This window comes from Brenneria rubrifaciens (genome assembly GCF_005484945.1).
GTDB classification, from domain to species: domain Bacteria; phylum Pseudomonadota; class Gammaproteobacteria; order Enterobacterales; family Enterobacteriaceae; genus Brenneria; species Brenneria rubrifaciens.
The window spans coordinates 1,787,552-1,844,054 of the sequence record NZ_CP034035.1 but is presented as its reverse complement, the minus strand read 5'-3'; the positions used below and the strand labels follow the sequence as shown (position 1 = coordinate 1,844,054).

Genomic DNA, 56,503 nt, shown 5'->3' with positions numbered 1-56,503 from the left:
CGTCTGTCCGCAAGGCAGTATTCACCTGTGCGCCGATCCCCTGCTTACCCCCACTGTCGCCAAACCCGGTTTAGCGCTGCGGCAGGAGCCCAACTATGCTTAAAGCTCTCACGACACCTCATGGCGGCATTCGTCCTTATAGCCATAAATCCTTAACCCGCGAACAGGTTATTCGCTCCCTTCCCATGCCGGAGAAACTGATGCTGCCGTTGCGCCAGCACACGGGCGCGCCCGCTATTCCCGCGGTCAGCATAGGTGACACTGTCACTAAGGGTCAGTGTCTGGCTCAGCCGTTCGGCCGGATGTCGGCCCCGATACACAGTCCCGCCAATGCGATCGTAACGGAAATCGTGACCGGCGATACCGGGTATATCGCGTTGCGGACGTTGCCGGCCACATCCAACGTCAGTCGGCTGGCAACCACGGAAGACGACAGCGCCGACAGAATGCTAGCGCTCATCGCCCAGGCCGGTATTGTTGGTATGGGCGGCGCCATGTTCCCGGCAGCCGATAAAATCCGTCTGGCGATGCGCCACGAAATCAACTATCTGATCATTAACGGCGGCGAGTGCGAACCCTATATCACCGCTGACGAACGAATGATGCAGGAACAGGCGGAATTTCTGATCGGCGGGATTCGCTACCTGCAACAGCTCACCAAAGCGCGTCAGGTCTACATCGGGATTGAAGACAACAAGCGTGGGGCCATTTTACGCCTCGATCGGCTGTGTCTGAACGAACCCGACATCGATGTGGTCGCGCTGCCGTCTCTCTACCCGATGGGCTCCGCCAAGCAACTGATTGAGGCGGTAACCGGAAAGCAGATCCCCCACAATAAACGCTCACCGGAGATGGGCGTACTGGTTCAAAACGTCGGCACCTGTATCGCCATCTTCCAGGCTATCCGTTTTCGCCAGCCCCTGACCCATCGGGTCATTACCGTCAGCGGCCGGGCCATTGAACAACCCGGCAATCTGCTGGTGCCGATCGGTACGCCGATCAACACCATTATTGCCGCCTGCGGCGGGCTGAAAAGCACACCGGCGCGGATGATTTTAGGCGGGCCGATGATGGGCCGCGCCACAACCGATCTGAACGCCCCCATCACCAAAGGCACCAGCGGGTTGCTGCTGCTGACCGAGGACGAAATTCCCCAGCCGCACAGCAGCGCCTGTTTACGCTGCGGCCGCTGTGTGGATGCCTGTCCGATGGGGTTGCCGCCGCTGGCGATGCTGGCCGAGTTGAAGATCAACGAACTGAATAACGCGCGCGATCTGGGGCTGAACAGTTGTTTACTTTGCGGCTCCTGCTCATGGGTCTGTCCCGCCGTCCTGCCGCTGACCCAGTTTTTCGACTGGGGACAACAACAATTACGGCTGGAACAGCGCCGGGAAAATAAAATGCAGCGCGCCAGCGCCAACAGTCTGCGGCGGCAAGCGCGTCTTACCCGCGAAGCCGCCGAAAGAGCCGCGGCGAAAGCGGCCAAACCGTCCCGCCGCCGTAACGTTACGCCAGATGCGCCGATGGAGGGTTCCGCATGCTGACATCACCTCACGTTCATCAAGGGCTCAGTACCCAGAACCTGATGTATAAAGTGAATCTGGCGCTGATGCCGGCGATTTTACTGGGGGTTATCCAGTTCGGCGCACCCGCGTTGATGCTGATATTCACCTGCATTATCACGGCGTTGCTGTGTGAAGCATGGTGCCTGCGAGTCAACCCGGTATCGCTCGGCCACGTATTTGACGGCAGCGCCTTGCTGACCGCCCTGCTGTTTGCCCTCAGCCTGCCGCCCCATGCGCCGCTTTGGTTGGGCGCGTTTGGCTCGGCGGTCGCCATCCTGCTGGGTAAGCATATTTATGGCGGCCTGGGACAAAATCTGTTCAATCCGGCAATGCTGGCGCGCGTCGTGGTGCTGATTGCTTTCCCGGTACAGATGACGCACTGGGTCGTCCCCACCGAGTTCTGGAACGGTGAGGTCTACTCTCTCCACACCGACGGCACCACCAGCGCCACCTTGCTCGGCGCGTTTCGGGAACAGGCGTCGGCCACGTTCTCATGGGAAAACGCGCTGATGGGCACGCATAACGGCAGCTTCGGCGAAACCTCCACCTTGCTGTTGGCGCTGGGCGGCCTGTGGTTATTGCAACAGCGGGTGTTCAGTTGGCATGCCCCGGTCGCCATGCTGGTCGGCTGCCTGTCGCCGGGGCTGATCCAATGGCTTATCGCGCCGCAATCCATTTTGCCGCCGCTGGCGCAGCTTACCACCGGCGGGTTAATGCTGGGCGCCGTCTTTATCATCACCGATCCGGTCACTGGGCCGGGTAGTCCGCGCGGCCGTCTGTATTACGGCGCGCTGGCGGGTTTTCTGGTTTGGGCCATTCGCAGCTTCGGCAATTATCCCGAAGGCGTCGCCTTTGCCGTTCTGCTGGTGAACGCTATTACCCCGTTGATCGATAGCTGGACGCGTCCGCGGGCCTATGGCTATCGGACACAGAAGGAGAAATAACATGGCCTCCGCCTCACAAAGCAGACTGCGTTGGCCGCCCCGCAGTCATCCCGTCAGTCTGAGTCTGCTGCTCGGAACCTTTACCCTGCTAATCAGCCTGATGATTGCGGGCGCGTGGTGGGTGACCTATGCCGAGATTGAGCTGCGCCGCGAGGAGGATACCCAGCGTCAGCTCGCCGCGGTCTTCCCCGATACGCTGCATGACAATCCGCTCAGCGACAGCGAGGTCACGTTAACGCTGGATGGCATGCCGGTACGCGTTTATCGGGCCAGTCAGCAAGGCAAACCCAGCGGCCTGGTGATGTTTGCCGGCGAGAAAGGTTACAGCGGCATCATCAGCCTGCTTATTGGCATCGATGCCGACGGCGAGCTGACCGGCGTGCGGGTCATCTCCCATACGGAAACGCCGGGGTTGGGCGACAAAATCGAACTGAGCCACGGTAACTGGATTCTGGGGTTTAATGGCAAATCCCTGCAAAACACCACGGAAAAACAGTGGGCGGTCAAAAAAGACGGCGGCGATTTCGACGCGTTCACCGGCGCCACCATTACCCCGCGCGCCGTGGTGAAAGCCGTGCACCGGACGCTGCAACTGTTCCAGCGCCACCGTACCGAATTGCTTGGGTTAACGGAGGAGAAAGCCAATGAGTGACGTTACCGCCACTGCGCCAGTGGCCCGGCCCGCCTACCGGGATATTCTGGTCGGCGGGATCTGGACCAACAATATCACCTATGTACAGATCCTCGGTCTGTGTCCGCTGATGGCGGTGACCACCACCGCCACCAACGGTTTCGGGATGGGCATCATGACCACCGCGGTGCTGGCGGGGGCCAATCTGCTGGTGTCGCTGCTGCGCCATCTGACGCCCAACCAGATCCGTATCCCGGTTTATATCCTAATCATCTCCAGCCTGGTGACGGTGCTCGATCTGTCGATGAATGCCTGGATGCATGATCTGCACAAAATTCTTGGGTTGTTTATTCCGCTGATTGTGGCCAACTGCGCCCTGCTGGGGCGGGCGGAATCCTTTGCCGCCCACAATCCGCCGATCGCCGCCACGCTTGACGGCATGTCGACGGGATTGGGGTTTACCCTCGGCCTGACGTCAATGGGCGCAATTCGCGAGATTATCGGCAGCGGTACGCTATTCAGCGGCGCGGAACAACTGCTGGGGCCGACCTTTCGTTTTCTGGAAATGCATCTGCTGCCTGAGTATGACGGCTTTATTCTGATGCTGCTGCCGCCCGGCGGTTTTGTGGTGATGGGTTTTGTGCTGGCGGGTATCCGCGGGGTGAAAGTGCTGCGCTTCGGCACTGACGTACTAAAAAAAGAGGCGGGGGCCGGCGCCGGTTGCGGCACAGGATGCGGAGGTTGCCGATGAAATTCACTATAGCCCATGTTAACGGCGACCAAAGCCGCTGTATCGAGATGGATCTGCCTGCGCCCGTCACGCTGCGCGAGGCGTTTCTGGCCTCTCCCTTACCGGCGCTGTTTCCCTGGCTCGACCCGGATGTACACCGCATGGGCGTTTTCGGACGCCTGTGCCCCGCAGACAGCGAAGTGCATGAAGGCGATCGGGTGGAAATCTACCTGCCGATTGAACGTCCCGTCCAAGAAGCGGACGACGATGAAGCCTAATTTAAACCATCCTTTTCCAGCGTCCTGTTTAGGAGAACGTAAACCATGAGTACTATCGGCATTTTCTTCGGTACTGATACCGGCAAAACGCGTAAGGTTGCAAAACTGATCCAGCAAAAACTGGGGGATCAGGCGGCTGATCCAGTCAATATCAACCGTGCGTCAATCGACGATCTGCTGGCTTATGACATTTTGATTCTTGGCACCCCCACGCTGGGAGACGGGCAACTTCCCGGTCTGGCGGCTGAATGTATGAGCGAGTCATGGGCTGAAGTGGCCGACGATCTGGCGAATGCCGACCTCAGCGGCAAAACGGTGGCGCTATTCGGACTCGGCGATCAGGTCGCCTATCCCGATGCTTTTGTCAGCGCGCTTGGTGAGCTTTACGACATCGTCAGCGAAGCCGGCGCCAACATCATCGGCGCGTGGCCGGCCGAAGGCTATACGTTTATCGATTCCGCCGCACTGGAAGGCGGCAGCTTCGTCGGTCTGGTTCTGGATCAGGACAACCAGCCGGATCTCACCGAGGAACGCGTGACGCAGTGGGTCAGCCAGCTTCAGGCCGCGTTTTGAAGGAGTTCGCTTTGCCCCTTAACTTGTCTCTTAATATCCCACTCAGAAATTAACACCGGGCCAGAGGTTGTTTGCCTCTGGCGTAAGAGGGGCCATTCACGAAATGACGCTGACCTTACACAATAAACGGGGTGTTGATTATTTCCGCCAGCCAGTGGCGCTGATACCGCTGGCGGCGGGCTTCCTGCCATTGCTCGCGAATTTGCATAAGCGCCTGCGCTTTCGGCGCCGCTTGCGCCGGACGGATCGCTTCACACCACAGAATATGCAGCCCCATCGTCGTTTCCACTATCGGGCTGAACGTATCCGTTTCCATGGAGAAAAGCACCGCATCCAATTCCGGGTAAAGCAAGCCGCGCTTTATCCAGCCCAGTCTACCCCCTTCCAACGCCGTCGGGCATTCGGAAAAGCGCGCGGCCAGACGAGGGAAACGGCAAGGGTTCATCAGTAACCGGCGTTGCAGCGTCGCCATACGATCGGCGACAGCCTCACGCGCTGAATCGGCCCGCGCCTCGTCAATCACCAGCAGCAAGTGATGCACCAGACGTTTTTCCGGTTGCTGAAAGCGATACGCATTCCGCTGATACCAGGTTTCAACCTCAGCCTCGCTCACCGGCGGCGCTTCATCGGCGACGGCATCCAGCACGGCCGTTAATGTCGCCTCATGCGCCAGCGCCTGTAACAACCCAGCGTCATCAATACCCGCCTGCTGCAAAGCGGCCCGCCAGGAGGATTCATCGTCGAAAAAGGCACGCAGAGCATATTGCGCGTGCATTATGCCGTTTTCATCCGGCCGAATCCGCTGTTGCTCAGCCTGCTCGCGGATGGCCAGCTCCAGTTTCCACTGACGCGCCAGTTGATTGGCAAACCGATCCCGCTGCTCTGCCGTTTGTTGCCACGGCAGGCACTGATGCAATGATAAAGCGAGTTTGAGACGGGAATAACGCTGCCACATGGCGAGCGTTTCGACGTTACAGGCGCTCACTTTCAATCGCCTCCAGCGCATGCGCCGGCACCTGCAACAACGTGCCGCCGAATAAAACGATAAACTGCATCGGTTGAGTATCGTGTTCAACCCCCATGACCTGACCCACGTCTCCGGCCTGCACGCGGATATGGTGATCGGTCGTCAGGATCATTGAAGCGGAAACCCAGTCGCCGTATTGAAAAGCGCCATCCACCCACGGCGCGCTGGCGGGAATCAATTCGTTTTCACGGCACCCGACGATACGGTCATCATCAACAAAATGAACCTGATAGATGATGTTATCCTGCAAAAACGTGCCCCATTCACGCACAAAGCCAATAGTGCCGCGCCGCACCAGCAGTTCGCCGCGCGCCTTATTCGGAAAGGTGCCGTCGTTGCGCACGCTCCTGATAACCCGCACCGCCTCGCCAAACGCAAATTGCGGTTTCATGTCGTTTCTCCTTCATCCAGCAACAGCCAGGGAATAAAACAGCGGACGGTACGTTGATAGACTTTCAGATCCGAGCGATCGCGTAATTCGCCGCTCACGACATGCAGATAACTTTCCCGCAACATGGACTGAACCTGATCCATGCGAAACTGCTGGCGTTGTTGCGGCGTCATCGCCGGTTCCTCTGCCGGGTTGTATTGCCGCAAGCGGCGATTAAAGGCGTGGAGAATGTGTAAATGCCGAACCCGCACGGCTTGTGCGTCAAAGGGGATGGCAAAAAAGCGCAGGAAGTCTTCGGCATTTTCCAGTTGCCCCACGCCGGGCAGTTCATCAAACCAATCCATAACGTTACCCCTTACCACGCTGTTTTTAAGCGGTTAACCTCGCGCGGCCTGTTCAAAGCCGTTGTTCAAATCACGTTAATCGCCCGCGTCGGTATCTCCACGGCCCCCTGATACAACTGCCAAAGCTCGTCCAGCGTGGGGCTGCGTTTACTGGTTTCGGCGAACATTCGTAACGCCTGCTGAATCAGCGGGATCTGCGTATCGCTCACCGTTATGCCAAGCTGCGCGAACACCGTTTCCAGCGCCCGCCGCCCGGAGTGTTTTCCCAGCACCAGTTGATGCTGGCGGCCCAGTCGCTGTGGCGCAATACTTTGGTAACTTTCGACATCTTTCAATAAGCTGGCGACGTGTACGCCGGATTCATGGGTAAACACCCGTTCGCCCACCAGCGGTTGCCGCGTGGGGATGGTCTCCCCCGCCGCGCGAGCGACCCACTCACAGAGCATGGGTAACTGGGTGGTATCGATGTGCGTATCGCCCAGTTGGGTATGTGACAGCGCCAGTACCACCTGCTCCAGCGCCGCGTTGCCTGCCCGCTCTCCCAGCCCTAAAACGGTGGTACTGACGTGCGTCGCCCCTGCTCGTACGGCGGCCAGTGTATTCGCTGTCGCCATGCCGAAATCGTTATGCGCATGAATTTCCAGTTCGCCCGACCAGTAACGCCGCAGTTGTTGAATCTGCCGGGCGGCGGAGAATGGATCGAGTAACCCCAGGGTGTCGGCGAAACGCATGCGTTGCGCCCCCGACAGACAGGCGACCTGCGCCACGGCCGCCAAATCCTCTTCGCTGGCGCGTGAAGCATCTTCACCGCCGATACACACCTTAAGCCCCAGCGACAGCGAATACCGGGTCAAATCCTCCAAGCGCCGCAGCATATCCGGCCACGGCAGGCCGACCTTGTACTGGCGTAAACAGGCGGAAACCGGCAAAGAGATATCCACCCAGTCAACCCCCAGCGCCGCCGCCCGCTGAATATCGTCTTCATTCAACCGGCACCAGGCCATCAGGGTGACATCGGGCAAGGCCTGGCGGACGCGATATATACGGGCGCACTCCTCTTCCCCCATGGCGGGCGTGCCAACCTCCAATTCAGGCACGCCCGCCATGACCAGAGAAGACGCAATGGCCAACTTTTCATCCGCGCTGAATGCGACGCCGGGGCTTTGTTCGCCATCGCGCAGCGTGGTGTCATTAACGACAATGGTTTGCATGGGCGAAACCTCCCTGATTAACCCCACACCGGGGTGAAGGCGCCAGGTTTATCCTGTTGCCAGTACGGAGACAGCGCCCGCAACCGATCGACGATCGACGGCAGTTGCTCCAGCACACAGTTAATCTCCCGCTCGCGGGTATAACGCGACAGTGAAAAACGAATGCTGCCGTGCGCGGCGGTATAGGGAATGTCCATCGCCCGCATTACATGGGACGGCTCCAGCGAACCGGACGTACAGGCGCTGCCGCTCGATGCCGCGATACCGACCTGATTAAGCATCAGCAAAATGGCTTCGCCTTCAATAAATTCGAAAGCGATGTTGAGCGTATTCGGCGTACGCGGCTGTCCGCCACCCATCACGCGAGTGCCGGCGATATCCTGTAATCCGCTCTCCAGCCGATCGCGCAGCGGCGCGATGCTGGCCGTCATCATGGGCAGATGCAGCGCGGCCAATTCACTCGCCATGCCCATGCCGACAATCCCGGCGATATTTTCCGTTCCCGCCCGGCGGCCGCGCTCCTGGTGTCCGCCGCGCAACAGCGGCCGAAAGCGGGTGCCGCGCCGCAGCCACAGACATCCGACGCCTTTCGGACCGTGGATTTTGTGCGCTGAGCAGGAAAGCATATCGATCCCGGAATCCGCGACCGCCACCGGCAGTTTGCCGATGGCCTGCACGGCATCGCAGTGGAACAGAATGCCGTGCTCGTGGGCGAGCTGCGCCATTTGCTCGATCGGGAACACCACGCCGGTTTCGTTGTTCGCCCACATCGCGGTCACCAGCGCCACGCCGTCATGCAATAAGGCGCGGTACTCATCCATGTCGAGCGCCCCTTGTTCGTTCACCCCCAGCCGATGAAGGATATAACCCTGGCGCGCCAGATGTTCACACACCGCCAGCGTCGCCGGATGTTCAACGGCGGTGGTAATGATGTCGCGCCGGCTTGGGAACGCGTCGACCGCCGAGAGGATCGCGGTAGAGGTTGCTTCCGTGGCGCAGGAGGTAAAAATCACTTCGCTGTCGTAATGCGCCCCCAGCAGACTGGCCACCTGTTCGCGGGCGCGGGCCAACGCCCGGCGGGAAGGCTCGCCGAAGTCATGGATGGATGACGGGTTGCCATAGTGATCCTGCAAAAATGGCAGCATGGCCTCCAGCACCATCGGATCAATGCGGGTGGTGGCGTTGTTATCCAGATAAATTGGTTTCATAGGCATGTTCCTCAGATATCTGAAGTCTGGAGAATGACCCCGGCAGGGGCTGGCGTATCCACCACCACGCGGATAAAATAACCCAGCCGCTCCAGCAGTTTCTGTTGCAGCCAGCCCAGCGTCATATCCGTCATCATGCAGCCATTACAGCTACCGGACAGGGCAACCCGCACTTGGTTTTCCGTCACCGCCAGCAGCGTGATATCACCGCCATCCATCTGAATATGCGGCCGCAGCCCGGCTAGCACCTCTTCCACCGCCAGCCACTGCCGGCTTTTTTCTATTACGCTCTCGGCCGCCGGCGGCGCTTCGGCGGTGGCCAGAATCAGAATATTGCTCAGCGTCTGTTCGATTTTTTCGTGACAGGCAGTGCAGCCGCCGCCGGCTTTGGTGTACTGGATGACCTCTTCCAGCGATGTCAGTCCGTTGGTCAGCACCGCCCGTTTGATCTGCCCTTCGTCAACGGCGAAACATTTACAGATCAGCGCGCCCTCTTCATGATCCTCATCCAGCGTTTCGCCACGATAGTCGGCAATCGCGACGCGCAGAGCCTCCTGACCCATGACGGAACAGTGCATTTTTTCTGGCGGCAGACCATCGAGATAATCGGCAATATCTTTGTTGGTAATTTGCGCGGCTTCTTCCAGCGTTTTACCGATAATCAGTTCAGTCAGCGCGGAAGAAGAAGCAATGGCGCTGCCGCAGCCAAAGGTCTGGAATCCGGCTTCCCGGATCACCTCGCTCTCGGGATCGACCCGCAACATCAGTCGCAGAGCATCACCACAGCTGAGAGAACCGACATCGCCTACCGCATTGGCTTGCTCTACCACACGGGCATTACGCGGATTGAAGAAATGTTCTTTTACCTTCTCAGAATAATTCCACATGCTCACTACTCCCGTTGACAAACGACTTATGGTGTTGATACGGCGCAGTCGCTGCCGTCACACCGACATCCCAAAGGCTGAAACTCGACCCATATGCCCTGCGTATCGGAACTGATACGGGCCTGCGCCAACTGTTGCCAGTGCAGCGCAGAAGCCAATAACCGCAGTCCTGCGATTTCGCGGCACTCATCGTCGGGCAACGCCTGACGACGCCATACCATCTGCACTGACCAGCCCCGGCAGGCATCCCCTCTGACTACCAGCGCCAGCCCCGCGGTCGTTTGTTCGCGCTGCTGCTGGCGCAGACGGAGCTGCTTCAGCGTCAAGGCATCGATATGGATCATGGTTTCGCTCCTGTACCTGTCGCTTATTCCTTTTGCAAATGTGATACCAGCAATAAAAAATGTCTTTTATCAGTAGGATAGTGTTTTTCGTCGTGGTTACCCTGCGACATAAACAACCGGAATTGTCGGTTTTGTCGCACAGGCGACAAGGGGAAAAAGCCTGTTTTGATAACGCGTTAATAAACCGGCGGTAAGGATGCTACTCCCTCTCATACCACCCGCTCTCCTGCATCATGACGTTAAAGCGGTCGCTGTCTTTCTGGCGCGGGGATTTTCTGAACCGTCCGTCGTCGCACAGCGCCTGCGCATCTGCCAGCAGCATGGCGATCGGCGTGTTTATCTGCACGTTGACCGCCCGCACGCCAATTCCGAGCAACTGGCGAAAGGCCGTTTCCCCGATGGCGGTGCAATACAGCGAAAAACATCCGTCCACCGCGTTGATACGGCTGACAAGCTTGTCTTCGTTATGCCCCTGGCAGACGGTGAAATCGGCAACTTCCAATAGCTGAACTTCGTCACTGCGCACGCCGTAAATCGCCAGCCGGGGCGACGCGCCGAAATGCTGATCGACCACGCGCAGATCGACGCTGGCGAACGCAATGCGAATGACCCAGCTATCGGCGGAAGGAACGGCTAATTGACGGGCTAAATGCTTCATGGTCTATCCTCCATGAAGGGTTCCTGAACGGAACACGGTGAAAAGTCCTGTTTCAGCGGCGAGTGATAAACCGGCATCTCATGGTGCGCCTGCCGCAAGGTATTAGCCAGCTCGAACAGCGTATCGCGCATACCGGCGTATCCCTGGCGCAAACGACGAAATTCGCCGATGCGGTCAAACAGCGGGAAGCCGATGCGAATCAACGGCAAATGGTATTTCTCCGCCAGCAACGCCGCATGAGAATTGGCGCATAGCATATCAACGGGATTAACCCGCAGCTTGTCTTCCACATCTTCCAGATCGCCGATCTGGACTTCCGCAACCGGCAGTGACGATAAACCCGGTTGATTCGTCGGCGCGACCACAAACTGCGGCCGGAGTCCCTGACTCAAGGCGAAATCCAGCCAGGCGGTCAGCAGATCGCCTTCCGCCGCCATCGCCAGCCGTTTATCCTGCAGCCAGACATGCGTATCGATCATCACATCCTGCAACTGACCGCGCTGGCGCTCGATCCACGCCGGCACCTCCCGTCCCGAAATCAGGTGCAAATGCTGGATGAAACTATCGCACTGCGCCATCGTCATCAGATGCGGTATCCAGAATGACGGAATTTGGCAGCGGCTCTCCAGCAGTCTGGCCGCCCGCTGGAGCGAAACGCCGATGGCGATTGTGGAAACGCTCTGTCCCATCTGTTCCAGTTCACGAATCGAGGTTCCGCCCTGTGTCAGCGCCGAGAAATCCCCTTCGGCCAGATGCCCGTCCAACGAGCCGGCCAAATCCGGCAGCATGACCGGTTGCATGCCAAACGCCTCCACATAGCTGCGAATCAGTTCATGATCGCCGGGCGTCAACATGTGCCCCAGCAGCAGATTCACCCGTTTCTTGCGTATCCCTTTTGGCGTCGCGTTCGGTACGCATTGCTCGATAACGCTCTCCAGCACGGCGGCGTAACCATTTTCCATCGAGCCATAAAAATCCGGCGAACTGGCCGTGACAATCGTGACTGACTGGTATTTGGGATATTCGGTACGAAACTGCCGTAACGCTAGCGCCAAATCCGTGCCTTGCGCTTCGGACAGTCCGGTGCTCAATATCACGATGATCCGCGGATTGTGGCGCTCACACAGTACCGCCAGCGCCGTCAATACGTTGTTATTCGCTCCCATGATGGTGGTGATGGGGTCCATGGCGGTGGTTTGCAGCGGAATCGGTTCATGGAAGTGCTGGATGAAAAACACTTTCGCAAAGGCGCTGCATCCCTGAGCGCCATGCACCAATGGAATACAGCCATCCAGTCCCATACTGGCTAAAATAGCGCCCAGCGGTTGCCCGCTTTTGATCGGGCTGGTCGCCAGCGGTTTGACTGACTTGAGGATCTGAGCCATTGCGTTTCTCCTTACTCAGTTATGCCAGGGAGCCCGGCGAGCGACCTGCGACCAGATGGGGCTTTCCAGTGTGAGACAAAGCTGGCGGGCGAGCGCCACAATGCCCTGATATCCGGCAAAGGCGTGTTCTCGTTCCTGATTGATATCCAGAAAAGGCAGACGGGCTTTGTATGCCGTGTACATATTGCGGCCACCGGCAATCATAATGTCGGCGTTGTAGCGGTAAGCGGTATCCAGCAGCAGGCGGGCATTGCCGTCATCCAACATGACCGCGTCTTCTCCCATCAGCTCGCGGATACGGGATTTGTCCTCTTCCGTCGATTTTTTCGTTCCGGTCGCCACCACATCCAGCCCCAGATCCTGTAGCGCCGACACCACCGACCAGGATTTCACTCCGCCGGTATACAGTAGCGCCCGCTTACCCTTCAGGCGCTGGCGGTAAGGCGCCAGCGCCTGATTCGCCGATCGTTCTTCCTGTTCAATCAGCGCGTCGACACGGGCCTGTAAATCGTCATCGTTGAGCAAGCCCGTCAGCGTGCGCAGCGAGGCGGACATTTCCCTGACGCCATAAAAGCTGCCCTCGAACCAGGGCGTGCCATAGTGCAGTTCGAGATAGCGCGCGACGTTAATCAACGCGCGCGAACACACCAGCATATTGGCTTCGGTGCGATGCAAAGTCTGAAGCTCGGCAAAGCGGGCATCCCCGGACAAACTGCCCAGCACGCGAATACCCAGTTGATCCAGCAACGGCAGGACATGCCAGAATTCCCCGGCAATATTGAATTCCCCGATCAGGCCGATGCTGTGGCCTTTCTCTTCAGGAATGGCGAAATCAGCCGGCCAGGGGGCAGGCTCTCGTTGTCCGACCACCCTCTTCGCCATCACCTCGCCGGCGATGCGGTTACCCAGATTCTTGCTGCCGTAAAACCCGGCAGCATCGATCGCGATGACCGGAATATGATTGACCTGTTCCGCCGCACGGCACACCGCCTCGATATCGTCCCCCTCCATCGCCGGTACGCAGGTGTTGTAAATAAACACCGCCGCCGGGTGGTAACGCTCGACAATGTGCCGGATAGCATGAAACAGGCGGCGCTCGCCGTGTCCCATGATCACATCCTGCTCGCTCATATCGGTGGTGAACCCCAGGCGATTAATCCGCGGCCCGGAGCTGTGACTGCCGCGATTATCCCAGGAACTGCCCGCACAACCGATGGGCCCATGAACCAGATGGGCGACATCGGCAATCGGCAGTAACGTAATCTGCGCGCCGTCAAATGCACAACCTCCCGCCGCCGTACCGGGTTTGGGAGCGCTACAGCCGGATTTCTGACCGCCATTATGATCGCAGGCGGGTTGATCCATTAACGCCACGATTTCGCTATTTCTCATTATTCACCTCGGCACAGTTTACGTGACTCCGAGAATCACATTGCAATTGGCGCGCCATAGGTTATCTATTTGATTTTTATAATAGTTAGTATTGTAGGTTGTAAGACAAAACCAACAATGATTACACTACATATTTTAAGATCCCATTAATTACAGGAACACGAATGATGAAAACATGGAATAAAGTCATACTGGCCTCACTCATCGGGTTAGTCCTTGCGGGCTGTGACGATGCTTCTAAAGTGGATGAGCAACTGGATAAAGTGAAAGAGAAGGCACAGGAACTTAAAGATGCCGCCGGTAGCAAAGCCCAGCAGTTCACCGATGCCGCCAAACAACAAGCCGAGGTTTTAAAGGAAGAAGCTTCAACACACATTGACCAGCTGCAATCCGAAGCCGAAGCAATTAAAAAAGACGTCGAGCAGCGTGCCGGCATTCTCACTGATGAGGCCAAAGCGCAGGCCGACGCCCTCAAAGAACAGGCCAAACAACAGAGCGACCAACTCGTTGAACAGGCAACCGCTATCCAGGATCGCGCTATCAGCGGCGCGGAAAACCTCTCCGCCGAAGCGCAAAAACAGACGCAGGTGATTAAAGAGGATATAAATCAGGAAGAGAAAGAGGCGACGCCGCAACAGGCGGCGCCGATAACCGAAGCGGAAGCAACGCCGGCCAAGTCCGGCAAGCATTGATTGATTACGCTTGCCGCATCAATGAGGCTGCCGGCAGGCGGCCTTATTTCCCCCGCCCGTCAGACTGCGGATCAAAGCCCGAACTGCCGCTGTTCCAGCGGATTGTTTTTCCCCAGCCGCTTTGCCAACCAGGGCGGCATATGCTCGGCGATCATGCCCTGTAATGCCTGAAGCTGTTCATCAATGCCGGTGGCGGCAGGCACTTTTATCGGATGGATATTGCGCCGGATCACCTTCGCGGCGGCAGGCCCGCCAATCGATTCGCAAAACAGCAGGTGACAATCCGTCAGCAGTTGTAGGCGCCCTTCGTTGCCGTCTTCTCCCTCCTTCGGCTGGTAACGGCGTAACGCGCTCAGGAACGGCCCTTGACGATCCCAGGCGTAAATGAAAAACAGACGGCACTTCCCGAAATGGCCGTTTACCGTCAATCCGTTGCTGGAAGCAAACGCCACCCGCAACTGCTGACCGTGACAGCGCTCGGACTGTTCCGTCAAATGCGGGGGAAGATTGCCATTCAAACAATCCATAATTTGTTGCCAGCGCGCCACACTCAGGGCGGCATTCTCCAACGGCGCGTGGCGGGAAAGTTCATCCAGCGACAGTGATGACAGACGCTCCAGCGTCAGCGCTTCATCGCAGGTGGTTTCCAGCCATTTAATTAAGGTTGCGGGTGTAATTTCCGGCAGCAATTGGGCCAGAGCAAACAGCCGCCAGAAAAGTAAATCATCCCGAGTCAGGCTCATGAGCGTCTCCGGTATTCATCTCGTGGTCGACAGTTAGCTTTCACATTTTTTCGCACGCAGCGTGACAGGAAACGCCGGTCTTGCCGTTAACGGCGCGATAAACCAGTCCTGCCCGCTTTCCAGTTCAATCCGGCCGCCCCAGTAGTCTGGCCGGTCAAACTCCAGAAACGTGACTTTGGCTTCCAGATCTTTTTTGGCGATGTAACAGTGCATGCCGTCAGCGCGCTGACGGAGAATGATATTGGCCATACGTCCTCCTGTGGATCGGTAAAGCCCCGCGCATCGCAATGCGCGGGGCTTCCTCGTTAGCGAACCAGGTCATAACCGTAGTCGGTCTTACCCAGCGCCATCGTGTCCTGATCGAGTTTTTCCAGTATGGCATTCACCAGCGTGGTCAGCATCGTCATAGCGCCCTCATAGCCCCAGGTGGCGGCCCGGTGTAGATGGTGACGATCGAAGATCGGGAACCCGATGCGGATCAGCGGAACCTCAAACTGCTCGCCTTTGGCTTTGGTATCACGCTGGATAAATTTGCCGTAGGAGTTGCCAATCATGAAATCCGGCTGACGGGTGAACATCAGCGAGCGGAAATGCCACAGATCGCAGTTGATGAATACCTCGCTGTCTTTGCCGTAGGGAGACGATTCCAGCAGTTTGTTCATCGCCTTCTGCCAGCGCTTGTTCCCGTTATGGCAGAGGATCACCGCCGGTTCACAGCCCAACTCCAGCAGGAACCGGGTCAGTCCCATGAGAAAATCGGGATCGCCAAAAATACCAAAGCGTTTGCCGTGCAGCCAGGTATGCGAATCCAGCATCATATCCACCAAACGGCCGCGTTCGAGCGCCAGCTCTTCGGGAATGGGTTTCCCCGTCAGTTGGCTCACGGTCATCAGAAAATCATCCGTGGCGGCCAGCCCCATGGGAACGGCAACGTCTTTGCCGGGTTGCGCCCAGTCTTCTTTCACCACTTTCCTGGTTTTGACCAAATGCCAGGGTTGTAACAGCAGCGTATCAATCGCGTTTGGCGCATCGCGCATTTCATCCTGCGTCGTACCGCCGGAATAGAGACGATAGTGACCGTCGGCAGGCGTATCCAGCACGTCTGACGGATCGGACAGCAGCGAGTAAGGCACCGCCATTTGCGCCATCATGCGTTTCAGTACCCGGTAATTGCCGAGATAGGTTTCAAATCCGGTGACCAGATTGATCTTGCCGTTGCTGCCGGCCTGGTATCCCTCGACGCCCTGAGTAAAATTACGGGCGAAGCCTTCAAACATATTGTCCCAGCCGGTGATATGGCTGCCGATAAAGCTGGGCGTGTGGGCATAAGGCACGGCAATAGCGTCATCCACAAAGCCGTCTTTTTTGGCATTGCTGATAAAGGCCTGCAAATCATCGCCGATAACCTCCGCCATACAGGTGGTGGAAACGGCGATCACCTCCGGTTTATACAGTGCGCTGGCATTCTGCAACCCTTGGTTCAGATTGTTATTGCCGCCGAACACCGCCGCATCTTCCGTCATTGAGTCAGAGACGCAGGCTATCGGCTCTTTGAAATGACGGTTAAAATAGGTGCGAAAATAGGCCACGCATCCCTGAGATCCATGCACATAAGGCAATGTCTTCTCAAACCCCAGTGAACACAGCACTGCGCCCAAAGGCTGACAGGCTTTCGCCGGATCAACCGTCAGCGCTTCACGCTGGAAATTCAGCGCTTCATATTCCGGCGTCGTGGTCCATTCAAACACTTCCTGCACGCGTTCCGGGCTGTGCGACTCTTCCAACTCGCTTTTGCTGGCAAACAGCCCCTGATATTCCGATTGTTCAAACAACGGATAACAGGGTTTTACTTTCTCTGTATTCTGGCTCATCGTATTACTCCTCCCGCGCCACAAATCGGTGAACTGACGGGATAAACGGATGGTCAAGCCTCAGGCGGATTTCAGCCAGGGCGCACTTAGCTGTTTCCAGCAAGGGTTATTCAGCGTCATATCCATATCACGGGCGAAGATGGCGAAACCGTCATAGCCGTGATAAGGCCCGGAGTAGTCCCAGGAGTGTATTTGCCGGAACGGCATCCCCATCTTCTGGAATACGTACTTCTCTTTGATCCCCGAGCCCACCAGATCGGGCTTCAGTCGTTTGACAAACTCTTCCAGCTCATAGGTACTGAGGTCATCAAACAGCAACGTGCCCTGTTTCAGTTCCGGCAAGGTGCGGTCATAGTCGTCGTTATGAGCGAACTCGTAACCGGCGGCGATAATCTCCATGCCGAGATCTTCGTAAGAGCCAATTACGTGACGGGGACGTAACCCGCCGACATACAACAACACCTTTTTTCCTTCCAGCCGCGGGCGGTACTTGGCGATCACCGCGTCGGTCTGGGCCTGATAACGGGCAATAACCGCTTCGGCGTTAGCCTGAATCGTGCTATCGAACTGGGCGGCGATTTTATGCAGCGAGTTAGCGATCTGCGTCGGACCGAAGAAGTTGTACTCCATCCAGGGAATGCTGTACTTCTCTTCCATGTGGCGGGCAATGTAGTTCATGGAGCGATAACAGTGCACCAGGTTGAGTTTGACTTTGGGCGTGTTCTCCATCTCCACCAGCGTCCCGTCCCCCGACCACTGGGCCACCACGCGCAATCCCATCTCTTCCAGCAAAATACGGGAAGACCAGGCGTCGCCGCCGATGTTGTAGTCACCGATAATGGCGACGTCATACGGTGTGGCGGCAAATTCCTGTTCGTCGCGGGCAGGCAATACCCAGTCGCGGATCACATCGTTGGCGATATGGTGCCCCAGCGATTGGGATACGCCGCGAAAGCCTTCACAGCGCACCGGCACGACCGGTTTGCCGATCACCTCTTTCGCTGAACGCGCAACGGCCTCGATATCGTCGCCGATCAGCCCTACCGGACATTCCGACTGCACGCTGATCCCTTTGGTAAGCGGAAACAGCAGCTCAAGCTCATCGATCAGCTTGCGAAGTTTTTTATCACCGCCGAAAACGATGTCTTTCTCCTGAAAATCGGAGGTGAAATTCACCGTCCCAAAGCTGTCGATGCCGCTCATGCCGGTGTAGTAATTACGACGCCCCGCACGAGAATATTGCCCGCAGCCGATAGGTCCATGAGAGATGTGGGCCATATCTTTGATAGGGCCGAAAACCACCCCTTTTGAACCGGCATAGGCGCAGCCGCGCACCGTCATGACTCCCGGCTGGGATTTGCGGTTGGAAACCATGCATTTCCCCACCGACTCCATCCCGGCCTCAACCGTCATGATGTGTTTCGCGCGATCTTTCCGGGCTTTATCCGGGAAGATTTCCAGCACTTCCTGAATCAGCGCCTGATTTTCTTGCGTAATGGACTCTGTCATAGGATGACTCCTCAGGCGGACGCGGCTTCTTCTGCCGCGGTTTTACCGATAATGGCTTCGTTTTCTTCATCCAGAATACCGAATTCCATCAACAGGGCTTCCAGTTCATCCATCGTCACTGGCGTCGGTACGACCATCTTGGTGTTGTTGACGATCTTACTGGCCAGCGTGCGATATTCATCAGCCTGCTTGCAGGTCGGATCGTATTCGATCACCGTCATACGGCGGATTTCGGCGCGTTGAACGATGTTGTCACGCGGAACAAAGTGAATCATCTGCGTGCCCAGTTTGTCGGCCAGCGCAATGATCAGCTCATCCTCGCGATCGGTCTGGCGGGAGTTGCAAATCAGCCCCCCCAATCGAACCTTGCCGGATTTCGCGTATTTCACGATCCCTTTACTGATGTTGTTTGCCGCGTACATCGCCATCATTTCGCCCGAGCACACGATGTAAATTTCCTGCGCCTTGTTTTCACGGATCGGCATGGCAAAACCACCGCAAACCACATCGCCCAGCACGTCGTAAAACACGAAATCCAGATCGTCTTCATACGCGCCTTCTTCTTCCAGAAAATTGATGGCGGTAATGACCCCGCGTCCCGCACACCCCACGCCCGGTTCAGGACCACCGGACTCTGCGCACCGTACACCGCCATAACCGACTTGCAGCACGTCTTCCAGTTCCAAATCCTCGACCGAACCGACTTCAGCGGCCATTTCCATAATGGTGTTCTGTGCTTTGGCGTGCAGAATCAAACGCGTTGAGTCAGCTTTCGGGTCGCAGCCGATAATCATCACTTTTTTACCCAACTCGGCGAGCGCCGCCACCAGGTTCTGCGTGGTGGTGGACTTGCCGATCCCACCTTTGCCGTAAATTGCGCACTGACGGATTGCCATAATGTCTTCCTCTTTACAGTGAATGTCCCCGTTTATCTTGCAGGGTGCATACCAGCATCGAAAATAACCTAATTAATTGATTATTAATTATAAAAATCAAATACTGATTTACGTGCCGCGAGCTTTTAGGAACAATAACGTGACCAATTGTTGCAAAGGAGACAAAGATGACAGGTAAAACCTGGGCGCAATGTCGTGAATGCCAGTCGGTTTTCTTTGCCGTGGCATGGCATTGGCGAACGGGAATATTTGCATATGATGACATTTTAATGACAAGCAGGTTACAGACAAACCGTCAATAAAAAGTTAGAATTTTACATTTACACCAGGACCGTAGCGTTGATGGCGGGTTTGTCATCAAACCCGCCATCAACGCTGCCTGATACACCATAAAATTAGAAAACATGACGATGAAAAGAAAACGAATTCTGATCCCGCTGATTATCCTGATACTGTTTATCCTTTATCTCAACCGCGACTCGCTCAATCCTTTTGCGCCAGACTGCAAAAATCTGCCAGCGGGCACGCCTAAACCGGCTGAATGCAAAAAACCGGTGAAAGACGTCGCACCTGGCTTCGAGATTTAAAGTGGGTCAACACATCATCCTGATGAAAGACTGAAACGCAGGATATTGCATTAATGATAATCCGCTATGAAATATAACCATACGGTATTTATCCTCTGCGCCGCTCTCCACTACCTTTAGTTTATTCGTTACCCGGCATCGTAAAAGGTGCCGGGAATTTAAGGCTAAAAGGTTTGGTGATATGCGAGATACCCCGGTCTGTAATGACGATTCATTTGAGCGGCAGCTCATTGAATGGCGACGAACGTTACATCAATACCCCGAGCTTTCCAACCAAGAGCATCAAACAACCTCCCGCATCACCGGCTGGCTGAAAGATAACAGCATTCGCCTGTTGTCCCTGCCGTTGACGTCCGGCGTCGTCGCTGAACTCGGTAGCGGGTCTGGCCCCCTCGTCGCGCTGCGCGCCGATATTGACGCCCTGCCGATTGATGAACAAACAGATCTCCCTTTCCGCTCGAAAAATCCCGGCGTCATGCACGCCTGCGGGCATGACTTTCATACCGCCGTGATGCTGGGCGCCGCCTGTTTGCTGAAGAAGAGCGAATCCCGGCTCCACGGTAAAGTGCGTATCCTCTTCCAACCCGCCGAAGAAGTTTCGACCGGCGCGAGCCATTTCATTCAGGCGGGCGCGTTGCAAGGCGTTTCGGCGATCTTTGGATTACATAACGCCCCGGACTTGCCTGCGGGCACCTTCGCCACCCGCAGCGGTCCGTTTTATGCCAACGTTGATCGTTTTTCTATCCGCGTGACGGGCAAAGGCGCCCATGCCGCCAAGCCGGAGGAAGGCATTGATAGCATTGTGACGGCCTGCAATATCGTCAATGCGTTACAGACATTACCCAGCCGCAGCTTCAGCTCACTCGAAGCGCTGGTCATCAGCGTTACGCGAATTAGCGGCGGGAACACTTGGAATGTGCTGCCGCAAACCGTGGAACTGGAAGGGACGGTGCGTACCTATAACCCGCAAATTCGTGAGCAGATTCCAGCCCGGATCGAGCAACTTATCCGGGGAGTCACGCTCGCATTGGGCGCCAGCGCGGAACTGCATTGGCAACCGGGTCCACCGTCGGTGGTCAACACGGATTTCTGGGCGGATTTCAGCAAGAAAATTGCTCAGGATGCGGGCTACCAGGTAGACAACGCCGAACTGCAAATGAGCGGTGAAGACTTCGCCCTCTACCTCCAGCAGATTCCGGGGGCATTTGTCAGCATCGGTTCAGGCAGCAAGTTCGGGCTGCACCACCCACAGTTCAACCCGAATGAGTACGCCATTGCACCGGCGGCGCGCTACTTTGCGCAACTTGCCGAAGCAGCACTGCAACAGCAACGCGTACAGAACGACGCCGCACCGCCCATGACGTTAGCTCGGGCTGACGCCCCCTCATTGAAAGTGCGGCAAAATTGACGCAGGCTCACCGGCATCCAGCGATGAAACGGTAAGAGTGAGGCGGACATGAGCATCAAGTAGCATCACAACAACGCACGACTGAAGTAACAATACCGACCAGCCGGTAATTGAATAATTAAACCGACGATATCCTGCATGTCATCCCGATATTATGCCGCACAGGTAAATGGGTAAACCTATGGCATCATGCGTGGCATTTTTGATGCATCATATAGTATATTGAGCATTCCGGGCATGATGAATGCCCTTTCGACGGGGGAATGCGTGAATTATCCAATAGGACCAATCAATCACCGTTATCTGGGCTCCAGCGTCTATTCCATGCTGCGCGACGCGCTGATCGAGGGGCGATTCAAGCCGGACGATCGTCTGCGTATCCGCGAGTTGGCGGCGCAGGTTGGCACCAGTGTGACACCGGTACGGGACGCCATTTTGCAATTATCCAAAGAGCAGGCGCTCGTGTTGAAAACCCCACGTGATATTCGCGTACCGCAACTCACCGAAGATCAGTTCATGGAGATCCGTACTCTGCGTCTTTCGCTTGAAGGAACAGGCGCGGAACTCGCCGCCAGGTTGATTAAGCCGCAGGATTTGGAACGCATTGAGGCGAATACTCAACAAAACCGGCGGGCAATTGAAAAAAATAACCTAAGCGATGCATTGCGATTAAACAGCGAGTTTCACTTACTGCTGGCACAGGCGGCGCAGATGCCTTTACTAAGCCAGTTTATCGGTAGCTTGTGGATGCGGACCGGGCCGTTAATCGCGCAGGCATACGCCCATTTCTCAGTAAAAATGGCGATTGAACATCATTGCGATGTGCTCGACGCGCTACGCCAGCGTGATGCGCAGGCTGCCAGGCGATCCATCCAGGAAGATATTCTTGACGGCAGCGAAGCCATGTTCGCTTTTATTGCGGTTGAGCAGCAAGACTAACGGCGACACGCCACGTCGTCTCATGCGGGTGTGGCGCCGCGATGTCTTGGATGAACCGCACCGCCTGATTCCAGCACGACGCTACCCATTCGGAAAAAACTGACCATTTCTCTAAGTGGCGAGCTCTTTTGACCGGTTCCCTCACCCGGCGGTTTTCTCCCTGCCTACCGGGAACCTGTCTTCCCCTATGATCACTCAAATCACAACAGACGAAAGGCTGTTATCCCACGATTTACTTTATCCAATCGGTCTTTAACTTAAAAGGAATCAAACATGGCTGAAATCAACCTCTCGATTAACTTACAACCTGGAAAGGGTATTTCCCCGACAGAGTCAGATTCCACGCTAGGCAATGGTGATGGTTCCTCATCGCGTTCGCCGACACAGGATAGTCAACTGATGGAAGCCCTTGGGACATTGATCAACGCGCTGTTTCCAAATCTACAGGGAAATGGGCAATCATCATCCGGTAACGATCCATTCTCTCAAAAATCAGGGCCGGGCGATCAGGGCGCCGGGGCAACGGGTCAGGACGGCAACAACACCATTGATGCATTAATGAAATTGCTTGAATCTTTAATGCCGGGCAACGATACCCAAGGTGCCGACAACCAGCCGGGCGTTTCGGGCAGCGGTAAGGGGCAGTCGCAGTCACCGCTGTCAGGGGCGCCGGATGGCGAAGGCACGAAAAACCCTGAGGATCTTGGGCGCTCTGTGTTGCAGGATACATCCAGCAACGCACTGGACAACGGCATCAACCCAACCTCCGACGGCGGCGGCGAAATCAGCAACAATGAGTTGCTCAAAGCATTGCTGGAGCTGGTTGCCAATCTGATGGACTCGCAAAAAGGCGAATTCGGTCAGCCGCAGAATACATCGCCATCCGAAAACCCGGTATCTTCGCCCACATCAGGTAACGGCGGAGCAACGCCCAAATCACCTTCTGCGTCTACGCCAACGACCAGTCTGAGCGAGAACGGTGCGCCTACGGCTCCCTCGAGTCCTTCGACTCCATCAACCGATTCAGCAACCAAGGTTCCCTCTTCTCCTTCTTCTCCCTCATCTCCTTCTTCAAACACGCCTCTGACGGAAACCGCCGGTAAACCCGAGACGGGTAAAACCGAATCAGTCACCGTTCCTTCTGCGGGCGGCGATGCCACCGTCGTGAATGAAACCATCAAGGTAGGGCCTGGCGAAGTCTTTGATGGCGGCGGCAAGACCTTTGTTGCCGGGGACAAATTAGGTGACGGCAGTCAGACCGAGGGACAGAAACCCATGTTTGAGCTGTCTGATGGCGCAACGCTGAAAAACGTGGTGATTGGCGATAAAGCCGCAGACGGCGTTCATGTCCGCGGTGATGCAAAAATTGATAATGTGCATTGGAACAATGTCGGTGAAGACGCGCTGACGGTGAAATCCAACAATGGCAAGCCTGCCAACGTTGAGATAACCAACAGCAGCGCTCAAGGCGCCTCAGACAAAATCTTTCAGTTGAATGCTGACGCCAACCTGACCATCGATAACTTCAAAGCGAAGGATTTTGGTACGTTTGTACGCACCAACGGCGGTCAACAAGGCGACTGGAACCTTAGCCTGAACAATATTGACGCCGAAAACGGCAAGTTCTCGTTTGTGAAAAGCGACAGTGAAAACTTGAACGTGCAAAGCAGCAACATCAGCCTGACAAACGTCAATAATCCCTACAAGGTGCCGGACTCCGCCAACTTACAGGTGAAATAATATGCTGAATATCGTGACTGATAACCATCAAGCGCCCAGCCGTTGGGTCGATCTGGTCAGGCAAGGGGGATATCTGTCGCCAGAGCAGCGACAGGCGTTCGACCGGGCCATTCAACTGGTCAACAACTGTTTGCGCATTGTGTTAACACAGAAGCACTCGCCACATCGAGGCGCTTTTGAGTTTGATATGTTTGTGGATTTGCTGGAGCAAGATTTTTTGAACCATGCCGATCTGCATTCGGAAAACGGTTTGCATAGCGATGTCGCGCAAACGGCATACTGGGTAGCCCGTAAGATGGCCGATCATCTCATTGCCGCTCGTCAGGCGACGGCGTCGTTCGACGGCGTCGTTCAGATAAGGCAGCAGTAACTCACTCGTCGCCTGTCTGACAGGCGGCTTTCTTTACCCGTTCTCTGCTGATCCCCCTCCGCTCCAGCCTTAGCGCCTACCATTCCCCGCAGAATTTTCGCTGCATCCCAAACTTCATTGTTGCGAGCATGATGGATGCTGTCTTTAGTCGGGCGCGGTCGACGGTGAGGCATCAGTATGTCTCTCTTCTCACGCACGAACTTGCACTGAATTCACCTGTATCGTCATGGGTAAATAAAAGGCCAAGAGGCAGCGCCGGTGTGAAAACGTGCCGTTAAGCGTTGAATCGTACGCCGGCCATTGCAAAGGTAGGCGACATTGACCTGGATTTCTTTCACCAGACGGCGCTCGGAACGGATACCGAAGAGGTAACCCAGCAGCAGCATTTTAATCAGGCGCACAGGGTCAATGGCGGGATGGCCATTACCGGGGCAATAGAGATGGGAGATGGGCGACGGTGTCGCGGATGAACTCAACGTCGATGGCGGCATCAATTTTGCGCACCAGATGGTCTTCGGGAACCAGTTCATCAAGGGTGATGGGTTCAAATTGATATGGATGCGGGGAAGGTTCTCTGAGCATGGCGGTCAGTCCGTTTTTTGCACTGACCTTATTAGCATAAAGTCCTGGCCCGGAGGCCAGGACTTTGTCATCAGTCTGAGAACAGGGCATAAGCCCTGTTCTTCTCGCTACCGCTTAATGAAAATTGGCTTTTACGCCGCCAGTTTTTCCATTCCCATGTTGATGATGCGGTCACCGATCATCGCGGCATCGATTCCCAGAGACGAACCGCCATTACCACGTGCTTGCAGGTTGGTATTGCCGGTATCACCCGCCACGGCGCTCTTGACCATGCCTACCGCTTTCAGGAATTGATCCATGCTCTCTTTGGTCATACCATCGTCATCCGGCTGGCTGAGCGCTTTCGCCCATGACTTATCATCCTGCTTCGCCTCTGACCAGCCATCTTTCTGGTAATCAGGTTTCCCAAACACTTCCGGGTACTGATCCATAAACTGACCAATCTCTTTCGCCATCGCCCGATCCTCTTTATCGACGAAGTAGCGAGTTGGGCTATCATTGTGGGTGCTGACATTGTTCAGCTCCTGCAAGCCGGCTTTCTGCCCAACACCCAGCCCTACTGCCGAGCCAAGCTGGTTATATGCATTCGTGCCGTTCAGCCCATCATTACCAAACTGTGGCTGCGTCTGGCCGGCGGATACCTGACTATAGCCATTGTTGTTGATCGCATTCAGCGTATCTCTGACGCCCTGGGAATAGGCGGAAATTTCCGGGGAAGTCGGCTGGCTGTCACCAAACAAGTTTCCAGAATCGTTCTGGTTGCGCTCTGTCAACTCATTCAGGATAGAGCGCAACATGTCGTTCAGCAATTCTGTTGACTCCGGGTTATTCGAGGCTGCATTATTCGAATTAGTGGGGTTATTGTTATTCGCTTGAGCGTCTTTTGACCCAAGCCCCTTGGCGTTGTTTTCACCAACGACAAGCAACAATGTTGTCAACAATGAGGTCAGTTGATCTACTGTGAGATTATCCAGCGCTCCTGAACCGTTTTGTGATGAGGTGTTTTGTAAGGCGTTGTCTTTTGAGACATTGTTATTCGCCTGATACAAGCCATCGTTTCCACCTGTTGTATTGATGCTAATTTGCAATGAGGTCATAATATTTCCTTAAATAATTGGGGTTGTGTGTTGTGAACAGCGCCATCCTGTTTGCCGGTTAGGACGGGCGCATGAGTTGGCGCTCCCCATTTAAGTGATTTTATGTTTTGTTCAGTTCCCTTATTCCTGGCTGAAAAACATTGATTACTAATCTTTTTTCCGCTATCGGAACTGCCTTCATTATGAGGAAGGCAGCCCCGACAATTTGAGCATATCGGTGATAGCCTGCGGATACGATTGTTCAGATGCGGGTAGGGTGCGGCGTAATATCAACTGCTGTTGCAGATCCATACTTAGATAACACTCGCCCAGTGTTTCCGCCTCCTGAAAACGCTGTTGCAAAACCTGACGTATCTGACCGGGGTAACATCTGCCGCGCGCCAACATCAGGCACAGCAATATTTTTACCCCTTGAGACGAGCCGGCGAGTCGATAGAAATCGATCGTGACACCGTCACGTACAATCCAACGACCAGCAGGCGTATGCGCCAACGCCTCAATAAAATCCTCCTGGCAGGTGAAAACGTCCGCATGCTCAATCATCGACGTTTACCTTGCTGAAATCCGCGTTGCCAAGTCGCAAATCGGGTTGCCACCAGATGACGAGTTGGCGACCTTCAGGCTGCGGGCGACACTTCACCGATGTACAATTGGCGACGGAGCGGGATGAAGAGCAGGCGTTCAATAACAGCACCGCCGCCACGGGTAACAGATATTTTGCCCACATAGGGTGTCTCCTGAGTTATTGCCCCAGAACCAGAGAAGGCCGTACCGGTTCCGTGGCGAAAGTTGGCTCTAGCGCCAGAAAGATTTCGCTGGACTCGCCCGGCCCCAGCGTGGTTTTCGGCCATACCGCGACTGCCAGCGTCTGGTTGCTGGCACAGGCGGCCTCATCCACGCGCTGGGGGATCGAACCGCTATTGCGCACCACGCCCACGCTCAGCTTTACCAGGCCATTGCTGTACCACTGATAGCGCTCGCTGTCGTAGATCAGCCCTCGCTGAGAACGGCAGACTTCACTCAGCCGCGCGCCCCGGTCTTCCTGTTGAAATCCAACGGGAAACTGTCGGCTGGCCAGATCGCGCATTGCGTTTTCGACCAGACTGTAGAGATCGGTGTTCCCATTTCGCTTCGCGACGCGGTTCATGGCGCCGTTCAACTGGCTTCGGTTCTCCTCGGATACATAGCGGACAGGATCGGTTTGATCGCCGACCAGATGCGGCGTCAGAATAAATAGCCGTTCACGCCGGGAGACTTCGTACCGGGTTGAGGTGAACATTTTCCCCAGAAGCGGGATATCTCCCAGAATAGGAATGCGGTGGTCGCGATCGCCACTCTCTTCCACATGAAAGCCCCCCAAAACCAGTGCCCGGTTTTCACCAATCAGCGCCTGCGTGCTGACCGTGCCGCGCTTGACGCCAGAGGCCTTTCCTTCATTGTCGGTTTCAACCGTGCCGTCTTCAATATCAATCACCAGTTGGATGCTGCGCTGCGTGCCTTGCTGCACGACGCGCGGGGTCACTTGCAGGCTGGTGCCGGCGGTCACTGGCTGGATCTGAGCCACCCGCTCGCCGACAGCGGTAATGAACGCCGTACGGTTGAAATCCACAATGGCGGGCTGATTCTCCATCGTCAGCACCGAGGGGTTGGCGACAATCGATGCAGTTCCTTCCCCTTCCAGCGCCTGAACATCCGCGAAAAAGCGTTTGAAATCATTGATAAACAGGGTACTGCGCCCCATTTTCATGGAGCTGCCTGTACTGACGTTTCCTAGTTGCCCCTCCCAATTCGCCGCAAGACGGGATAATGCCGACCGATCGACGTCCAGAATGATGGCGTCAATGTTCACCAGATTTTGCGGCACATCAATATTCTCAACCAGTTGCTGATATTCAGATCGCCGCTTTTCGTCATCACGGACCAGCAGGGCATTATTGCGCACATCGGCCGAAATTCTCCCGCTCAGTTGCTGCCCCCGCCCTTCACCACCACGGCGGCCAGAATCACTGCCCATCGCCATTTTGTTTAATATGGATCGAGTGCTTTCGCGCATCGCATCCATTCCCGCATCCGGTAGCGCCGATGTCGCCCCGGCTGCGCCAACGGGTACGCTGCCCTTGCTGTCCATCAATTCGCTGAGTATGGTCGCCACACCGGGGATCACGATGCGTTGATCGCGATATTGCAATGTACGGTCAGATACCGATGCATAGCGCAACGGGAATACCATCACCTTACGACGTTCATCTTTTTTCTCGCGCTGCTGGCTGAAATTGCGAATTAGATCAATATAGGCCTGCGGCCCGGTGACCAGCACAACGCCCTCTTCCGGCAATTCGCCCCAGCCGAAACGCGGGTCCAGCAAACCAATACCGTTAAGCGCCTGTTTTAAATCCGGCACAGCCTCTTGGGAGATCTCTAAACGTACCGACCCTTGTTCATCTTGCGGACTGACATACAGCGTGTTGTTATACACAAACCATTGAAAACGGTGTTCCAGCGCCAGACGATTAAGGAAAGCCGTTGGCGTATCGGCGCGAATTTTAGCCGTAACCTCAGTGTCGTTGATGTTGCCCAATGTCAGATACACACCGTGGCTGTTGGCGAAATCCGTCAGAACCGTGGATAAGGGCGTCTGCTCGGCGGAATAGGCATAGGCGCCTTTGTTCCATTCCGGCGGCGTGGAGGCATGAACCATCGGAACCATGCCGATCAGCACCAACGACCAGCAGAACCAACGGTATAGCACCAGTAATAATCCATTTAACGCCTTACGCATGATGTTCTCCTTGCCAGAAAGCCAGCGTATTTAGATTAAGGGATGCCGATGTGGTGCTTCTGGTGGGTGGCGATAACAGGCCAACCCATACATCCCTCTGATTCAAAAGCGTTTCTAGAGTTCTACACAACTGAAAGACATCATCAGGGTCGTGCCGCATCCATAGCCACAGTTGTCCATCCTCTGGAGACATCGACAGCATGGCGGTTTCTTCATGAAATTGGTCACGGGCGACCTCGGCCAGTTGCAGAGCCCGCTCCAGTACGCGATCGTCGGGCGGCGCGGGCAGCGGGATCATGGCACGACAGGCAACTCCGCAAGCATGCCGCATCATCACGACCGCGCCTTCGTCAATTTCCAGTTGCAACAGTGCAGTGCCGTTATTCAGCCAATTCTCCAGTACGGCGATTAAATCAGTTGAAGTCATTGATGATGGCCTTCGCCAAACCGTGGTTAACGGTCAGCAGTTGCCCCGCTGCCCAACTGGCGCTGGAGTAATCCATGCTGGCTTCAAAAAAAGCATACGTGTCTGCCACACTGACGCCGTCCGCAACGTTCAGCGCAACGTCATTCAGCCTCTGCTGCGCGTCGTTCAGATAGGCATCCAAACGACGCTGGGTAGAATTAATGGACATCTTGAACTCTCCTGTGTTTGACCTGATGTTGAGTGGTTCCCCCCTCTGCGGCGGTTCCATCATTTATGGCCTGGCGATACACTGACGTCGCGCAGCACGGGAACGTCCGGCGGCAAGAGTTGTGCAACGGCCCGCTGCCAGTTGAGCGACATCACGCCGTGGGCGGTAATCAGCTTCATCGCGTCTTCTTCCAGCGCCTCATCGCTGGCCAGACGCCATTCCAGATGCGGATGCGCGTTGATCCAACGTTCGACTTCCTCCAACTGGCCGGGATGACAATACAGCGTCCCTTTGGCGTCATGCTGCTGCTGTTTCAAAAGCTGCTTTAATAACGCGGTCTGCCGTTCCTGAGCCGGCACCTCGGCCAGTAAGCGGCTCAGCGCATCACGGAGTAATTGTGCCGCCTGCGTCACCAGAACCTGTTCAAGATTGTCTCGCTCACAAGCGATGTCTTGCAGCAAAGCGTCCGCCTGCTGCCAAAAATTCGCTTCCGCCTGTTCCAGCGTGTGCCGGGTTTCATCCTGCGCCTGCTCGCGCGCCTGCTGTAATATCCTCTCCGCCTGCGCATTGGCCTCGTCCCACAGCGTTCGTCCACGCTGATGCTCCGCGACTCGCGCCGCCGGGATTATCACCGTTTCACCGCTCGTCGCTCCAGGCAGGGCCGCAAAGGTTTTTTTAGTTAACATCATTCCTCCTTATGACATCGATTCGTCCTGTGTGACGGCGGCGGCTTTCCAGACCAGCGCGTCACAGAGCGTCGTTAACCGTCCGGCCGGCAACGTATATTGCGGTTCACCGCAACGCGTCACCCAATGTTGAGGAAACAGGAGCCGTAAACGCGGCCAGCATGTTTCACCGTAGCGAGCCCGCAGTACGCACAAGGCCTCGGCGTGTTGATCGACGAACGCGGCCTGTTCCGATAACCACAGACCCGGTCGCATCGCTTTCGCCAGACGCCGACACCATGTGGCCTGTTCTTCAGTCACCAATGACGACGCCAGCGGCTGGCACACCGCTGCCATCAGGTTCAGAATTTGTTCGCGCTGAAACACGCTGAGCGCACCAATCTGCATCAGGGAATGAGCAGGAAGCGCCGGCGGAAGTTGCATTGGCAGATTGAAATAACGGCTCAGCAGTGGAACGTTGGCATGCACGAATATCCGCTTTTTTTGCGGATCGTCGGGAAATAGGGTTCCCTCAAGCCAACTGGGGTCGGACTGCAATATGCAGCCGCTCACCCACCACGTCAGCCAGTCGAAGCGCGTAATTTCCGTATTCATGCTGACCCCGCTTCACTGTTTTTATGATTCGATTTTTATTGACGATCGTTATTCATGGCCCGCGCGATTTATCCGTGCTGTGGTTGGTTCATCCGCTTACGCCGCCATTGCAGGTAATACGGCTTGGCGACCCACCATCCCAACAGGCCCGACAGCACCGCGCCTAACAGTACGATACTCCATTGCCAGCGCCGCATTTCATCAGGGGTAAAGGTAAATGGTCCCACGTTCACCACCGGCACCGTGTCCTGAAAAGGTTCCGCCGGGACGAAAACAATCGCCAGATCCTTATCACTTTTCCCCGCCAGACCTGGAATACTGCTGGCCACCATACGGCGGATGCGCGGCTCCATGCTGTCTGGCTCCAACTCCGGACGATATTTGATAAACACTGCGGCAGACGCCGGCTGTACCGGTTCACCGGGAGCAATCCGTTCCGGCAGCACCACATGAACGCGGGCGACCAGTACCCCGTCAATCTGCGTCAGTGTGGCCTCCACCTCCTGCGACAAGGCGTATATATAACGGGCGCGTTCTTCCAACGGCGTTGAGATCACGCCGCTCTTCTGGAAAACCTCGCCCAGGTTGGTCCGCGAACGGCGCGGCAGACCAGCGGCGTTGAGAATATTAACCGCCCTTTCCATGTCTTGCGCCTCGATCGCCAGCGTCACCCCGGTTTTATCCGCCCGCTTCTCCGCGGCAATCTGATAACGGCCGAGCGTGGCGATCATTTCATTGGCATCGTTTTCCGACAAACCGCGATTCAGCTCAATCTGTCGTTCGCAGCCAGTGAGCAGCAGCGCTAAAAGCAGGAATATCGCTCGCTTATTCGTATTCACAGTAATATCGCTCGCTTGTTGGTATTCATAGGCCGTTACTGTAAGTTGGTGAGTTTTTCCAAACTCTGTACGCTTTTCGCCACCACTTTGGCGCTGAGCAGACTTTCGAGATAGAAAGAAGATAATGTCCTGGTCGCATCCAGAATTATATTCGGATCACCTGAACTCACTGTCTGACTTACTTGACGCTCAGCCGTTTTGAACACCGACCCCAACCCTTGAGATTTTTCCGCCAACGCGCCCAGCCACTGGCTGTTACCGTCGACAGGCGTTACTGGTTTGGTTTCAAGCTCTGCGCTGAACCAGGACACATCCTGACTGTTGGCAGAAACCAGTTCGTCGCCAATCTCACCACCTGATGAGGCCACACCATTCACTTGGGTAATTTTCATGGGAGTGAATTCCGTAGAGGATCGAACGAGAATAATACCGGGGAGTGGTTCCCCCCCGGTTGTATGCTGATCATCAGAACTGAATAGACTTGGCCGTTTTAATTCCAGCGTTCAGAGATTTTGAAGCGGTGTCCATCTGGCCATCCCGAACGGCATTTTCGGTATCCAGTGTGATTTTCTGCGCCTGGGCTGCTGCGGAGCGAGCAGTTGAAGCAGCCATCGCCGTGTCCAGCGTTGTGGTAGCGGCCGCGGATGCTGCTTGAGAAAGTCCTAATGCCATAATATATCTCCAAATAATTAAGTTGATGAGGTTGAACTTTCATACTGTATCGACAGTCATCTTGTTCATTCATTAAGTGGGAAAGGCCCTTAGCGAGTTCCACACCTGCTGAGATTTTTACTGAAAAATCCCGGTGTTTTTCACCGTGGGCAATGAATGCCCACCCATTGCAACCCTTTGCCTTGCAACGTTAAATCCCTTCCATCACATTCAACACTTTAAGACGATGGTAAAGCGTACGTTTAGGGATACCCAACTCGCTGACCACATCGTCAATACAGTGATCGTGCCGCTTCAACGCATCCTGAATCAGGTATTTTTCTATCCGTTTTAGACGATCTCGGAGCTGCTGGGGCTGATGTCGCGGCACCGGCATCATACTTAACGGAGACATACCCAGAACCCAACGCTCCGCCGCCGCTTTCAGTTCCCGAATATTGCCCGGCCAGCCATGCGTCAGCAGACGTTCATGGATATCTGCCGTTACGCGCGGCACGGGCATTTTCAAACGACTTGCCGCTTCTTCACTGAAGCGCTGGAACATAGGGAGAATTAAATCACTGCGAGAACGCAAGGTAGGCAACTGTATTTTCACGGTATCCAACCGGAAATAGAGATCCCGTCGGAACAAACCGCTCTCCACCAGTTGCAGCAGCGGCGTCTGAGTGGCGACGATGACCCGCATATCCACGGGCGTAAATTGAGTGCTGCCAAGCCGTTTGACGCCCCGGCTTTCCAGTACGCGCAGCATTTTTGCCTGTAGCGTCATCGGCATACTGTCAATTTCATCCAGAAAAAGGATGCCTTTGTCCGCGCTTTCCAGATAACCTGGCCGGGAGCGGCTAGCCCCGGTATATGCCCCTGATACAACACCAAACAGTTCGCTCTCTGCCAGCGTTTCGGGAATGGCTGCGCAGTTCACCGCAACCAGCGGACCACTGCATTTTGAGAGCTGATGAATTCGGTGCGCTAACGTATCTTTACCTGTACCAGTTTCACCTTCTAACACGATATCGACATTCAGCGGAGCAATCACATTGATAAGGGGAGTTAATACCGCATGAATATCGTCCGTAAAAGACGAGGTGAATCCTGACATTGATGGAAAATAGCTGTTTTGAGAATCCTGAATCATGCCTGCTCCTAGGCCCATCCGGGCTGATTTCATACCCGCTATCTTTCAAGTTGCAGAAATACTGGGTGTCTACATGCTTAATCGATTAGGTATATACCTTCCGTTACCTGCTTATGGTCAGTCGCCATCCTATCCTTACGATATCAGGACGCATTAGTGCTCCTGCTTAATCGTTGATGGAACGGAGACAAGCATTACTGTCATTGAAAAATGATACCATCAGCTATAGCTGAACATGAGGTAGGGATCACTGCACCAGTTGTCAGATAATCCCTACTGGTTGAAAATAAAAGTAAACGAAAACAAGGCATTAAAAAAAAGCCTTGTTTTGCGTATCGTAAAGATAGGTAAAATTAATCGTGAACTCCATGTGGATTAAGGGATGAGACTATGACTGATTGCATATTTAACAATATCCGCGTTGGTACTGAATTTCATTTTTTCCATCAAACGGGATTTATGCGTACTGACGGTTTTATTACTGATGGCCAGTTCGTTGGCAATCGTGTTGATACCCATCCCCTGAGCGAACATAATCATGATCTGATGCTCCCGGGGCGTTAAAATTTCGTGCTCAGTCCGTCCCATCTCGCCTCCGTTGGAAAAAACCACTTGCTCGGCGATCGTATGGTCGATATAGCGTCCCCCTCCGGCCACGCGACGGATAGCGAAAAGCAGCGTTTCTGGATCTTTGTCTTTGGTGATGTACCCTCTGGCGCCGCTCTTCAACGCGTGTTGAGCAATTTGTATTTCGCTATACATACTCAGCACCAGAATCGGTAATTGCGAATACTGCGCGGCGATACGCAGTATCAGCGCTTCGCCGCTGATGCCCGGCATACTCATGTCCAATAGCAGAACATCAATGGTATGATTACGCAGCTGGCTCAATACCTGCGCCCCATTTCCCGCCTCTGCGACCACATTCAGCGTTTCATCCAATGCAAAAATTTGTTTAAGCCCCTCGCGCATGATGACGTGATCATCAGCAATCATTAAACGTATCTGGCTGCACATCACTCGTTACTTCCTTTTTGTTTTTTATCTCAATTAATATCCGTATCTTTTGGAAACGTGAGCTGCACCTGCGTCCCCGCTCCCGGCATACTTTCGATAACTACGTCCCCATTTAACATGCGGCCGCGCTCTTTCATACTCATCAGACCAAACGCATCCTTGTTACTGATATGGGTATCGAATCCTTCACCATTATCCTGAATGCGGATCGCCACATGATCTTTCTGATTGTCCAGCGTGATCATCACCTGGGTAGCCTTCGCATACCGCGCCACATTGGTCAGCGACTCCTGTACCACACGGAAAGCCGCCGTCGCGCGTTCATCATTGAGTACCACCTGCGGCCCTACCGTTTTCAACTGGCAGATCGCGTTATAATGCCGGTTGAATTCGTCACACAGCCATTCCAGCGCGGGCGTCAGCCCCATGTTCAGCACATTGGGCCGCAATTGGGTAGAGATATTGCGCACCACCTGAATGGTTTGATCCGCCAGTTGCATCAGACTCTGCAACTGTCTTAGCATCACCGGGTTTTCCTGGGCAAAACGCATGCGCATCAGCGAAAGACTCATGCGAATAGTGGTGAGATGCTGCCCCAGTTCATCATGAATTTCCTGCGCAATATGTTTGCGCTCTTCTTCTCGGGAGATCTCGCGCTGACGCGCCAGCAGTCGTAATTGCATATGCGAATCTTCCAGCTTTTTTTCTGCATGGCGCATAGCGGTAATGTCTCGTCCGACGGTCAGAATGGACATCAGTACGCCATCTTGATCAAATTCAGGCACACAACGAATATGATGAATCGCTTTATGCTTATTATCCCCTTTGCCCTGAGCCTCCATCAGTTCTCCCTCGGCGCCGCTGCGCGTATCGACCACCTCTTTCACCAACTCTTCCATTCGTATCGCGCAGCCCATTCCCGGCAACAGATCGGTAATCATCCGACCGCGCAGTTGCTCAATGGTAAAATCCAGGTGTCGAAGGGCGGCGGGATTGGCGTACAGGCAATTCAGTCGCGGATCAAAGCGAATAATCATATCCGGCGTATTTTCAACCAGCGCACGAAATTCCTGTTCCCGCGCATAAGCCAACTGTTCAATATGTTTACGTTCTCTTATATCTCTTACTACACACATGCTGTAGTTACATCCTTTATGTCTAAAATAGGTCAAGTTAACTTCCACCGGAATCTTCATTCCGTATCGGGTCATATGCTGTGTTTCAAAGGTCATGCAGGTGTCGGATTCAGATGCCACTTTACATGGAGTCAGGCAATGCGTATGAGGCCATTGAGTGTCGATATTCGTCAAACTCAACCGCATAAATTCCATAATGTTGTAGCCAAGCATTTGACAGGCCGCGTCATTGACATAACAAAAACGCTCATCGTCGTTCACGATATAAATCGCATCTTTAATTCGGCTAAATGCGAAGTCCACCAGTTCAAGCTTGGGGACCTGCGTTTGGGAATCTGATCGAAAAGATTGGGTAAACATCATTGGCCATCTCCTTGCTGTATTAACTCACCTGCATAGCAATTGTTGCTATACAGGCGTTTTCGGAACCTCACAGGAGTATGGACAGAAAAAAAACATGAAGATGCGCCATAAAGCCGTTATTCACGCATTAATCTGTCCTGGAGATAAGATATGTTAGGCATCCACAGCCTGACGAATGGCGCTCCGGGCACGTGACAAACGCGAACGCACGGTGCCAACCGGGATGTTCAAACTTAATGCCAAATCCTGGTAGCTGGCATCTGAATCCAGGAGCTGTATCATCATCTGGCAGGTGTCTTCCGGCAAATGCACCATAGCGTCAATCGCCCGCTTCAACGACCGTTGACTCTCTGTGATGACGCCAGGATCGGCATCCACCGCGATGTACTCCAGTAATTCATCGCCTACTTCATTGGAACGCAGTCGGGATTGCTTGAAATAGTTACGTACCAGATTGAGGGCGATACCGAATACCCAGGTTTCTGGGCGTGATGCGCCCGCAAACTTATCTTTGTTCTTGAGCACTTCCAAATAGGTCATTTGCTGTAAATCTTCGACATCATCATGATTGCTGACGCGTTTACGGATGAAATTATGTAATTTCTTTCCGTGTTGCTTAAACACTTGTTCCCAGTCAACGGAAGGTGCCATGCTGGTGGTTTCTATGTGTTCGGAAGGCGGCAGGTTGAACTTTTCCATTTCTTACTCTCCGATGATTTGCCCCTATTGGCAAAAACGATAGAGCAAGCGACATGCCAGTCTGAGTTTTATTTCATCTTATTGATTTTAAATATTTTTAATTTTCGACAGTTCGTTTTTGCGCCAGTTTTTGCCCAAATAAACCGGCGGTTTTGCAAGTTTTTGCAATAATTAAAATGACATTTCATTTATATCTTTCAGTCCGCCCATCCCGCGCGTCTGCCGAACGGTAGGACGCGTGGAACCCGCAATGTCCTCCTGCCACACAACAACACTTCCGTTGATTTACGCAGGACACCACCATGATCAAGATCCCAGGCGTTTCGCCTGCCAACACTCCCGTCGTGCCGCGCCCTGCTGCGTTTGAAGATGACCCTGTCGCCGCATTAGCGCCACAGAAAGTCGTGCCACATTACACGCCGCCCAGCCCCCCCCTCTCGACATCAATGGAGGAGATCGCGATGGCATTCGGCGAACAGGCCGAACGTCGCAGCAAATCGCTGAATCGACGCAATATCACGCAAACGGAAACACGGCTTTCCGCCAACGTCGAGCGAATTGAAAAACTGACCGAACTGTTCCGAATGCTGGAAAATTCGTCACAAAACACGCTGGATCAACAGCTTGCGCGGATGAACAACCTGCTGCTGAAAGAAAAATCGCCGACGATTGACGATATCCTGGTCGCCGCCGGCGGCGACCCGGCACGCGGCGATATTTTGTTGCGACATCTGAAAAATCAGCCAAAACAGACGCCGGAAGTCACGGCTGCCGCGGAACAGGCGTTAAAACAGTTACATGAGGATAAAGGACCGGAAGTTCGGGCGGGATTGAATACGGCAGCGGTGATTTCCCTGTTCAGCACACAACCTGAACAGAAGCAGGCCATGCGCGAGCTTTACTACCAGAAAATTGTGCGTCAGCAATCAGCGAGCTCCCTACTTGAATCGTTACTGGAACGCTTTGACGCGTCCACCTTTTTGACCGGTCTGAGAACCCTGCAACGTGCGCTGGCGGCGGATATTGCCTCGCTCGCCCCGTCTATTTCCAAGACCGTATTACGTAAAATGCTTACCAACCTCAACGAATCAAGACACCTCAGTCACACGCTGTCATCCAGTCAGGCGATGCTTACCCGGCTGGCGACCAAAATACCCGCGTTTACGCTGGGCGCGGTTGAATTGACCCGCCGGTTGGTCAATCTGAGCGCCAACGGCGCCTACGCACGCGATCTGCATAATCTCGGACGAGATGTCGCCGGTTCGCAACCGGAACATCAAACGCTGTTTTTCAATGCGCTGTTACCGCTGGTCAGCGGATTACCCCAACCGCTGTGGCGTGACGCCAAAAACCGACAAACCGCACTTCAATTGATCCGCGGTCTGATCGGCGATATGGCGCATCATGAAAAACAGAAGGCAGAACGTTCCCCCGGTAAGGGAACAGCATGAATCTGCTGATCGTCTGGCTTAACCGCATTGCCCTGAGCGCAATGCAACGTTCCGAAATAGTGGGCGCCATTATCGTCATGTCGATTGTGTTCATGATGATTATTCCGCTACCGACGAGCCTTATAGACGTGCTGATCGCGATTAACATCTGTGTTTCTTCGCTGTTGATCGTATTGGCGATGTACCTGCCCAAACCGCTGGCCTTCTCGACTTTCCCGGCGGTACTGCTGCTGACCACCATGTTCCGGCTGGCGCTATCCATTTCCACCACGCGTCAGATTCTGCTGCAACAGGATGGCGGACACATCGTGGAGGCATTCGGTAACTACGTGGTCGGCGGCAATCTGGCCGTCGGTCTGGTGATCTTCATGATCCTGACCGTGGTGAACTTTCTGGTGATTACCAAAGGTTCCGAACGCGTGGCGGAAGTCGCGGCCCGTTTTACTCTTGATGCCATGCCCGGCAAACAGATGTCTATCGACAGCGATCTGCGCGCTGGTCTGATTGAAGCGAGCCAAGCCCGCCAGCGGCGTGAAAACCTGGCCAAGGAAAGCCAGTTGTTCGGCGCCATGGACGGGGCAATGAAGTTCGTCAAAGGCGATGCCATTGCCTCTCTGGTGATTGTGTTTATTAACATGATCGGCGGTTTTGCCATTGGTGTGTTGCAGCATAATATGGACGCGGCGGACGCCATGCATATTTACTCGGTGCTCACCATCGGCGACGGACTGATTGCCCAGATCCCCGCGCTGCTGATCTCCCTGACCGCCGGGATGATCATCACCCGCGTGTCAGCGGACGGACAGCAGGTTGACGCCAATATCGGCCGGGAAATTGCCGAACAGCTGACCAGCCAACCCAAAGCCTGGATTATCTCCTCCATCGGGATGTTCGGTTTTGCCCTGTTGCCCGGTATGCCGACCACGGTATTTATCATGATTAGCCTGGTTTCGCTGAGCAGCGGTCTGTTTCAGCTCTGGCGCGTCAAGCAGCAGGGATTGCTGGATGAAAGCCAGTTGGAAGCCGACAAATTACCTCCGGAACAAAACGGCTATCAGGATTTACGGCGTTTTAACCCCACCCGCTCGTATTTGCTGCTGTTTCATCCCGCCTCGCAGGGGAAAACCGCCACGCTCACCCTGGTCCAGAACATTCGCCGTCTGCGTAATCGTCTGGTCTACCAATTTGGCTTCACCCTGCCATCCTTTGATATTGATTTCAGTGATCGGCTGGCGGAGGACGAGTTTCAATTCTGCGTGTATGAAATTCCCAATATAAAAGCCACTTTTACCGTTGACCGGGCGGCCGTGGCGGTTTCATCGGTGGACGAGCAAACAAGGAGCGAGTTCGAACCGGGCTTGGCATTACGGGAAGAACAACACTGGCTGTGGCTGCCGCAAAACCATGCGGCGCTAGAGCAAGAGGGGGTGGTTTCCCGGACGGCGGAGCAGTTAATCCTTGAACGGATGGAAAATGCCATCCACCGCACCGGTTCGCAGTTTATCGGCCTACAGGAGACCAAATCCATTCTGGCCTGGCTGGAAACCGAACAGCCCGAACTGGCGCAGGAGCTACAGCGGATTATGCCGCTCTCGCGTTTTGCCAGCGTATTGCAACGGCTGGCTGCCGAACGCGTCCCGCTGCGCTCCGTTCGCCCGATTGCCGAAGCGCTGATCGAGGTAGGCCAACACGAGCGGGACCCCCATGTGCTCACCGACTACGTCCGCCTGGCCCTGAAATCGCAAATCTGCCACCAGTATAGCGAGCAAAACAGCCTGCGCGTCTGGCTGCTCACGCCGGAAAGTGAAGAATTGCTGCGCGACGCCCTGCGCCAGACGCAAAACGAAACCTTTTTCGCACTGGCGCAGGATTATGCCGCCTCCTTGCTGGAGCAGCTCAGGCAGGCATTTCCCCCTTCTACGCCGCTTTCTGGTCTGGTGCTGGTCGCACAGGATCTCCGCAGCCCTCTGCGAACGCTGTTGCAAGATGAATTCCACCATGTCCCTGTGCTGTCGTTTACCGAGTTGGAATCCAACTTGTCGATCAATGTGATCGGACGGCTTGATTTGTACGATACCCACACTCCTTTTAACGCATAGGAAAAGAATATGTTTGAGTTACGCGTGCTGACTGGTTTACATCGTGGTGCCGCGCTGCCCTTGAGCGGTTCATCCTGGATTGTGGGTGCGGCGGACGACGCCGATTTGGTGCTCTATGACCCAGGGATCAAACCCTACCACTGTCAGCTAAAAATGAGCCAGTCGGACACGAAGGAGACCATCTGGACGCTCTCTGCACAGGAAGGCGCGCTGTGTGACGCAGAGGGACATGCGATCACGCAGGTTGACACCCTGCCTCCCGGCACGCCTTTCGCCGCAGGCCATATCTGGCTCTGCGTCGTCGCCGCCGAGACCCCCTGGCAGGACGAAGACGAGTCCCCGTCGCCGGCGGAAGCGGAAACGGAAACAGAAGAGGAGCAGGAAGAACCGCCTGCCGCGGAAATGCCCCCTGCCGACGCCCCCGTCCCCAGCCCGCCGCCTCCGGCGCGTTTGCCGCTGTGGGCAAAAGGCTGCTATCTGCTGCTCAGCCTACTGCTGATCGTAATGATCGGCAGTTGGCAGTTGCAGGAAAGCGTGGCGATGTCCCCCGCGCCCGAGCCGAAGGATAGCCGCCGCACGCTTAACACCCTGCCGCAATTGGACAACGTGCTGCGCACCCTGCTGCGGGAGCGTGAATTAGGCAATGTGGTGAAACTGGCCTCCAGCTACGATCGCATCACGTTAACGGGGCAGTTGACGTCTGAGGCGCAAAAAAAACTGGAACGGATGCTCCTTCAATTCCACCAACGCTATAGAACCGCGTTATCCGTTGATAACCGCACCCAGTTGAAAATGGAACAGTTGCCGTTTCAGATTGTGCAGGTCACCAGCGGACCGCGCGCCAACGTTGTCACCTCTGACGGCAGGCGCTTATTTATCGGAGACGAAATCGACAGCCTGCGTCTGGTGAACATTGACGACCATCAAATCGAATTTAGCGGCAAACAGCAGATAAAGGTGAAATGGTAAATGCAAGCAATCATGCCCTTTCCATTGATAAACCACTGGGTACAGCAACAGCGACGCCATTTATCCGGCTACGCGCCGGTCGAACTGAAAGGACGCGTACTGGCCGTCAGCGGCATTCTGCTGGAATGCGGTTTGCCACAGGCGCGCATTGGCGACCTGTGCCTGGTGGCCCGTAAAGACGGTAGCCAGATGATGGCGGAAGTGGTCGGTTTCAGCCCGGATAATACCTTTTTATCCGCACTGGGGGCGCTGGACGGTATTGCGCAAGGGGCGGTCGTCACGCCTTTGTATCAGCCACACTGTATTCAGGTTTCCGACACGCTGTTCGGCAGCGTACTGGATGGCTTTGGCCGGGCGCTGGTAGACGGCGGCGAAAGCGCTTTTGTCGAACCCGGCACCCAGCATGGCAACGCCGTACCGGTACTGGGCGACGCCCCGCCGCCGACCTCGCGCCCGCGGATCAGCGCGCCGCTGCCCACCGGATTACGCGCCGTAGACGGTTTACTGACTATCGGTCAAGGTCAGCGCGTCGGCATTTTTGCAGGCGCGGGCTGCGGGAAAACCACCTTGTTGGCGGAGCTGGCGCGCAATACCCCGTGTGACGCCATCGTGTTTGGCCTGATCGGTGAACGTGGCCGTGAATTACGCGAATTTCTCGACCATGAACTGGATGACACGTTGCGCAGCCGCACCGTGCTGGTTTGCTCAACGTCCGACCGCAGTAGCATGGAGCGGGCACGCGCCGCTTTTACAGCCACCGCCATCGCCGAAGCATACCGCGCCGCAGGGAAACAGGTGCTGCTGATTATCGATTCACTCACCCGTTTTGCCCGCGCCCAGCGCGAAATCGGTCTGGCGCTCGGCGAACCCCAGGGGCGCGGCGGGCTACCGCCTTCTGTTTATACCCTGCTGCCCCGGCTGGTGGAACGCGCCGGGCAAACGCAGGACGGCGCTATCACCGCGCTCTATTCCGTCCTGATTGAGCAGGACTCAATGAACGACCCGGTGGCGGATGAAGTCCGCTCGCTAATCGACGGTCACATTGTGCTCACCCGGCGACTGGCGGAACAGGGGCATTATCCCGCGATTGATGTACTGGCCAGCCTGAGCCGAACCATGAGCAACGTGGTGGATTCAGAGCATCAGCAGCGCGCCAACGCGATTCGCCGTCTGATGGCCGCTTATAAGCAGGTCGAAATGCTGATTCGGCTGGGAGAATACCAACCTGGCCACGATGCCCTGACCGATGCGGCGGTCACCGCGCATCCGGAAATCACCCAATTTCTGCGGCAATCCATGCGCGATCCCATGCCCTATGACGTCATCCAGCAGCAGTTGACCGGAGTCAGCGCCTATGCCTCATGATCTAACCGAACCCGATGAATTACAAACCACGCTCAATCTGTTGTTGCCAATACGCCGCCAACGCCTCAGCCGCAGCGAACGACAGTTACGGCAGGAAGAACAGGCGTTAAGCCGTATTGAAGCTCAGCATAATGAACATCAGCGTCAGTTGGCGACGTTGCAGGAGAATTACCAGGATCAGCGCGCCGCGTTTACCCAACAAATGCAGGGGCAACAGCAGTCGCTGGACAATCTTAAAAAACAGCTGGCTGCCGAACAGCGGCTTCTTCAAGCCATTGATACAGAGAACCAGCAGCATCAGGCGAGTCTGCAACAGCATAAAAACCAGCAGCAACAAGTTGACACTGCCAGGCAGACGACGCGCCAGTGCCATAAAGCCGTCGAGAAACTGGAGTTTATGCTCACGCTACCTCAGGAGAACCCATGAACAACCGACTGACGTCCTCGCTCGAAACAGCGGCGAACCAAACAACGTATACCTCCCAACGGAATAAGTCCGCGCAGAGGTCCGATGGCAGTCTTCACGATGACTTTTGGGAAGCTTTCAGGTTTTCCGATGATGATGACTTTAGGACGGCCTACATGTTTCCCGAAGGTTTTGAGCAGGCTGTGCAACAGGAAGAGCCGGACGATATCGCTATCATTAACCTGACGCCTTTTACCCCCGCCACGCCGCAGGACAATATCGTCAACGCCCCAAACAACAGCCAGGAGGTGACACCGTCACAGTGGCCGGCCTTGCAAAGTGAACTGATCGAGGCGCTGGATAATATCGGCCGTCCGCCGTTTTCATTCAGCCTGCAACTCCCGGAGTTAGGGGAGGTCGATGCCCGGCTGGCGACGTTGGCGCCGCGGGGCTGGGATATCTCGTTACGGTTCAGCCGCGAAAGCTATCAGAAGTTAAAAGATCGCCGTGAATCATGCCGTCGCGCCTTGTCCGATACGATGGGCTGCCCGGTGAATCTGAGTTTTGACAGCAGAGAAGTATATTAATGACTATCCGGCCGTTGACGCTGACATCTATGCGCGCTGGGCAGGCCAGCGTTAGGCAGCAACTGGCGACCGGCGTCACGCTGCCGTTTAGCCGGGATCGGCAAGTGGGTACGGTGCGTCTGCATTTGGCAAAGGAGCGGCAGGTCGAAACGCTCAGCGACTGGCGCTGCGACCATGGCGCCTTCGCGCTTGCAGACCCTTCCCCGGTGCTGAGTCTGCTGGCCGATTGCCCGCTGGTTCCGGTCAATGACGCCAACTCGCCGCCCGATGCGTGGTATTGGACGTTGTATAACCAGTTGCTCAGCCCCTCGATCCACGCACTGCTGGGAGAAATCCATCCGGGTATCGCGCCGGGGGAATATCAGGATACCGTTACAGCCTGGCTCACCGTCAGTTGGGGCGGTATCCGCGCCCGCAGCCTGATGGTGGCGCCCGCGTCCACCTGGCTGGCGCTGCTGTCGATCTCCGGCTGGCGGAACGACTACATCGCCATTCCGCCGTCATTCACCGTAACCGCGCCGCTGATTCTGGCGGATATGGCATTGACCCCGGAAGCGCTGCGGCGCCTTCGCCCCGGCGATCTGATTCTGCCAAACCAGCCCTATTTTTTACCTTCAGGCCAGGGAACGCTGGTTCTGCCGCCGTGGTATCTGCACGGCACCTTGCAACTGAATGGCGTTGCCCCTTATCAATTTACCGTCACCGACATGGAGAGCGCTCCTGTGAACACTGCTTTTGACGATCCGGCACCAGAAAATTACGCTGACATTACCGACGACGACATCACGGGCACGCCATCTGACAACGCCTCTCCGCTGCCGCCGCTGCCGCTCGCCTTGCATGTCCGGTGCGGCAACGTCACCTTGACATTACCGACGCTGCAACGGCTGGCGCCGGGCGCCGTGTTGACGTTAAGCCACATCGTGCCGGGCGAAGCATGGCTGTATCACGGCGACCTGCCGCTGGCGCAAGGCGAACTGGTTGATGTGGAAGGTAAACTGGGATTACAGATCACCCGGCGGCTAAGCGGGCTGGACAGCGCTGCGGCGATGCAGGAGTCGGGACAATGACATCGGGAGGATTCGATCCGTTGATGTTCGCGCTGTTTTTAGGCGCGTTATCGTTGATCCCGCTCATGATGATTGTCTGCACCTGTTTCCTGAAGATTTCCATCGTGCTGCTAATCACACGCAACGCCATCGGCGTGCAACAGGTGCCGCCCAATATGGCGCTGTATGGGATTGCCCTCGCCGCCACCATTTTCGTCATGGCCCCGGTGTTTCAAGACATGTCAACCCGCGTTAAGGAAAATCCGCTGGATATGACCGATATTACGGGGCTACAGGAAAGCGCCGCCTATGCGCTCACGCCCCTGCAAACGTTTATGTCGCGCAACACCGACCCGGATATTCTTACCCATTTGCACGAAAACAGCCTGCGCATGTGGCCTGCTTCCATGTCGGATAAGGTCAATACGCAAAACTTGCTGCTGGTGATCCCAGCCTTCGTGCTATCCGAACTGCAAGCGGGGTTCAAAATAGGGTTTCTGATCTACATCCCGTTTATTGTCATCGATCTGATCGTCTCGAATGTCCTGTTGGCGCTGGGGATGCAAATGGTCGCCCCAATGACGCTTTCCCTGCCGCTCAAGCTGCTGCTGTTCGTGCTGATTAACGGCTGGACGCGTCTGCTGGACGGCCTTTTCTACAGTTATTTGTGAGGATGGCATGGAGATAATCACGCTTTTCCGACAGGGCATGGTGATGGTGGTGTTGCTTTCCGCCCCGCCGCTGCTGGTCGCCGTAATTGTCGGCGTTTTAATCTCGCTATTGCAGGCCGTCATGCAATTGCAGGATCAAACGCTGCCGTTCGCCGTCAAGTTGATTTCCGTCGGGCTGGCGCTGGCGCTCTCCGGCCGCTGGATTGGCGTCGAACTGATGCAGTTGGCGATCTCCGCTTTTAACATGATTCAACATACCGGGGTCTGAGGAGCGCGCACATGATCTCCACCATTCAGCATGTTTATGACTTTATTATTGCCATCACGCTGGGGATCGCGCGCATTTATCCCTGTTTTATTCTGGTGCCGGCGTTTTCGCTCAATGTGCTTAAAGGCATGCTGCGCAATTCGGTGGTCATCTCCCTGACGCTATTGCAAGCGCCGGTTATCCAGCAGCAGTTGCTGTTAAGGCCGCTCACATGGCCGATACTGCCGGGGCTTTTGCTAAAGGAGGCCATCGTCGGGCTAATCATCGCCCTGATACTGGCAATGCCGTTCTGGTTGTTTGAATCGGTGGGCGCGCTGTTCGACAACCAGCGTGGCGCGCTGATGGGCGGCCAGCTCAACCCGGCGTTGGGGGCGGACAGTACGCCGCTTGGCCATCTGATTAAGCAACTGATTATCCTGTTGCTGATCATTAGCCTCGGGATTACCGGGCTGACGCAACTGATATGGGACAGTTACCGCCTGTGGCCCGCACTCGACTGGCTTCCCGCGCCTGGCGAAATCGGATTTGAAATTTACCTGAAATTGCTGGCCGACACCTTCACCAACCTGGTGGTCTATGCCGGCCCGCTGGTCGCACTGCTACTGCTGCTGGAGTTCAGTATTTCCCTGCTCAGTCTCTACAGCCCGCAATTGCAGGTGTTCGTGTTATCTATGCCGGCCAAATGTCTGGTCGGTATGGCGTTTTTTATCGTCTACCTGCCGGTTCTGCACTATCTGGTCGAGCAAAAAATACTGGCGCTGCCTGATTTGAAACACCTCTTTCCGCTCATTTTTCGCCAGTCAGCTCACTAACAGGTGATCGCCGATGAGTGAAAAAACGGAAAAACCCACCCCAAAAAAACTTCAAGATGCGCGACGCAAAGGCGAAGTCGGGCAAAGCCAGGACGTTCCCAAGCTGCTGATCTGCGCGGGTCTGATCGAGTGCGTACTGGCGCTGGCGGATACTACTATGGACAAGTTACAGGCGTTGATGCAACTCCCGTTGCAGCGGCTTGACGAGCCATTTGGTCTGGCGGTTAAGGAAATATTTCATGATGCTATCACGCTGGCTGGGTTGTTCTGCCTGATCGGGGTAGCGGTGGCCGTGTTTCTGCGTATCGCCGGCGGTTGGATTCAGTACGGCCCGCTGTTTGCGACAGAAGCGTTAAAGCTCGATCTGAACCGGTTAAATCCGATTAATCAGATCAAACAGATGTTTTCCATGCGCAAGCTGACGGAAATGGTGACCAACATTTTAAAAGCGATCGTCATCGGCACCATTTTCTACAAAGTCGTGGTGCCGGAGTTAGAATCGTTAGTCGAGTTGGCCTACGGCGATTTGGACGGCTTTTGGCACGGCGTGAAAGACCTGTTGGCCCGTATCTCCCGCACCACGCTCACCGCACTACTGGTGCTCTCGGTGATGGATTTCGGCCTGCAAAAATACTTTTTCCTCAAGCAACAGCGCATGAGTCACGAGGATTTACGTAGCGAGCACAAGAATTCCGAAGGCGATCCGCATATGAAAGGCCACCGCAAATCGGTGGCGCAGGAGTTGCTGAACAAGCCAGTGACGGAGCGTCCTAAAGGACGAGTAGAAGACGCCGATATGTTATTGGTTAACCCTACCCACTATGCGGTAGCGCTTTACTATCGGCCGGGCAAAACGCCCTTACCCCGCATCGTGTGTAAAGCCGAGGATCAGCAGGCCAGACAGTTTATCGAACAGGCAAAAAAGGCCGAAATCCCCATCGTTCGTTTTATCTGGCTGACCCGGACGCTTTATCGCTCCACGCCGGAAGGTCATTACATTCCCCGAGAAACCCTGCAAGCCGTGGCGCAGGTTTACCGGGTTTTACGTCAAATGGAAGGCAATAAAAAAAGTGAAATTATTGAAATGGAATCAACGTCGGATTTTTCTCTGTTGAACCTCTCCCCAACTGACAAACAGAAGTTTATTGTACAAAAAGGCCTCTCAGCCTCTGGCTTTGGCGTCGAAGAGGCTGAACCGATTGGCGTGAAAGCCACTAAGCCGACTGAGGGTAAAGAGACTGAAGCGGCCGGCGTAAAAGCGTCTGAAGCTGAAGATGCCGCGCAGCAGCCCCGTTCCGCCACAAACTTTAAGTCAAGCGGCCACGATTGAGCACGCTTTGCCGGGCGTGTGCGGCGGCGGGACGGCAATTCCCGCGCACGCAATAGCACTACCCCGACTTGCGCCTCTCGCCTTAATTTAGGAGGTTGCCGGAGAGTAATTCTGTATCGCCGATAATTTCAGCACATCGTTCAGGGTATTCAGAAACACATCAGCGTGTTCTTCTCTGAAGACCAGCGGCGGGCGTATCTTCAGTATATTGGCTGCGGGGCCGGTGGCGCCGATCAGCACGCCTCGCTGACGCATCGCATTAACCACTTTCGCCGTCAGCGCAGTGGCTGGCCGTTTTCGCTCACGATCCGTCACCAGTTCCGCGCCAATGAAAAGGCCGTAGGCGCGTATATCGCCCAACAATGGAAACTCCCGCGCCAGTTGAACTAACCCCCGCTGTAGATAACCGCCAACGCGCCGTGCATTCTGTCGCAATTGCTCTTCCCGAATCACCCGCAGCACGGCATGCGCCGCCTGACAGGATACCGGATTGCCACCGAAGGTGTTGAAGTAGCGCACGTCGCGGCCAAACGCATCAAACAGCGCTGAACGACCGACCAGACCGGCTATCGGATGACCATTCCCCATCGGTTTGCCCAGACTCACCAGATCGGGCACGACGCCATGCCGGGCAAACCCCCACATCGTCTCCCCGGTACGCCCAAAGCCCGGCTGAACCTCATCGGCGATAAACAACCCGCCCGCCTGACGCACAAGCGCCGCGGCCTGGGCCATCTCGCCTTCCGGGGCGCAGAACACCCCATCGCTGGAAAAAAGGGTATCCACCAACAGCGCCGCCGGCCGGATGCCGTCCTGCTCCATCATGGCGAGCGTTGACTTAATGCTGGCGATGAACTCACCGGGACGACGATATTGATCGGGCGCTTCAATCAATCTGGCGTGGTCGCCTCGCGGCACGCCGCTGCCTAGCGACGGAGAGACTTCGGCCAGCGCGCTGGTCACCCCATGATACGCCCAGCGGGTCACTAACACGCCGCTGCCGCCGGTAACGTGCCGGGCGATACGCAACGCCAAATCGTTGGCTTCGCTGCCCGTGCAGGTAAACATGACGTTGTCCAGATCAGCCGGAAACTCCGTCAGTAAATCTTCGGCAAAATCGACAATCGCCTCGTGAAGATAGCGGGTATGGGTATTCAATGTGGCGCTTTGCCTTGCCATTGCGTCGACCACCGCCGGGTGACAATGACCGACGGAGGCCACATTGTTATAAACATCCAGATAACGGTTGCCGTGCGGGTCGAACAGCCAGACGCCCTCGCCACGAGACACTTGCAACGGCTGCTCGTAAAACAGGCGGTATCCGCTGCCCAGCACGCGCTGACGTCGGGACAGCAGGACGTCACTCTCTGCCGTTTGCGGCGGCCTGCTATTGGGTGGCAGGGTTTTGTAAGGGATCGTCATTTGTTTTCTCTCCCCTCCTGATAGCAGGCTTGTTGCAGTCTTGAGAGACACCGTTCGGAGGAATAATTGGCGATTTGATTCAGGCTGCGCCAGCAGCGTGGCAGATTGCGCAGCAGGTAATCCCGGTTGGCGGGATAGCCTGACGCACGCCATTGCGAAATGGTCATGGCCAACGCCATTCGCGTGGCAATCAGGTCTGGCAACAGTGAAATTTCTTGGGGGGTCAGCGGCAGTCGTTGGTGATACGCCGCAACAAATGGGATGACATACTCAAACGGGTCGGCGCTGTCACTGACCTGATACGCGAGCGCCGTCGCCAGTTCACAAACCAGCGGCGCATGCAAAGCATCCCCAAAATCAATAATGCCCGCCACTTGGGTCGGTTGCCGGGTATTGACTAACACGTTGTGCGGATTGAGATCGTTATGAATAGTCTGACGGCGCAGCGAGATTAACGCTGGCGCGACAAATTCGTTATAACGCTCGAATACGCGGTTAATGTGCTGACGTTGCGGCACATCCTGTACGTAAGTCAGATAAGGACGCGCCTGCTCCGCCCGGCTGATATCCCACAGCAGGGTACGGTTCGCCGCCGGATGAATAAAGTTGTCCAGCGCCCGATCCAGCCGGGCCAGGGTTTCCCCCAACTGATGCATCAATTCTACAGAGGGAAAAGTCACATGCTGCGGCGTACCGGCAAGATAGCTGACCATACGAATGCTTAGCGGCCCCCCCGCGCGCTCGACGATAGGTTCAGTCCGCCCGTCGCGCGTCATAATCACCCGGGGAATCGGCAAATCTGGTGCCTGTTGCGCAATGTGCAGTAACAGAGCGCTCTGAAAATGGCTGACTTCTGCCGATTCCGCCGCATTAATCACCTTCAGCATATAGCGCTGATCGGGCGACACGGTCAGACAGAAGTTCAGGTCGCGTTCACCTGGCAACAGGTTGACATCGCCGCGAACGCCATACAGTTGCCACGCGATTTCCGCCGCCTGCTGGCAGGATACCTGCGGGACAGATCCCGTCACCCGGCCATGGTCGATAAACCGTTCATCGCCCGGCGAAAGCGGCGGCGGATTGATCATTGACTCAGACATGCTGACCTCCGTTGACGTGAATTTCCGCGCCATTGACATACGATGCCCCGGCGGTACACAGGAAATAGATCAAACTGGCGACTTCCTCGGGCTTTCCCAAACGCTGCATCGGCACCAGTCGTTCAATGATCTCTCCCGTGCCGGGAGACAGAATCGATGTTTCAATTTCTCCCGGCGCAATCGCATTAACCCGCACGCCATGCTGTCCGAAGTCAAAGGCCATTTCACGCGTCAGGGCGGACAGCGCCGCTTTTGATGTCGCATAGGCGGTCCCGGCAAACGGGTGGACGCGGGAACCGGCAATCGACGTGATATTAATGACACTGCCTTGCGAGGCTTTCAGCTCATCAAACAGGCCGTTCGCCAGCAGTGCGCAGGAAAACAGGTTCACGTTGAACACCCGCAGCCAGGTCGCATAGTCGGTATCGCGCACACCAAGACGGCTGCCGTCTTCGCCCTTAGGCGAAATGCCTGCGTTATCCACCAGGGCATCGAGCCGTCCGCCCAACTTTTCCTTAATCAGCGGCAACGTCTGTTGCAGGCTATCAATATTTTCCAGATCAAGATGAATATGGTTTGGTAACCCCTCCGCCCACGGACAGCCCTCAACCCAGTTTTGGCGCGACGCGGTAAATACCCGCCAGCCCGCGGCATGAAAATGTTTTACGGTAGCATGCCCGATACCCCGGCTGGCCCCGGTCAGCAGTAGTGTCTTTTGCTCAGTCATAGCATGTGGCCTCCCGGCTAGTTAATACGTTTAGTATTTGATGCATCATGAAAAAACGCCTGAAAAAGCTGAGACAACGCTCAGCCATGTTCAGACTGCTGGCAAACCTACTTCACGGAACCGGTACAATGATAATGGGATAGATGCGTTTCGCGCCCCATTCAGCGCCCGCTTCTCAAACGCTCAGAACGACGGCGCAGGATCTCCATCACAATCAGCAAGATCAATGCCGCGCCCACCATCATGGAGGCCGCCGCCGCAATCGTCGGGTCCAGGTTCTCACGGATGCCGGCAAACATTTGCAACGGCAATGTGCGCTGACGCGGGCTGGCCAGAAACAGCGTGACGATCACTTCATCAAACGATGTCGCGAACGCGAACAGCGCACCAGAGAACACGCCGGGCGCAATCAGCGGGAACGTCACCTTACGAAATGCCAGCAGCGGCGGCGCGCCAAGACTGGCGGCGGCTCGGGTCAGATTCTGGTCGTAGTTTTTTAATACAGCGGTAACCGTAATCACCACAAACGGAACACCCAACATGGCGTGCGCCAGCACCAGTCCCAAGTAACTATTCAGCAGCGATAGCTTGGCGAAGAAGAAAAACATCCCGACGGCGACAATCACCACCGGTGCAATCATCGGTGATATCAGCACCGCCATTACCAGCGATTTGCCCCGGAATTCGCCGCGCACCAACCCAACCGAAGCCAGAACGCCAAGCACCGTCGCCAGCAACGTGGCCAGCGGCGCAATCAGCAGGCTGTTCCCCAACGCACCCAGCCATGCGCTGGAGTTGAAAAATTCGTGATACCAGCGCAGGGAGAATCCGGTTATCGGGTAACTCAAAAACGAGCCTTCGTTGAAAGAAAGCGGCACAATCACCAGTACCGGCACCACCAGAAATAACAACATGGCCGCGCCATAGAAATTGAAAAAAGTATTCCACAAGCGGATAACCACTTCACCCTGTTGCCTCATTTTCGTTTCCTCTTGTTTACCCTTTATCGTTCAGGGTGCGGCGGCTTCCCGCCCCTTGAAATCGATTGGATATCCTCATCAGTAGACCGAATGTCGCTAACGCGCTGCAATTTCAGCATTGGTGCGGGTTACACGGATATATAACACGTACAACAGCGTCACAATGACCAGCAATTGCGTGCCCAGCGCCGCCGCCATTCCCCAGTTCATCGTCGTGTTGGTGAAGAAGGCGACGAAATAACTCAGCATCTGGTCGCTCGGCCCTCCCAGCAGCGCGGGGGTGATGTAATAACCAATCGCCATCATGAACACCAGCAGCGCGCCAGCCGTCACGCCCGCATAAGTCTGCGGCACATACACGCGCCAGAATGCGGTAAAAGGATGCGCGCCCAGCGATACTGCGGCGCGTACATAGTTAGGGGAAATGCCTTTCATGACCGCGTACAAGGGCAGAATGAAGAACGGCAGCAAAATGTGCGTCATTGAGATGTAAACGCCAACGCGATTAAACACCAGCACCAGCGGCTCGTTGATGATACCGATATTGATCAGCGTCTGGTTAATCAGGCCGCCGGACTGCAATAACACGATCCAACTGGCGGTGCGCACAATCAGCGATGTCCAAAACGGCAGTAATACCAGAATCAACAATAAATTAGCGCGATTGGCGGGCTGTTTCGCCAGCCAGTAAGACAGCGGATACCCCAGACCGACGCACAGCAAGGTGACGATCCCCGCCATCAGCAAGGTACGTAACAACACATCGACATACAGGGCTTGATCAGCGGGCTGCGCGACAATCTGCTGAGTTTTGGCATCGACTTTATGATCGAATACCGCTAACAGGTAATAACTGGTAAACGGGCGGGAAGCGCGATCCAGCGTCTGCCAGGTCGATAGCTCTCCCCATAAGGGCTGTGCATCGATCAGTTGCCCGCGAATATCAGCGCTGCCTTCCGCCGGCAGTTTGCGCAATGTGCGGGTAATCAATGTCCGGTATTCAGAACCTTCATAACCCAAACGCTTGGTGACGGCGGCGACTTTCCCGCTGCCGCGGGCTTCACGCAGATCGCTCACCACCGCTTTGAATACCGTCTCATCCGGGACATCCTTGCCAGACCAAAGGCGCATCGCGGCAATCGTGGCCGGCATGGTTTCGCGCAGTTCAGGATTCGAGATACTTTTTCCCAGAATCGAAGTAATGGGAAAGAGGAAACTCACCACGATAAACAGAAACAGCGGCGCAATCAGCAAGAGTGAACGCTTCTTGTAAACCGCCTGCGCGGTGCGCAATTGCTGCTTCAGTTTGGCATTCCCTTCTTTCTCGCGGGATGATGGCGTGACGGCCAGCATTTCGCTCTGGGACATAGGCTTTATCTCCATCTGACATACTTACTGTAAAACCACGACTTATCGGGCAAACGCTCCGCAACAAAGTGCGCGAATCACCGAAGTCGGTTGCGGGACACGGCGTCGCGCCTGGTCCCGCGTCTTGGATGTCCGTCTTAAAACCGGGTTACTTTTATTGCGCAGCCCAGGCGTTGAAACGCTGTTCCAGTTCTTCGCCGTGGTCAATCCAGAACTCGGTATCCACCTGCAAGGCGTTTTCCAGGTTTTCCGGGGCGGTCGGCAGGTTTTGGGCAATCTCGGGCTTCAGCATCGAGATGGCTTTCACATGCGTCGGGCCGTAGGGAATATTTTCCGCAAACACTTTCTGATTTTCAGGCAGGCTGGCAAACGCAATGAATTGCTCCGCCAGCGCTTTGTGTTTGGAACCTTTGACGATCGCCCAGCTATCCAGATCGTAGATACTGTCAGTCCAAACGATCCTGAAGTCATGCCCTTCATTCTGCGCGGACGCCACTCGGCCATTGTAGGCGGAGGTCATCACCACATCGCCGGAAACCAGCCATTGCACAGGCTGCGCGCCGGATTCCCACCATTGAATATTAGCTTTGATCTGATCCAGCTTTTTGAAAGCGCGATCGACACCGGTTGGCGTCGCCAGCACGTTGTAAAGATCTTCACGCTTCACGCCGTCGGCCAGCAACGCGATTTCCAGGGTAAATTTGGCGCTTTTACGCAGCGCGCGTTTTCCCGGATAGGTTTTCACATCCCAGAAATCCGCCCAGCCTTTCGGCGCCTGCGACAATTTTTGCGCATTGTAGGTCAGCGCGGTCGACCACAGGAAGATACCGGCGCCGCATTCTGAAACCGCGCCTTTGACAAACTGAGACTGATCGCCCAGCTTCGACCAGTCAAGCGGTTCAAACAACCCTTCGTTACACCCGCGCATCAGCTCCGGGCCTTCGACTTCCACCAGATCCCAGCCAACCTGACCGGTTTCCACCATCGCACGGATACGCGCCATCTCGCCGTTATATTCACCGGCTTCAACAGTGCCTTTACCGGCAGCGGCAAACGGTTTGTAAAACGCTTTATCCTGCGCCTCTTTGTTCAGGCCGCCGAAAGAGATGACGGTGAGGGTCTCCGCCTGCGCCTGACAAGCTGCGGCGACAAGAAACGCGGATACGGCAATTTTTTTTAATCTCGTTTTGCTTTTAAACATGGTCTGGCTCCTGGAGTGTTAGTCGTCAACGTAAAATCGGCAATTACGCACCAAGCTTTTTGATGCATCATATATGATTCAGAAAGCATAATGTGTGCCATTTCAGAAAGTTCACTGATGTTTTGTCATCATGACGGGTGGGAACGGTGATACAAAGCAGGGAAATAATTAACCGGATAGGGATACTGTTTTCCGATGCTTTCCTTTTACCGTGTTTGCCTTTTAATGGTGCATTTCGCTGTTTGACCGCACTGTTCAGGCGCGTGCGGTTTTTTGAAAATACGGGGGACGCCCGGACGCGACGCCTCCCCTTTTCCTCCGGTCTCTCCCAAAAATTACCGGGAGAGATCAACGCAGATATATTTCATTTCCAGATAATCTTCGATACCGAAACGCGAGCCTTCGCGTCCCAGCCCTGACTGCTTCACTCCGCCGAACGGCGCGACTTCGTTGGAAATCAACCCGGTATTAAGGCCAACCATGCCATAGTCCAGCGCTTCAGGCACCGTCCACTGGCGAATGGCGTCGCGGGTATAGACATACGCCGCCAGACCAAACTCGGTATCGTTCGCCATCGCAATCACCTCAGCCTCATCGCTGAATTGAAACAGCGGCGCAACCGGTCCAAACGTCTCTTCGCGGGCAAAACGCATATCGCGGGTCACCCCGCCGACGATGGTTGGCGTAAAGAATGTGCCGCCCAGCTCATGTGGTTTGCCGCCCAGCAGCAGCGTCGCCCCTTTCGCCAGCGCATCATCAATATGCTGCTGCACTTTCTCGATCGCATCGGCGTCAATCAGCGGACCTTGCGTCACGCCGGGTTGGGAGCCATCACCCACTTTCAGCTTTTGCACTTCTTCAACCAGCTTCTCGGTCAGCGCGGAATAAATCCCTTTCTGCACATAAATCCGGTTGGCGCATACGCAAGTCTGGCCGCTGTTACGGTATTTGGAGGCTAAAATGCCTTTTACCGCCAGATCCAGATCGGCATCGTCAAACACGATAAACGGCGCGTTACCGCCCAACTCCAGCGACAGTTTTTTCACCGTCGGCGCACTTTGCGCCATCAGGATTCGCCCGACTTCCGTCGAGCCGGTAAAGGTCAGCTTACGCACCACCGGACTATCGCACAGCACTTTGCCGACGGATTTGGCATCACCGGTAATCACCTGCAACACGCCACGCGGAATGCCCGCCTGCTGAGCCAGTTCGCCCAACGCCAGCGCGGTGAACGGCGTCTGCTCAGCCGGTTTAACTATCATGGTGCAGCCCGCCGCCAGCGCAGGCGCGACCTTGCGGGTGATCATCGCCGCCGGGAAATTCCACGGCGTAATCGCCGCGCACACCCCGATCGGCTGTTTGATAACCAGCATGCGCTGCTGCCCTTGCGGCGATTGCAGTACGCTGCCTTCGATACGCTTGGCTTCTTCCGCGAACCAGTCGATAAACGAGGCGGCATAGGCGATTTCCCCTCGCGCTTCCGCCAGCGGTTTACCCTGTTCCGCCGTCAGCAGGACGGCCAGGTCTTCCTGATTGTCCATAATCAAACGCGCCCAGGCTTGCAGCACCGCCGCACGTTCTTTACCCGTACGCTGACGCCAGCTTGTCAGCGCACGTTCAGCCGCCGCAATCGCCTGCCCGGTCTGCTGCGACGTCACGAGAGGAACACTGCCCAGAACGTCGCCCGTCGCCGGGTTGGTCACACTCAGACGCTTAGGGTTCTCGCTGTCATGCCAGTCGCCGTCAATGAGACAATGCTGGCGGAGTAAGTCTTTTTGTTTCAGTTGCATAGCATCTCTTTTACTTTGTCAGTACGCGGGTCAGAATGGTCATCGCCTGGCTGAACTGATCGTCTGGGATCGTCAGCGGGTACAGGAAGCGAATCACATTGCCATGCACGCCGCAGGTTAATAACAACAGACCTTCTTTCAGGGCTTCCTGCTGGAATTGACGGGTAATCTCAGCCGATGGTTTCCCCGTTTGCGGATCGTTGAACTCCGCGGCCACCATTGACCCCTGCGCACGAATCGCGGCCAGAGCCGGGCACTGTCGTTTCACGTTTTCCAGCGTTTCCACCAGCGCCGCACCGAGACGCCGTGAGCGCTGACACAGCTTCTCTTCTTCAATCACATCCAGCACCG

The 56,503-nt window shown here is 55.4% G+C and carries 61 protein-coding genes and 2 pseudogenes (2 of these 63 cut by a window edge); 24 read left to right on the top strand and 39 right to left on the bottom strand.

Translation table 11 applies throughout. The annotated features are described in order from the left end of the window. The 7 genes in view from EH207_RS08580 to EH207_RS08550 are tightly spaced (at most 45 nt apart) and all read left to right on the top strand, a layout consistent with a single transcriptional unit that may run on beyond the window. Positions 1-103, top strand: the 3' end of a protein-coding gene (locus tag EH207_RS08580) for an RnfABCDGE type electron transport complex subunit B (RefSeq protein ID WP_137713615.1). Its footprint begins 440 nt before the window's first position; the window shows 103 of its 543 coding nt (coding positions 441-543); its start codon lies off the left edge, out of view; it ends in the stop codon at positions 101-103. Further along, entirely contained in the window at positions 96-1,544 is a 1,449-nt protein-coding gene (gene rsxC / locus EH207_RS08575) for an electron transport complex subunit RsxC (protein WP_137713614.1), read from the top strand. The genes EH207_RS08580 and rsxC overlap by 8 nt, the downstream gene beginning before the upstream one ends. Continuing rightward, a complete protein-coding gene (locus EH207_RS08570) occupies positions 1,538-2,509 on the top strand; it encodes an RnfABCDGE type electron transport complex subunit D (protein WP_137713613.1) in 972 nt (323 codons plus the stop codon). Before rsxC ends, EH207_RS08570 begins: the two co-directional genes overlap by 7 nt. A gap of 1 nt (position 2,510) precedes the next feature. Then, the gene (gene rsxG, locus EH207_RS08565) at positions 2,511-3,161 is read left to right on the top strand and encodes an electron transport complex subunit RsxG (RefSeq protein ID WP_137713612.1); all 651 of its coding nucleotides are present in this window, start codon (positions 2,511-2,513) and stop codon (positions 3,159-3,161) included. Then, entirely contained in the window at positions 3,154-3,891 is a 738-nt protein-coding gene (locus tag EH207_RS08560) for an electron transport complex subunit E (protein ID WP_137713611.1), read from the top strand. Before rsxG ends, EH207_RS08560 begins: the two co-directional genes overlap by 8 nt. Beyond that, positions 3,888-4,148 (top strand): RnfH family protein, encoded by a 261-nt coding sequence (locus EH207_RS08555; protein WP_137713610.1) that lies wholly within the window; start codon positions 3,888-3,890, stop codon positions 4,146-4,148. The genes EH207_RS08560 and EH207_RS08555 overlap by 4 nt, the downstream gene beginning before the upstream one ends. A gap of 45 nt (positions 4,149-4,193) precedes the next feature. Continuing rightward, on the top strand, positions 4,194-4,721 hold the full coding sequence (locus EH207_RS08550; RefSeq protein WP_137713609.1) for a flavodoxin: 528 nt from the start codon (positions 4,194-4,196) through the stop codon (positions 4,719-4,721). A gap of 115 nt (positions 4,722-4,836) precedes the next feature. Here the strand turns inward: EH207_RS08550 and nifM are convergent, their stop codons facing one another. From nifM to nifE, 10 genes are all read right to left on the bottom strand, one after another. Continuing rightward, positions 4,837-5,706 (bottom strand): nitrogen fixation protein NifM, encoded by an 870-nt coding sequence (gene nifM, locus EH207_RS08545; protein WP_175413661.1) that lies wholly within the window; start codon positions 5,704-5,706, stop codon positions 4,837-4,839. Beyond that, complete coding sequence (locus tag EH207_RS08540) at positions 5,693-6,139, bottom strand: nitrogen fixation protein NifZ (RefSeq protein ID WP_137713607.1); 447 nt, start codon at positions 6,137-6,139, stop codon at positions 5,693-5,695. The genes nifM and EH207_RS08540 overlap by 14 nt, the downstream gene beginning before the upstream one ends. Beyond that, positions 6,136-6,483, bottom strand: coding sequence for a nitrogenase-stabilizing/protective protein NifW (locus tag EH207_RS08535; RefSeq protein ID WP_137713606.1), 348 nt, complete (start codon positions 6,481-6,483; stop codon positions 6,136-6,138). The genes EH207_RS08540 and EH207_RS08535 overlap by 4 nt, the downstream gene beginning before the upstream one ends. Before the next feature lie 65 nt (positions 6,484-6,548). After that, a complete protein-coding gene (gene nifV / locus EH207_RS08530) occupies positions 6,549-7,694 on the bottom strand; it encodes a homocitrate synthase (protein WP_137713605.1) in 1,146 nt (381 codons plus the stop codon). Between the two features lie 17 nt (positions 7,695-7,711). Further along, the gene (nifS, locus tag EH207_RS08525; RefSeq protein ID WP_137713604.1) at positions 7,712-8,902 is read right to left on the bottom strand and encodes a cysteine desulfurase NifS; all 1,191 of its coding nucleotides are present in this window, start codon (positions 8,900-8,902) and stop codon (positions 7,712-7,714) included. Between the two features lie 11 nt (positions 8,903-8,913). Continuing rightward, complete coding sequence (gene nifU / locus EH207_RS08520) at positions 8,914-9,789, bottom strand: Fe-S cluster assembly protein NifU (RefSeq protein WP_137713603.1); 876 nt, start codon at positions 9,787-9,789, stop codon at positions 8,914-8,916. A 26-nt stretch (positions 9,790-9,815) separates the two neighbouring features. Then, complete coding sequence (locus tag EH207_RS08515) at positions 9,816-10,133, bottom strand: hypothetical protein (protein WP_137713602.1); 318 nt, start codon at positions 10,131-10,133, stop codon at positions 9,816-9,818. Positions 10,134-10,332: 199 nt separating this feature from the next. Continuing rightward, positions 10,333-10,791, bottom strand: coding sequence for a NifB/NifX family molybdenum-iron cluster-binding protein (locus EH207_RS08510; RefSeq protein ID WP_137713601.1), 459 nt, complete (start codon positions 10,789-10,791; stop codon positions 10,333-10,335). Continuing rightward, positions 10,788-12,176 carry a nitrogenase iron-molybdenum cofactor biosynthesis protein NifN gene (nifN, locus tag EH207_RS08505; RefSeq protein ID WP_137713600.1) on the bottom strand — a complete coding sequence of 463 codons (1,389 nt, stop codon included), beginning with the start codon at positions 12,174-12,176 and terminating at the stop codon, positions 10,788-10,790. The genes EH207_RS08510 and nifN overlap by 4 nt, the downstream gene beginning before the upstream one ends. A gap of 15 nt (positions 12,177-12,191) precedes the next feature. Then, positions 12,192-13,568 (bottom strand): nitrogenase iron-molybdenum cofactor biosynthesis protein NifE, encoded by a 1,377-nt coding sequence (gene nifE / locus EH207_RS08500; protein ID WP_137713599.1) that lies wholly within the window; start codon positions 13,566-13,568, stop codon positions 12,192-12,194. Positions 13,569-13,732: 164 nt separating this feature from the next. On the opposite strand from nifE, the gene EH207_RS08495 reads away from it, so the two are divergent. Then, on the top strand, positions 13,733-14,260 hold the full coding sequence (locus tag EH207_RS08495; RefSeq protein ID WP_175413660.1) for an E3 ubiquitin--protein ligase: 528 nt from the start codon (positions 13,733-13,735) through the stop codon (positions 14,258-14,260). Between the two features lie 71 nt (positions 14,261-14,331). Here EH207_RS08495 and EH207_RS08490 read toward each other — a convergent pair whose 3' ends face one another. From EH207_RS08490 to nifH, 5 genes are read right to left on the bottom strand one after another with little or no spacing between them, the layout of a single operon-like run. Further along, entirely contained in the window at positions 14,332-14,997 is a 666-nt protein-coding gene (locus EH207_RS08490; RefSeq protein ID WP_175413725.1) for a NifB/NifX family molybdenum-iron cluster-binding protein, read from the bottom strand. Positions 14,998-15,036: 39 nt separating this feature from the next. Continuing rightward, complete coding sequence (nifT, locus tag EH207_RS08485) at positions 15,037-15,252, bottom strand: putative nitrogen fixation protein NifT (protein WP_137713597.1); 216 nt, start codon at positions 15,250-15,252, stop codon at positions 15,037-15,039. Between the two features lie 56 nt (positions 15,253-15,308). Continuing rightward, positions 15,309-16,874: a nitrogenase molybdenum-iron protein subunit beta gene (gene nifK, locus EH207_RS08480; RefSeq protein ID WP_137713596.1), complete on the bottom strand. Its 1,566-nt coding sequence runs from the start codon at positions 16,872-16,874 to the stop codon at positions 15,309-15,311. A gap of 60 nt (positions 16,875-16,934) precedes the next feature. Continuing rightward, positions 16,935-18,383, bottom strand: coding sequence for a nitrogenase molybdenum-iron protein alpha chain (gene nifD, locus EH207_RS08475; RefSeq protein WP_137713595.1), 1,449 nt, complete (start codon positions 18,381-18,383; stop codon positions 16,935-16,937). Positions 18,384-18,394: 11 nt separating this feature from the next. Then, positions 18,395-19,279 (bottom strand): nitrogenase iron protein, encoded by an 885-nt coding sequence (gene nifH / locus EH207_RS08470; protein WP_137713594.1) that lies wholly within the window; start codon positions 19,277-19,279, stop codon positions 18,395-18,397. A 410-nt stretch (positions 19,280-19,689) separates the two neighbouring features. On the opposite strand from nifH, the gene EH207_RS18125 reads away from it, so the two are divergent. The 5 genes from EH207_RS18125 (at position 19,690) to EH207_RS08450 (ending at position 24,323) form a co-directional block, all read left to right on the top strand. Continuing rightward, positions 19,690-19,866: a hypothetical protein gene (locus EH207_RS18125; RefSeq protein WP_175413659.1), complete on the top strand. Its 177-nt coding sequence runs from the start codon at positions 19,690-19,692 to the stop codon at positions 19,864-19,866. 181 nt (positions 19,867-20,047) lie between these two features. Beyond that, the gene (locus EH207_RS08465) at positions 20,048-21,274 is read left to right on the top strand and encodes a M20 peptidase aminoacylase family protein (protein ID WP_137713593.1); all 1,227 of its coding nucleotides are present in this window, start codon (positions 20,048-20,050) and stop codon (positions 21,272-21,274) included. A gap of 267 nt (positions 21,275-21,541) precedes the next feature. Further along, positions 21,542-22,213, top strand: coding sequence for a GntR family transcriptional regulator (locus EH207_RS08460; RefSeq protein WP_137713592.1), 672 nt, complete (start codon positions 21,542-21,544; stop codon positions 22,211-22,213). A gap of 273 nt (positions 22,214-22,486) precedes the next feature. Then, the gene (locus tag EH207_RS08455) at positions 22,487-23,953 is read left to right on the top strand and encodes a pectate lyase (RefSeq protein ID WP_137713591.1); all 1,467 of its coding nucleotides are present in this window, start codon (positions 22,487-22,489) and stop codon (positions 23,951-23,953) included. A gap of 1 nt (position 23,954) precedes the next feature. After that, the gene (locus EH207_RS08450) at positions 23,955-24,323 is read left to right on the top strand and encodes a DNA-binding protein (RefSeq protein ID WP_137713590.1); all 369 of its coding nucleotides are present in this window, start codon (positions 23,955-23,957) and stop codon (positions 24,321-24,323) included. A gap of 308 nt (positions 24,324-24,631) precedes the next feature. On the opposite strand, the pseudogene EH207_RS08445 reads toward EH207_RS08450, so the two are convergent. The 16 genes and pseudogenes from EH207_RS08445 to EH207_RS08370 form a co-directional block, all read right to left on the bottom strand. Beyond that, a pseudogene (locus EH207_RS08445) lies at positions 24,632-24,905 on the bottom strand (transposase); the annotation flags it as partial. 131 nt (positions 24,906-25,036) lie between these two features. Beyond that, positions 25,037-26,002: a type III secretion protein HrpN gene (locus EH207_RS08440; protein ID WP_137713589.1), complete on the bottom strand. Its 966-nt coding sequence runs from the start codon at positions 26,000-26,002 to the stop codon at positions 25,037-25,039. A 180-nt stretch (positions 26,003-26,182) separates the two neighbouring features. Then, positions 26,183-26,545: a type III secretion protein gene (locus EH207_RS08435; protein ID WP_137713588.1), complete on the bottom strand. Its 363-nt coding sequence runs from the start codon at positions 26,543-26,545 to the stop codon at positions 26,183-26,185. Then, a complete protein-coding gene (hrpT, locus tag EH207_RS08430; RefSeq protein ID WP_137713587.1) occupies positions 26,538-26,729 on the bottom strand; it encodes an HrpT family type III secretion system protein in 192 nt (63 codons plus the stop codon). Before hrpT ends, EH207_RS08435 begins: the two co-directional genes overlap by 8 nt. Positions 26,730-26,744: 15 nt before the next feature. Beyond that, positions 26,745-28,781 (bottom strand): type III secretion system outer membrane ring subunit SctC, encoded by a 2,037-nt coding sequence (sctC, locus tag EH207_RS08425; RefSeq protein ID WP_137713586.1) that lies wholly within the window; start codon positions 28,779-28,781, stop codon positions 26,745-26,747. Beyond that, positions 28,774-29,208 carry a type III secretion system chaperone gene (locus EH207_RS08420; RefSeq protein WP_137713585.1) on the bottom strand — a complete coding sequence of 145 codons (435 nt, stop codon included), beginning with the start codon at positions 29,206-29,208 and terminating at the stop codon, positions 28,774-28,776. The genes sctC and EH207_RS08420 overlap by 8 nt, the downstream gene beginning before the upstream one ends. Then, positions 29,195-29,416, bottom strand: a complete 222-nt coding sequence (locus EH207_RS08415; protein ID WP_137713584.1) for a serine kinase — start codon at positions 29,414-29,416, stop codon at positions 29,195-29,197. Before EH207_RS08415 ends, EH207_RS08420 begins: the two co-directional genes overlap by 14 nt. Before the next feature lie 59 nt (positions 29,417-29,475). Next, positions 29,476-30,102 (bottom strand): type III secretion system stator protein SctL, encoded by a 627-nt coding sequence (gene sctL, locus EH207_RS08410; protein ID WP_137713583.1) that lies wholly within the window; start codon positions 30,100-30,102, stop codon positions 29,476-29,478. A gap of 9 nt (positions 30,103-30,111) precedes the next feature. Next, complete coding sequence (locus EH207_RS08405; protein ID WP_137713582.1) at positions 30,112-30,696, bottom strand: type III secretion protein; 585 nt, start codon at positions 30,694-30,696, stop codon at positions 30,112-30,114. 68 nt (positions 30,697-30,764) lie between these two features. Next, on the bottom strand, positions 30,765-31,541 hold the full coding sequence (gene sctJ / locus EH207_RS08400; RefSeq protein WP_377805046.1) for a type III secretion system inner membrane ring lipoprotein SctJ: 777 nt from the start codon (positions 31,539-31,541) through the stop codon (positions 30,765-30,767). A gap of 29 nt (positions 31,542-31,570) precedes the next feature. After that, complete coding sequence (locus tag EH207_RS08395; protein WP_137713580.1) at positions 31,571-31,927, bottom strand: EscI/YscI/HrpB family type III secretion system inner rod protein; 357 nt, start codon at positions 31,925-31,927, stop codon at positions 31,571-31,573. A gap of 73 nt (positions 31,928-32,000) precedes the next feature. After that, a complete protein-coding gene (locus EH207_RS08390; protein WP_137713579.1) occupies positions 32,001-32,207 on the bottom strand; it encodes a type III secretion system major pilin HrpA in 207 nt (68 codons plus the stop codon). A 190-nt stretch (positions 32,208-32,397) separates the two neighbouring features. After that, positions 32,398-33,306: a sigma 54-interacting transcriptional regulator gene (locus EH207_RS08385; RefSeq protein ID WP_217496130.1), complete on the bottom strand. Its 909-nt coding sequence runs from the start codon at positions 33,304-33,306 to the stop codon at positions 32,398-32,400. Between the two features lie 411 nt (positions 33,307-33,717). Continuing rightward, positions 33,718-34,359 (bottom strand): response regulator transcription factor, encoded by a 642-nt coding sequence (locus tag EH207_RS08380; protein WP_137713577.1) that lies wholly within the window; start codon positions 34,357-34,359, stop codon positions 33,718-33,720. Between the two features lie 29 nt (positions 34,360-34,388). Beyond that, a complete protein-coding gene (locus tag EH207_RS08375) occupies positions 34,389-35,858 on the bottom strand; it encodes a PAS domain-containing sensor histidine kinase (protein ID WP_137713576.1) in 1,470 nt (489 codons plus the stop codon). A 153-nt stretch (positions 35,859-36,011) separates the two neighbouring features. After that, complete coding sequence (locus EH207_RS08370) at positions 36,012-36,557, bottom strand: RNA polymerase sigma factor (protein WP_137713575.1); 546 nt, start codon at positions 36,555-36,557, stop codon at positions 36,012-36,014. A gap of 302 nt (positions 36,558-36,859) precedes the next feature. On the opposite strand from EH207_RS08370, the gene sctW reads away from it, so the two are divergent. The 11 genes and pseudogenes from sctW to sctU all read left to right on the top strand — a co-directional run. Continuing rightward, positions 36,860-38,008 (top strand): type III secretion system gatekeeper subunit SctW, encoded by a 1,149-nt coding sequence (gene sctW, locus EH207_RS08365; protein WP_137713574.1) that lies wholly within the window; start codon positions 36,860-36,862, stop codon positions 38,006-38,008. Further along, positions 38,005-40,107 (top strand): type III secretion system export apparatus subunit SctV, encoded by a 2,103-nt coding sequence (gene sctV / locus EH207_RS08360; RefSeq protein ID WP_137713573.1) that lies wholly within the window; start codon positions 38,005-38,007, stop codon positions 40,105-40,107. The genes sctW and sctV overlap by 4 nt, the downstream gene beginning before the upstream one ends. A 9-nt stretch (positions 40,108-40,116) precedes the next feature. Then, positions 40,117-41,076, top strand: a complete 960-nt coding sequence (locus tag EH207_RS08355; RefSeq protein WP_137713572.1) for an FHA domain-containing protein — start codon at positions 40,117-40,119, stop codon at positions 41,074-41,076. Continuing rightward, positions 41,077-42,441, top strand: a complete 1,365-nt coding sequence (gene sctN, locus EH207_RS08350; protein ID WP_137713571.1) for a type III secretion system ATPase SctN — start codon at positions 41,077-41,079, stop codon at positions 42,439-42,441. Beyond that, complete coding sequence (locus EH207_RS08345) at positions 42,431-42,868, top strand: type III secretion protein (protein WP_137713570.1); 438 nt, start codon at positions 42,431-42,433, stop codon at positions 42,866-42,868. Before sctN ends, EH207_RS08345 begins: the two co-directional genes overlap by 11 nt. Then, a complete protein-coding gene (locus EH207_RS08340; protein WP_137713569.1) occupies positions 42,865-43,434 on the top strand; it encodes a type III secretion system HrpP C-terminal domain-containing protein in 570 nt (189 codons plus the stop codon). Before EH207_RS08345 ends, EH207_RS08340 begins: the two co-directional genes overlap by 4 nt. Further along, complete coding sequence (sctQ, locus tag EH207_RS08335; protein WP_137713568.1) at positions 43,434-44,504, top strand: type III secretion system cytoplasmic ring protein SctQ; 1,071 nt, start codon at positions 43,434-43,436, stop codon at positions 44,502-44,504. The genes EH207_RS08340 and sctQ overlap by 1 nt, the downstream gene beginning before the upstream one ends. Then, the gene (gene sctR, locus EH207_RS08330; protein WP_137713567.1) at positions 44,501-45,154 is read left to right on the top strand and encodes a type III secretion system export apparatus subunit SctR; all 654 of its coding nucleotides are present in this window, start codon (positions 44,501-44,503) and stop codon (positions 45,152-45,154) included. Before sctQ ends, sctR begins: the two co-directional genes overlap by 4 nt. A 7-nt stretch (positions 45,155-45,161) precedes the next feature. Then, on the top strand, positions 45,162-45,422 hold the full coding sequence (gene sctS, locus EH207_RS08325) for a type III secretion system export apparatus subunit SctS (protein WP_137713566.1): 261 nt from the start codon (positions 45,162-45,164) through the stop codon (positions 45,420-45,422). A gap of 11 nt (positions 45,423-45,433) precedes the next feature. After that, positions 45,434-46,234 carry a type III secretion system export apparatus subunit SctT gene (gene sctT / locus EH207_RS08320; RefSeq protein ID WP_137713565.1) on the top strand — a complete coding sequence of 267 codons (801 nt, stop codon included), beginning with the start codon at positions 45,434-45,436 and terminating at the stop codon, positions 46,232-46,234. Between the two features lie 13 nt (positions 46,235-46,247). Then, positions 46,248-47,324: pseudogene (sctU, locus tag EH207_RS08315) on the top strand (type III secretion system export apparatus subunit SctU); the annotation flags it as partial. Positions 47,325-47,651: 327 nt separating this feature from the next. Here sctU and EH207_RS08310 read toward each other — a convergent pair. The 8 genes from EH207_RS08310 to EH207_RS08275 all read right to left on the bottom strand — a co-directional run. Then, the gene (locus tag EH207_RS08310) at positions 47,652-48,986 is read right to left on the bottom strand and encodes an aspartate aminotransferase family protein (protein ID WP_137713564.1); all 1,335 of its coding nucleotides are present in this window, start codon (positions 48,984-48,986) and stop codon (positions 47,652-47,654) included. Continuing rightward, positions 48,983-50,086 carry a phosphotransferase gene (locus EH207_RS08305; protein WP_137713563.1) on the bottom strand — a complete coding sequence of 368 codons (1,104 nt, stop codon included), beginning with the start codon at positions 50,084-50,086 and terminating at the stop codon, positions 48,983-48,985. Before EH207_RS08305 ends, EH207_RS08310 begins: the two co-directional genes overlap by 4 nt. After that, positions 50,079-50,813 (bottom strand): SDR family NAD(P)-dependent oxidoreductase, encoded by a 735-nt coding sequence (locus EH207_RS08300; protein WP_137713562.1) that lies wholly within the window; start codon positions 50,811-50,813, stop codon positions 50,079-50,081. Before EH207_RS08300 ends, EH207_RS08305 begins: the two co-directional genes overlap by 8 nt. Positions 50,814-50,974: 161 nt before the next feature. Continuing rightward, entirely contained in the window at positions 50,975-51,793 is an 819-nt protein-coding gene (locus EH207_RS08295) for an ABC transporter permease (RefSeq protein ID WP_137713561.1), read from the bottom strand. A 96-nt stretch (positions 51,794-51,889) separates the two neighbouring features. Next, entirely contained in the window at positions 51,890-53,161 is a 1,272-nt protein-coding gene (locus tag EH207_RS08290; RefSeq protein WP_137713560.1) for an ABC transporter permease, read from the bottom strand. Between the two features lie 154 nt (positions 53,162-53,315). Next, positions 53,316-54,362, bottom strand: a complete 1,047-nt coding sequence (locus EH207_RS08285; protein ID WP_137713559.1) for a polyamine ABC transporter substrate-binding protein — start codon at positions 54,360-54,362, stop codon at positions 53,316-53,318. Between the two features lie 335 nt (positions 54,363-54,697). Continuing rightward, positions 54,698-56,152 carry an NAD-dependent succinate-semialdehyde dehydrogenase gene (locus EH207_RS08280; protein ID WP_137713558.1) on the bottom strand — a complete coding sequence of 485 codons (1,455 nt, stop codon included), beginning with the start codon at positions 56,150-56,152 and terminating at the stop codon, positions 54,698-54,700. Positions 56,153-56,162: 10 nt separating this feature from the next. Beyond that, positions 56,163-56,503, bottom strand: the final stretch of a protein-coding gene (locus EH207_RS08275; RefSeq protein ID WP_137713557.1) for a 4-aminobutyrate--2-oxoglutarate transaminase. Its footprint extends 925 nt past the window's final position; the window shows 341 of its 1,266 coding nt (coding positions 926-1,266); its start codon lies beyond the right edge, outside the window; it ends in the stop codon at positions 56,163-56,165.

Bases quoted from the DNA above. Each gene is read 5' to 3' on its own strand.
- rsxC (WP_137713614.1), top strand. From the start codon at position 96: ATGCTTAAAGCTCTCACGACACCTCATGGCGGCATTCGTCCTTATAGC.
- EH207_RS08570 (WP_137713613.1), top strand. From the start codon at position 1,538: ATGCTGACATCACCTCACGTTCATCAAGGGCTCAGTACCCAGAACCTG.
- rsxG (WP_137713612.1), top strand. From the start codon at position 2,511: ATGGCCTCCGCCTCACAAAGCAGACTGCGTTGGCCGCCCCGCAGTCAT.
- EH207_RS08560 (WP_137713611.1), top strand. From the start codon at position 3,154: ATGAGTGACGTTACCGCCACTGCGCCAGTGGCCCGGCCCGCCTACCGG.
- EH207_RS08555 (WP_137713610.1), top strand. From the start codon at position 3,888: ATGAAATTCACTATAGCCCATGTTAACGGCGACCAAAGCCGCTGTATC.
- EH207_RS08550 (WP_137713609.1), top strand. From the start codon at position 4,194: ATGAGTACTATCGGCATTTTCTTCGGTACTGATACCGGCAAAACGCGT.
- EH207_RS08540 (WP_137713607.1), bottom strand. From the start codon at position 6,139: ATGAAACCGCAATTTGCGTTTGGCGAGGCGGTGCGGGTTATCAGGAGC.
- EH207_RS08535 (WP_137713606.1), bottom strand. From the start codon at position 6,483: ATGGATTGGTTTGATGAACTGCCCGGCGTGGGGCAACTGGAAAATGCC.
- nifV (WP_137713605.1), bottom strand. From the start codon at position 7,694: ATGCAAACCATTGTCGTTAATGACACCACGCTGCGCGATGGCGAACAA.
- nifS (WP_137713604.1), bottom strand. From the start codon at position 8,902: ATGAAACCAATTTATCTGGATAACAACGCCACCACCCGCATTGATCCG.
- nifU (WP_137713603.1), bottom strand. From the start codon at position 9,789: ATGTGGAATTATTCTGAGAAGGTAAAAGAACATTTCTTCAATCCGCGT.
- EH207_RS08515 (WP_137713602.1), bottom strand. From the start codon at position 10,133: ATGATCCATATCGATGCCTTGACGCTGAAGCAGCTCCGTCTGCGCCAG.
- EH207_RS08510 (WP_137713601.1), bottom strand. From the start codon at position 10,791: ATGAAGCATTTAGCCCGTCAATTAGCCGTTCCTTCCGCCGATAGCTGG.
- nifN (WP_137713600.1), bottom strand. From the start codon at position 12,176: ATGGCTCAGATCCTCAAGTCAGTCAAACCGCTGGCGACCAGCCCGATC.
- nifE (WP_137713599.1), bottom strand. From the start codon at position 13,568: ATGAGAAATAGCGAAATCGTGGCGTTAATGGATCAACCCGCCTGCGAT.
- EH207_RS08495 (WP_175413660.1), top strand. From the start codon at position 13,733: ATGATGAAAACATGGAATAAAGTCATACTGGCCTCACTCATCGGGTTA.
- nifT (WP_137713597.1), bottom strand. From the start codon at position 15,252: ATGGCCAATATCATTCTCCGTCAGCGCGCTGACGGCATGCACTGTTAC.
- nifK (WP_137713596.1), bottom strand. From the start codon at position 16,874: ATGAGCCAGAATACAGAGAAAGTAAAACCCTGTTATCCGTTGTTTGAA.
- nifD (WP_137713595.1), bottom strand. From the start codon at position 18,383: ATGACAGAGTCCATTACGCAAGAAAATCAGGCGCTGATTCAGGAAGTG.
- nifH (WP_137713594.1), bottom strand. From the start codon at position 19,279: ATGGCAATCCGTCAGTGCGCAATTTACGGCAAAGGTGGGATCGGCAAG.
- EH207_RS18125 (WP_175413659.1), top strand. From the start codon at position 19,690: ATGAAAAGAAAACGAATTCTGATCCCGCTGATTATCCTGATACTGTTT.
- EH207_RS08465 (WP_137713593.1), top strand. From the start codon at position 20,048: ATGCGAGATACCCCGGTCTGTAATGACGATTCATTTGAGCGGCAGCTC.
- EH207_RS08455 (WP_137713591.1), top strand. From the start codon at position 22,487: ATGGCTGAAATCAACCTCTCGATTAACTTACAACCTGGAAAGGGTATT.
- EH207_RS08450 (WP_137713590.1), top strand. From the start codon at position 23,955: ATGCTGAATATCGTGACTGATAACCATCAAGCGCCCAGCCGTTGGGTC.
- EH207_RS08440 (WP_137713589.1), bottom strand. From the start codon at position 26,002: ATGACCTCATTGCAAATTAGCATCAATACAACAGGTGGAAACGATGGC.
- EH207_RS08435 (WP_137713588.1), bottom strand. From the start codon at position 26,545: ATGATTGAGCATGCGGACGTTTTCACCTGCCAGGAGGATTTTATTGAG.
- hrpT (WP_137713587.1), bottom strand. From the start codon at position 26,729: ATGTGGGCAAAATATCTGTTACCCGTGGCGGCGGTGCTGTTATTGAAC.
- sctC (WP_137713586.1), bottom strand. From the start codon at position 28,781: ATGCGTAAGGCGTTAAATGGATTATTACTGGTGCTATACCGTTGGTTC.
- EH207_RS08420 (WP_137713585.1), bottom strand. From the start codon at position 29,208: ATGACTTCAACTGATTTAATCGCCGTACTGGAGAATTGGCTGAATAAC.
- EH207_RS08415 (WP_137713584.1), bottom strand. From the start codon at position 29,416: ATGTCCATTAATTCTACCCAGCGTCGTTTGGATGCCTATCTGAACGAC.
- sctL (WP_137713583.1), bottom strand. From the start codon at position 30,102: ATGTTAACTAAAAAAACCTTTGCGGCCCTGCCTGGAGCGACGAGCGGT.
- EH207_RS08405 (WP_137713582.1), bottom strand. From the start codon at position 30,696: ATGAATACGGAAATTACGCGCTTCGACTGGCTGACGTGGTGGGTGAGC.
- EH207_RS08395 (WP_137713580.1), bottom strand. From the start codon at position 31,927: ATGAAAATTACCCAAGTGAATGGTGTGGCCTCATCAGGTGGTGAGATT.
- EH207_RS08390 (WP_137713579.1), bottom strand. From the start codon at position 32,207: ATGGCATTAGGACTTTCTCAAGCAGCATCCGCGGCCGCTACCACAACG.
- EH207_RS08385 (WP_217496130.1), bottom strand. From the start codon at position 33,306: ATGTCAGGATTCACCTCGTCTTTTACGGACGATATTCATGCGGTATTA.
- EH207_RS08380 (WP_137713577.1), bottom strand. From the start codon at position 34,359: ATGTGCAGCCAGATACGTTTAATGATTGCTGATGATCACGTCATCATG.
- EH207_RS08375 (WP_137713576.1), bottom strand. From the start codon at position 35,858: ATGATGTTTACCCAATCTTTTCGATCAGATTCCCAAACGCAGGTCCCC.
- EH207_RS08370 (WP_137713575.1), bottom strand. From the start codon at position 36,557: ATGGAAAAGTTCAACCTGCCGCCTTCCGAACACATAGAAACCACCAGC.
- sctW (WP_137713574.1), top strand. From the start codon at position 36,860: ATGATCAAGATCCCAGGCGTTTCGCCTGCCAACACTCCCGTCGTGCCG.
- sctV (WP_137713573.1), top strand. From the start codon at position 38,005: ATGAATCTGCTGATCGTCTGGCTTAACCGCATTGCCCTGAGCGCAATG.
- EH207_RS08355 (WP_137713572.1), top strand. From the start codon at position 40,117: ATGTTTGAGTTACGCGTGCTGACTGGTTTACATCGTGGTGCCGCGCTG.
- sctN (WP_137713571.1), top strand. From the start codon at position 41,077: ATGCAAGCAATCATGCCCTTTCCATTGATAAACCACTGGGTACAGCAA.
- EH207_RS08345 (WP_137713570.1), top strand. From the start codon at position 42,431: ATGCCTCATGATCTAACCGAACCCGATGAATTACAAACCACGCTCAAT.
- EH207_RS08340 (WP_137713569.1), top strand. From the start codon at position 42,865: ATGAACAACCGACTGACGTCCTCGCTCGAAACAGCGGCGAACCAAACA.
- sctQ (WP_137713568.1), top strand. From the start codon at position 43,434: ATGACTATCCGGCCGTTGACGCTGACATCTATGCGCGCTGGGCAGGCC.
- sctR (WP_137713567.1), top strand. From the start codon at position 44,501: ATGACATCGGGAGGATTCGATCCGTTGATGTTCGCGCTGTTTTTAGGC.
- sctS (WP_137713566.1), top strand. From the start codon at position 45,162: ATGGAGATAATCACGCTTTTCCGACAGGGCATGGTGATGGTGGTGTTG.
- sctT (WP_137713565.1), top strand. From the start codon at position 45,434: ATGATCTCCACCATTCAGCATGTTTATGACTTTATTATTGCCATCACG.
- EH207_RS08310 (WP_137713564.1), bottom strand. From the start codon at position 48,986: ATGACGATCCCTTACAAAACCCTGCCACCCAATAGCAGGCCGCCGCAA.
- EH207_RS08305 (WP_137713563.1), bottom strand. From the start codon at position 50,086: ATGTCTGAGTCAATGATCAATCCGCCGCCGCTTTCGCCGGGCGATGAA.
- EH207_RS08300 (WP_137713562.1), bottom strand. From the start codon at position 50,813: ATGACTGAGCAAAAGACACTACTGCTGACCGGGGCCAGCCGGGGTATC.
- EH207_RS08295 (WP_137713561.1), bottom strand. From the start codon at position 51,793: ATGAGGCAACAGGGTGAAGTGGTTATCCGCTTGTGGAATACTTTTTTC.
- EH207_RS08290 (WP_137713560.1), bottom strand. From the start codon at position 53,161: ATGTCCCAGAGCGAAATGCTGGCCGTCACGCCATCATCCCGCGAGAAA.
- EH207_RS08285 (WP_137713559.1), bottom strand. From the start codon at position 54,362: ATGTTTAAAAGCAAAACGAGATTAAAAAAAATTGCCGTATCCGCGTTT.
- EH207_RS08280 (WP_137713558.1), bottom strand. From the start codon at position 56,152: ATGCAACTGAAACAAAAAGACTTACTCCGCCAGCATTGTCTCATTGAC.